A 56,502-nucleotide genomic window follows, 5' to 3' on the forward strand; every position below is an offset into this window, starting at 1 on the left:
GGCGGGGGCGTCATAGCCGGGGGCGGCGGGGGCGTCGTAGCCGTCGGCGAAGCTGACGCCGACACTGAGGGCGGACAGCCCCGTAACCGCTGCGACTACGACGGCAGCGCGCTGAAACTTGCGCATGGTTTGGCCCTTTCCTACCTGGGCGCGAAGCCCTGGGTTGATTGCTCAGCGTGAAGATATATATAAAAATCGCGGCAATCTGGGACCTTTGCCCTGCCATGTGTCGTGTCGGCTCAGACGAGACACCCCTCGACCCTTGTCATGTGTGGTGAGGCGGATGTCGACTCAACATGGGCCGAGGTACGCCGAGTTGAGTCGTTCCGGACGGTTTTCCGGGAGATCGCCGGGCTGTCGATTCCGTAGGATCAAGCGGCCGCAGGGTGGCCGAACGGCGATGGCAGGCCCGGCGAGGGCTTGGGCTCAGGGGTTACAACTGCGCGATGTCGTGCGGGCGAGCGCGGACCGGCGTGGCCGAGTCGGTCGGTGCGCCGTTGGGCCGCTGGGGCCGGCCGGTGCGCCGGTCCACCGGTGCGGGCAGCGGGGCCAGTGGGTGACTGCGGACGTGCCAGGTCTGGTACGCCGTCAGGACGACGAGCAGGCCGCACAGAGCCGCGGTTCCGCCCACGGTGCCCCAGCCCAGGCCGCCCTGCGCAACCGACTTGGTCAGCGAGTCGCCGCCCGCCGCGCCCAAGGGGCGGGTGAGGACGAAGGCCAGCCAGAACAGGACGGTTCCGTTGATGGTGGTGAGGTAGTGCGCGGCCACGATCAGCAGCATGATGCCCGCGATGACCAGGAAGGCGCCTCGGAAGCCCAGGCCGGTGTCGTCGGAGAGCCAGTCTCCACTGGAGGTTCCCAGGGTGTTGGAGACGAGGATCGCTGTCCAGTAGAGAATTTCGCCGGTGCGGCTGGAGATGTTCTCCACGTCGTAGGTCTGCCCGGTTCGCAACCACAGGAGGAAGACGAGCACGAGCAGGATGGTCAGGATGACGGCGCCCCAGGCGTAGCCGACGCCGTCGGGTGCGCTGCCGTGGCCGAAGCCGCGGTTCATGAAGTCGGAGATCTCCGTGCCGACCATGCTCGTCGCCAGCACCACAGCCCAGTAGAGGGCGGGGTGGAACCGCCGGGCCCGCACCTGGGCCACCACGACGACCAGGAAGAACGCGAGGAAGAGACACGCTGTGGTGACGTAGCCGAGCCGGAAGGTGATGCCCATGAGGTCCCCGGCGGTCTCGCCCAGCGTCACGGCCACCGTCTTCAACACCCAGAACAGCAATGTCACTTGGGGGAGTTTGCGCAGCACGTATTTCGGCTCGCGCTGTGACCACGGCTGCTCCAGCATCTGCACGGTCTTCCCACTTCCGATCGCCACGCTTTCCCGGGCCTGCCCGCTGCGGCTCGCGCCGGGCTCAGGCGTGCAGCCATAGTGCCAACCCGGACGCCCCGACAGCCCGTTACCGCCCCACCGCGACCGATCGTCACTCGAAGGTGCTATCCGTCTGCCGTGCCCGTTGCCACCGCGTGCCTGATAGCCCCGACTGACGCTGGACGCCGACGGCTGAAGAGGGCTGTTCATAGCAACAGGACACCGACCCCATCGGCCATGCGCCCGCGCCGTTCACACCGGTCTCCGCCGCCTGACGCGCGCTCGCCGAGGATGCGGCCAAGCCTTGGCAGCGCCGCTTGATTCGGCATCCGGCAAGATCACGCCAAGCGACATGACTTGCGCAGGGTTGACGAGAGCGCTCTCAGGAATCCAGCACGGCCGCGACGGCCTCGATCTCCACGAGCTGATCGTCGTAGCCGAGCACGGTGACACCCATCAGGGTGCTGGGAACGTCATGGGCACCGAACGCGTCCCGCACCACCTCCCAGGCGGCCACCAGGTCCTCCTGCCGGGCCGACGCGACGAGGACCCTGGTGCTGATGACGTCCTGGAGCGAGGCGCCGGCGGCGGCGAGCGCGGTCCGCATGTTTTCGACGGCTTTCGCCGCCTGGCCTGCGTAGTCCCCGACGGCCGCTGTGGAGCCGTCGTCGTTCAACGGGCACGCGCCGGCCAGAAAGATGAGGCGCGACTCGGCGGGAGCCGTTGCCGCGTAGGCGTACTCGGCCACGTCGGACAGCGCGGCGGAACGGATCAGGGTGACGGCGCGAACCACGGTCGTCGGGTCCTTTCACACGGGGCGGGAAGCGCGGCCATCCTGCCAGCGCCCCAGCCTCTCCCGCCTCCGCTTTTCGCCGCCAACCTCTTTGCGCAGGCTCGGAGATCGGTTGGTCGGCAACGAATTTCCCTCCGCCTGTCACACCCTCCCGCCCTGCCGTGTCAGTGCGGTGAGACGCAGCAGCACCGATACGGACACCACCCTTCGCTGCGCCAGCGCGGCCACGGACAGCGCGACAATGGCTGAGCGACCAGTAGGGGCCGCGCACCGGCCAGTCTGCGGGCACAGCAGAAGCGCCGCTGGCGTGCGGGGTGAGCGGACACCTTCCCGCATGCCGGCGGCGCCAATGCTGAGCCCAACTACCCTTCCTCCAGGCCTACTTGACCAGCACCTTGAAGATCTTGTCCGAGCCGGCTCCCCCCGTCCCGTTGTTGTCACCGTTGGTGGTCGAGAGCCAGAACGCGTCCTCCCCCGGCACCTTGGTGACCGTACGCAGCCGCCCGTACGAGCCCACGTAGTACGCCGTCGGGGTACCCACGTTCTCCGTGTCGCCCGTGATCGGGATGCGCCACAGCCGCTCGCCCTTGAGGGCCGCCATGTACACGACGTTGCGGACGATGGCGATGCCGCTGGGCGAGGCCTGGCCGGTGGGCCAGCTGGCCTTCGGGTTGGTCATTCCGGCCGTGCTGCAGGGGCCCTCACACGTCGGCCAGCCGTAGTTGGCACCCGGCTTGATGAGGTTCAGCTCGTCCTTCTTGCTGTCGCCGAACTCGGCCTCCCACAAGCGGCCGTTGCGGTCGAACGCGAGGCCCTGCGGATTGCGGTGCCCGTAGCTGTAGACGTAGTTGTTGAACGGGTTGCCCGGGGCCGGCTTGCCGTCCGTGGTCATGCGCAGGATCTTGCCGTTGAGTGAGTTCTTGTCCTGGGCGAGGTCGGGTGTCTGGGCCTCGCCGGTCGAGGCGTACAGGTAGCCGTCGGGACCGAAGGCGAGCCGTCCGCCGTTGTGGTACCTGTTCTTCTTGATCCCCTGGAGCAGCACGGTGTAGTTGCTGAGAGCGCTCCCGTTGTACGTCATGCGCACGACGCGGTTGCCTTCCGCCGCGGTGTGCATGAAGTACACATAGTGGTTCGTGGCCCACTTGGGGTCGACGGCGACGCCGAGCAGACCGCCCTCACCGTCGGTGGTGACCGCGTTGGGAACGCTTCCCACCTGCGTCTTGGTCCCGTTCGGTGTCACCTTGTACACCTTGAAGCTGTCCCGCTCGGTGACCAGGGCGCTGGAGTTGTCCGGCATCCAGTAAGTGCCCCACGGAATGGTCCAGTCGATGGACAGCGTGGTGATCGAGGACGGGACTCCGCCGTCGGTCTGACAGGTGGCCGTGGTGAAGGAGACAGCGTTGCTGGCCGGGGATACGTTGCCGCCCGCGTCCTTGGCGACGACGGTCAGCGAGTACGGGCTGTCGCAGGCCAGGCCGGTCAGGGTGGTGCTGGTGCCGGGCGGGTTGCCGGTGACCGCCTTGTAGACGTTGTCGCCACTGCGCACCTCGTAGGAGGTGACACCCTTGTCGTCGGTGGAGGCACCCCAGTTCAGGTCCACGCTGTTGGCGGTGACATGGGACGAGGTGAGGGTTCCGGGTTTGGTGGGCGGATTGGTGTCGGTGCTGGGCGGCGTGGTGCAGTCGATCGCGGGGCTGGCCTGTGAGACGTTGCCGGCCGCGTCGCGGGCGAGCACCGTCAGGTTATACGTGGTGTTGGGGGTGAGCCCGGTGAGGTGGTCGGAGGTGAGGGTCCCGTCCACCTCATTGATCTTGTTGCCGTGCTCGTAGACGTCGTACTTCGCGACGCCCACGTTGTCGGTGGAGGCGCCCCAGCTCAGCGTGAGAGCGCTCTCAGTGACCGCCGAGCAGGTGGGTGTGCCGGGCCGGGTGGGGGCCTGGGTGTCGCCGCCCGATGCCCCGCTGAAGTCGACGTAGTCGATGTTGGCGAGGCCGTCGGCGGTGGTCGAGGCGAGGCGGATCTTGTTACTGCCCGCCTTGACCGCCACCGTGAGGGTGGAGTCGGCCCACGTGTCCCAATTCGCCGTTGCGTCGAAGGCTCGCGCGACGGACACGACGGCGCCATTGACCGACACGTCGGCGGGACGGTTGGCGCCGGTGCCGTTCGCGTAGCGGATGTCGATGGTCGCGTTACCCGCGGCGGCCACGTTGACGGTGACCTCGACGTAGGCGCCGACCGCGTTGTTGGAGTTGACGAATCCGGTGCCGGAGTAGTTCTTGTGGTTGGTGTCGACGGTACTGCCGGTCGAGCGGGTGCCGCTCTCGGCCTCGTAGCGGGTGGACGCGGCGGAGGCCGGCTGCGGCGCCGCCTGCACCAGGCCGGCGCAGAGCAGCAGCACGGCAGCTGCCGCCGCCTTCCGGGCCCGGCCTCTCGCAGGGCGTGGGGGTGTTGCGAGACGCATCTGATCCTCCGTCAGGAATCTTGCGGTACCCAGTAGTTGCCGGAAGTCACGATCATGGACTGGAGCTGCACGCTGGCGCCGTAATAGAGCTTCGGGTCCACCGGGGAGGCGGCCAGCTTGCTCCAGAGCGCGTCGAGCCAGGCCTGCGAGCCGGGGTCGGTGAGTGCGGCGACGGCGAACGGAGCGGTGAACGCCATGTCCTTGCCGCTGTCGAACGCCGTGCCGTTGAGGTGGTACCCGGTGACGATCTTGCCGGGGTCGCCGGCGGTCTTGCTCTTGATCCAGCCGTTGAGCTTGCGCGCGGAGGCGAGCGAGGCGGAGTCCCCACTGGTCACCGCGTCCGCGCCGATCCGCCACGCGTCGCGGCAGGCGTTCCAGCCGTAGTCGCCGTCGTTGGCGGATTCGAGCACCTTGCCCGCGGCGGGCTTGGGCGTGCCGTTGGTGTTGACGACGAAGTCGGCCAACAAGCCTGCATTGGCAGCATACTTGGACTGCTGCGAGGTGATCAGCTTCTGGTGCGCCGTGCGCACGGTGTCCCACGTACCGTCACCAGTCGCCGACTCGAAGGCCCGGAAGTGGTCGGCCATCCAGTCCGAGGAGCGCGAGATCCAGTAGTGCGACTCGCCCGGGGTCGACCAGTCGCCGAGCAGCATCAGGTGCGTGGTGGGATTCACCTCGCTCTTCTTGATGGCATTGATGTGCTTGACGGCCAGATCTTTGTAGTCGTACGTCCCCGAGCTGCCCCACTGCTTGTCGGCGAGCAGCAGCCCGTACGCGACATCGAGGTCGCCGTCGGTCGCCGAGTCGGAGCCGTCGACGCTCTTGCAGGACTTGTCCTGTTCGGCGGCGAGCAGCCCCGAGTTGTTCGACGAAGGGTGGGCCAGGACGTACTTGATCATGCCGTCGAAGATCTTCTTGGCATCGTTGTCGGCGCCCGCCATCAGCGCGGTGACCACCATGCCGTACCCCTGCCCCTCCCCCACATAGGGGTGGTCGGCGTCCGGCGAGAGCGTCTCGTACCAGCCGTTGCCGCAGTCCTGCTTCACGAAAGCGGCCTTCCACGCCTTGTACTTGTCGACCACCTGCTGGTCGATCGCGGCCTGACTGCCGGAGGGCTTCAACGTCCCTGCGGCGTATGGGATTTGGTGGCTGCCGAAGGGGACGGCGGGGCCGCTCGGCGCGGCGGCCGCGTACGGCGCTGCCGTCAGGGCGCCCGCCATGAGACCTGCCGTCGCGACGAGGGCTGAGAGCGCTCTCCTGCACTGCTGATGCGTCATGTCGGCCCGCCCTCAGCCCGCGTACTGGGAGACGATTTTGGTGAAGGCGTACGGGGACTGGCCGACCCCGCTGCACGAACTCCCGGCATCCCCGCCCGAGCCGCACTGCCGGTCCCGGTTGACCGCCCAGAAGGTGAAGCGCGCTATGTGGTGCTGCTTGGCGTAGCCGAGGATGGTCTGGAAGTCGCCGGTGGTGACGGTCTCGTCGGACTCATCGGTCTTGCCGTTCATGGAGGAGACGCCGATGTGCCGGTAGGCGGCGTCGTCGCTGTAGCCGTAGGCACTCTTCACCGCGGCCTTCAAACCTTCGAGAGCGCTCTCCGTGGCCGAGCCCATGGTGCCGCTGTGGCCTTCGAAGTCGAACGGCATGATCGTCCAGCCGTCGTTGGCGAGCCCGGCGGCCGCCCCCTTCTTGATGAGGTCCTTGCCGTTGGCGTCGGGCCCGCTCGGGGCCGTCCCCATGGTCACGTACGTGACGATGCCGGGGTTGTTGGTCTTGACGATCTTCAGCGCGCTCACCACGCGCTGCCGCACGGTGGCGTTCGAGAACTCGGTGGCCTCGATGTCGATGTCCAGCGCCTTCAGGTGGTACGCGTTGATCACCTTCTGGTACGCGCCGGCGAGCGCCGAGGCGCTGGAGCACTTCTCGCCGAGCTTGTTGCCGCTCCAGCCGCCGACCGAGACGACCACGTCGCCGCCCGCGCCGCGAATGGACTTGATCGCGCTCTCGTCGGAGCCGCCGGTCAGCGCGCGCGAGCCGTCCCACTTCGGGTTGCAGCCGCCGTCGGACAGGATGAAGGCCAGCGTGAACCACTTGACACCGGTCGCAGCCATGACGTCGGTGGGCTTCTGCGGATTGCCCCAGCCGAGGTACTCGTACGGGGCGACGGCCATGGCGCCCGAGGCGGCGGCCGCCTGCGGGGCATCCGTCGCGTTGGCCTGGGGGACGGCGGCGATCAGCGGCAGGAGCAGACAGCCGGCGCCGGCGAGGGCCGCGGCGAGACGGTTTGGAGGTACGGGAGCGTGCACGGGGGTTCCTTCCATGGGGCGTACGGGGGCCTGAGGTGCTGGGGGGTCTCTTGAGGGGGGTGCACTCGGGACTACTGCGGATCACTGCGGGCTACGGGGCAGCGGAGCCGCTGCGAGAGCAGCGAAAGCCGCCGGGGCACCGCGACCCCGTTAGGAAAGCTTCCTAACCATCACTGCATCGCAGTGCCTGGAGCGCCTGGTGTCAATGACTCGCGCGGGATCAAATCCCTTTCGCAGTACATGAGTTGGGCGTCTGAGGGCAGGCCGGAGCGGGGTGACGGCCGCCCCCGTCACCCCAGCCCGCTCCGGCAGAAGCCGCCCCCGGCGGCCCTGCCGAAGCCCCAAGGTCCCGTCAGCCCCGGTCCGGGTAGTCCGGGTTCGGGGCGCCGGTGTCCGGCCTCGCCGCGAGCCCTATCTGGCCGGGCGGCGGGTTGAGAGCGCTCTCGGGCTCGTTCCGTACGGCGGTGGACGTCGTCGGCCGGGCCCGGATGAGGCGGGTCTCGCCCGGGCGCAGACTCGCGCCGTAGGAATCCGCGACAGTGCCGCCGCCCGCTCCCGACCACAGGTCGGTGACCTTGGCGCTGCCGGAGAAGCCGGCCTGGGACCAGTTCACGCCGACCGTCGCCTTCCCGGACGTACCGGTGTTGAAGAGCGCGAGCACGTAGTCGCCGTCGGCCTCCCGCTTGCTGAAGACCTGGCCCGGTCCACTGCTGACGATGCGCTTCGCGGCGACGCCGTCCTGGTCGACCGCGAGGACCCGGTCGTTGGTGAGCATCGCCTTGTCCGTGGCGTTCAGGGCGACGAGGTCGGTGCCGAGCAGGAGCGGGGAGGCCGCCATCGCCCACAGGGTGAGCTGCGAGCGGCGCTGGTCGGCGGTGAGCCCGGCCTGGTCGCCGTTGCCGATCTCCAGGGAGTCCAGGTCGTTCCAACCGCCGGGGCCCGCGTACCGCGCCCAGTTGGCGGCCGTGTTGAAGCGGGACGAGACATGTGACCAGTCGGTCAGGGGGTAGCCGCTGCCGTTCGGCCCGGGTCCGCAGTAGCACTCCACGTCACCCTGGGTGCGCCAGCTGTTCGCGAGTTTGCTCCAGGTGGTGGCGTCGGCGATGGGGAGGTTGTTGGACAGCGCGAAGTTGATCGGCCTGCCGCTGGCGCGCAGCGCCCTGTCCCAGGCCTGGACATCGGGAATGTCCGCGCTCCCCACCCCGTCGATCTTCAGGTAGTCGACGCCCCACGAAGCGAACTGCTTCGCCCAGGAGTTGACGAACTCCTGGGACCCCGGCTTGCCGTAGTCGATGTAGTACATGTTCTTGCAGTTGTAGTTCTTCTCGGTCCTCGTCGTGTCGGCGATGTCCTTCGCGTGGTACGACGTGCCCTCGATCGGGGTGTTCTTGGTGACCGCGTTCTTGGCGATGCCGGGGGTCACATAGAAGCCGAACTTCAGGCCCTTGGCGTGGATGTAGTCCGCCAACGCCTTGATGCCGGACGGGAACTTGGCGCTGTCGACGGTCCAGCGCCCGTACGAGTCGACGACGAAGCCGTTGGAGTCGCACTTCTGGTAGAAGTCGTCGAGGTTGACGTAGAGGAAGCCGTGGTCCTTGAGGCCGCTGCCCGCCATCGCGTCGGCCTGCGCCTTGATCTCGGGCTCGGTGGGCGTGCGTCGGACGTACGACCAACTCGACCACCCCATGGCCGGTTTGACGGACTGTCCGTTGTCCGATGCGGCGGCGTGCTGGGGTGCGGACAAGCCTGCACCCGCGAGGGCCAGGCCGAGTCCGAGTGCGGCCGCGGAGAGTGCCCTGAGCCTGCCGGGAAGTACTCTGGGGCTGGTCACGGCGCCTCCGCGTCGTCGATGGTGGAACCGGACGGCAGGTTGAGAGCGCTCTCAGCCCTGGTGCGGGCCAGGGGCGCGGCCGAGCCAGTCGTGGCGTATGCGCTCCCGAGCCATGTCTCGTCGATCCGCAGCCGCTCGTAGCGGGCGGTGTCCGTAGAGGCGGCGTAGGTGCTGGTCACCTCCAGGCGTACGTGGCTGGTGGAGACGGCCGGGATGTCGATGAAGGCGACTCCCCGCGCGCTCGGCAGGGTGCCGGACTTCACCGGGCTCCCCCAGTCCTTGCCATCGGCGCTGACGTACACCTTGTAGCCCTTGATCCGAGCCGACTGCTCGGTGTCCGAACGGACGTAACTCACCGAGTCCTCACGCTGGTTGATGCCGAGGTAGCGGACGGTCTTGGCCGCGCCCAGGCTGAAGTCGAGTCGCACCGGGAGGGTCTTGTCGCTGTCCCAGTACGTGAGGTAATCGCCATCCGCGGCGGCCGCCGCACCATGACCGCTCGCCGAGGCCGAGGCACTCATGGTGTAACTGGACGGGGCGATGATCCCGGTGCGCCCCTTCGTGGTCACCTTGAGGACAGTGTCGTACGGGTCCCACCCGGACAAGCCCGTAAGGCTGAGCGTGCCACCAGACTGGCTGTACGAAATCGCCGTGCCCGTACGGAGGTTGGTCACCCCGGTCACCTGGTAGCCGTTGTCGCGCAGCTTGAGGGTGGAAGTGCTTGGCGGGGTGATGACGTGGATGTACTGGAGGTTCGGGTCGGTCTTGCTGATGGTGGTGACACCCTGGGCACCGTCGTTCCAGAACCCGGGTTTGAGGCCGCCGTACATGTAGCCGCCGCCCTCCACGCCGTGCAGGGACTGCCAGATCGGGGTGAGGTAGCCGTTGGCGAAGTCGTTGAACGCGCTCTGATTCGACGGGAACTTGCCGTTCACCTGGGCCGTTTCCGCCATGAGGGCCTTCACCGACGAGCCCGCGTTGCTAATGAGCCGCCCCAGGGTGAGCTTCTTGTCCACGGCCGGGTTCGAGCCGTCGTACCACCAGGCCCCGGTGGACGGCAGCTTGAAGTCGGCCTCGGTCAGACGGGGTTGTGCGGTGTAGAGCGCCTGCGGGTAGTCGTACGACGGCGTCATGCCAGTCTTCTGCTCATTGCTGATCATGTCCATGATCGGCGTGTCTTCGTTGTTGTTGCTGATCGTGTAGCCCGGGCGCTTCTGGTAGATCTGCTGGTACAGGTTGTGGCTCAGCCAGTAGTCGTTGTCGTTGTCGATCCAGAAACCGCCGAGGTCCGGGTAGCGGTCCATGACCTCGAAGAAGTTGTCGTAGCTGAACTGCCCGAAGCCGTCCCGGGTGGTCAGATCGACCTTGCTGCCCTTGTACGCCGAGTAGCCGGCGGAGTCGAGCCACTCATGACCCCCGTCGGCGTGCCACTGCGGGTCGTCCGTCATGTACAGGATCGTCTTGAGGCCCTTGGCCTTGGCGGCCGCGATCAACTCGCCGAGGAAGTCGCGCTTGGTGGAGCAGCTGCCGGGGATTTTGGAGGGCCACGGGCGGGCGTAGCCGAGGCGGCTGTGGAAGGTGGCGAGGACGAGGTACTGGGCGTGCAGCTTCTGCGCCTCGTTCACCCAGTAGTCCGGGCTCCAGCCGCCGGCTGTGACGTCGGACTCCCAGGCGGCGCAGTTGGTGTGGGCGGGCGCGGTCCGCTCGCCCCAGTGCAGGAAGAGCCCGGAGGTGGAGGCACGCAGGAAGTCCTGGCGCGGGTTCTGCAGATCGGCGCGGGCGGGGGCCTGGAGCGAGAGTGCGCCGAGCACCAGGGCCACCACGAGCAGGAGTCTTGTGGTCAAGCGACCGGGCCTGACCGAGAGCGCTCTCATGCCGGTCCCTCCAGGTGGTCGAGGTGGGCCGCGCGGTTCGCGGCGCCGGCGGTGACACGGGCAGTTCCGGCGCCGGTTTCGTGAGCGTCGCAGGACTGGGTGGAGCCGGTGCCGTTGATGCGCAGGGCACCGCCGGTGGTGTTCTTGCTGTCGGCGACGCAGTAGCCGCCCGGCACGTTCTGGAAGGCCAGGTCGTAGGGGCTCTTGGCGCCGCGCTGGACGGTGAAGCGGGTGAAGGTGACCGGGCCGCCGCCGTTGGTGATGACCGCCGGCCGCCCGTCGTCGGCGGCGAACCGCACCGAACTGTCGGTGAAGGAGATGTGGTCGGCATTGTGGAGGTACCAGCCGTAAGCGGGCCGGATGCCGATGGAGTTCGGGTTGTAGTCCGTCGCATTGTTGGTCGGCACGGTGGTGGACGTGGTGCCGTTGCCACCCGGCACGGTGAGGTGGACGTTGGTGAACGTCACGCCGTCGATGTGGTTCGCGCCCGCCTCACCCCACAGGGTCGGCGAGAACGACGGGCTGGTGCCGGTCGCCGTGATGTTGTCGTAGGTGATGCCGGAGATGTGGCCCGCGCCCGGGCTGTTTCCGCAACGTTTTCTGGTTCCGATCTTCAGCATGATCGGTGAGTGCACGTTGGCCATGGTGATGTCGCGGTAGTGGACGTCACTGATGTCGGCGCCGTCCATCGAGACCATGCCGAGCCCGGATTTGTCGGCGCCGTTGATGGTGATGCCCTGGAACTGGTAGTCGGCGAAGTCGCCGCAGGTCTCCGAGCCGAACATCAGAGCGTTGCAGCACTTGGCCGACAACTTGCTGTCGTGGACCGTGACATGGCCATTCGTCAGTTTGACGCCGAGTGCGTAGTCACTCTTGAAGACGAGGGCGTCGTCGTTGGCCGCGATGACGGCGTTGGTGATGGTGACATGGGTCGCGCTGATGACGTCCCAGCCGTCGCGGTCGCTCGCCGTGTCGATGGTCAGGTGGTCGGAGGTCACCTGCGTACAGCCGTTGATGAGTGCGGCGAAGTGGCCGCCGCGGCGCAGGGTGATCCCGCCGCCGAGGGTGAGTCCGTTGCAGCGGGTCAGCGACAGGATCTTGTCGGCCTGGCCCGACTTGGGGTTGCCGGTGATGAGGTTTCCACCGCCGTCGATGACTCCGGCTCCGGTGAACCCGATGTTGGTCAGCCGGTCGCCGTAGATCATCGCGTTGTGGAAGTGACTGTGCCCGTAGTCCTGGTATTGGTCGTACGGGTTGGGCTCGGGCGCATCGTACTTACCGGCGTTCGAGCCCTTCAGGGTGGCACCGGAGTCGAGTTGCAGCGTGACGTTGGACTTCATGTGGAGGGTGTTCTGCGACTTGTACGTGCCGGAGGGAAACCGCACGGTCCCGCCGCCAGCGGCGTTGGCCGCGGTGATGGCCTTGTCGACGGCGGGGCTGTCATTGGCCGAGCCGTTCCCCTTGGCGCCGTAGTCCTTGACATTGAACTCTGGTGTGGAGGTGGTTAGTTGGTGGTCCTGGGGCGCGGGGCGGGCCGGGGACGACACGGCCAGCGCAGTGGTCGGTTGCACCAAGGCCAGTAACCAGGCGAGGAGCAGCCCCCCGAGTGTGAGCCATCTCTTCATGTGTGGGTGCATGGGAACGTCTCTCTTTGACGGGTGGTCAGTTGAATGTGTCGGACGAGTGATTGGGTGACTGGCCGGGTGAGCGGTCAAACGAGCTGGTAACCGCGGAGGTTGGTCAACAGCAGATACGTGTTCTGCAGGGACCCGGAGGTGTCCCCGAGGGAGCGGTAGATGCCCCACTTCGGGCGGACCCGGTCGCCAAGGAAGGTGTCGACGCCGGTCGCCGACTTGTCGATGACGGTGGTGCCGCCACTCTTGAGGATCCAGCGCACCGAGCCCGCAGTCTTGTCACCGATCTTGATTTGGAAGTCGACATCGGTCCATGTGTCATGGAGGGGGTCGAGGTTGGTCCGGCCTATCAGGGTGCCGCTGATGGGGAGTTGGAGCTCGATGGTCTGCATCCCCTTCACCCGCCGCAGCGACTGCACGACGATCGGCGAGGTGCCGTTGCCGGGCTGCTTCATCTGCATGATGTGGGTGAAGGTGGTGGTCGCCTTCAGCGAGCTCGGGATGAACATGGAGTACGTGAGTCGCCAGGTCTGGCCGGGCAGCCACTTCAGGTACGAGCCGCCGTTGCGGAGCCCGGTGATCTCCTGGCGCTGCCGGTCTGTCATGGTGTCGCGGTCGACGGTGTGCATGTTGAAGCGGAAGTTGTCACCGTCGGGGAGTATGTGGGGGTGTCCGGCGGGGTGTGAGTTCGCCCGGTCGTCCTCGATCGTTTCGAAGGCCTTGAGCCCGTCGGCGGCCGCCGACGGCGCCCACTTCTGCTGCCAGGACGCGGCATGTGCGCCGGCCCCGGGCAGTCCGGCCGCCGCCGCGCCGCCCAGTGCGGCCGAGAGCAGGGCCCTGCGGGTGGGAGTCATCGGCGGGTCACCTCGACCTGAGCTGTTCGCTCATGATCAGGAAGGCGCCGAGGCCGTGGAAGTCGTTGGTGGCCCGGGTGCGCCCGACGTAGTAGGAGTAGTCACCGACATTGGTGCCGATGGAGATGTCGGTGAGGTTGGTCCGGCCGTCCGAGCCGAGCGAGATCTTGGCGAGTACACCGTGGTAGCCGCGTTGGGCTACGGCCTCGAAGTGCGGGTCGATGTAGCCCTGTTGGACGGACCGGTCGAGGGCGTAGGTGAACATGCTGGAGCAGGAGGTCTCGGTCCAGTTGTCGGCCTGGGAACCCTTGTCGACGACCTGGAACCAGCGGCCGGTCTTCGGGTCCTGATAGCGCTCAAGCCCTCCCGCCAAGTCCCTTAGATATCCCATGAGTTGGGAACGGCGTGGGTGGTTGGCGGGGATGGCGTCCAGGACGTTGACGACGGCCATCGAGTACCAGCCGATGGCCCGGCACCAGTGTTCGGGAGCGAGCCCGGTGGTGGGGTCGGCCCAGCTCTGGGTGCGCGACTCGTCGTATGCGTGCTTGAGCAGCCCGTTGGCCACCTGCAAGTGGCTTCCGTAGACCGCGAGTTGCTTCGCGGCCTCGTCGTTGGTGTAGGCCGAGTCGTTGAACTCCTTGCCGTACTCGACGAGGAACGGGTTGACCATGTAGACGCCGTCCGCCCAGAGCTGATGGGCCCTGCTGCTGGAGTCGGCGTGCCAGAAACCGCCGTCGGACGTGCGGGGGTAGGTGTTCAGTCGGTTACGGATCTTCTGCGCGGCGACCCGATAGCGGTCCTGACCGGTCTCGCGGTGCAGGATCACCAGGAGCCGGCCGGCCTGCATGCTGTCGAGGCTGTTGAAGCTCTGGTTGATGCCGCCCTTGCTGTCGACGAACCGGTCGACGTAGCCCTTGATGAAGGAGAGCAGCTTGGCGTCGTGGGTGCGCTGGTAGACCTCGTACTGGCCGTAGAGATACAGGCCGACCGGGTAGGACCAGCCGCCGATGGACGTCGGGGTGAAGCGAGCCAGCGTCGACGTGGTCATGGCGACCGACCAGTCGGTGGCTTTGGCGCCCCCGGGCTGCGATGCGGTCGCGGGGGCGGTGGCCCCGAGGGTGAGACCGGCGACGGCGAGGAGTGCGGCGAGCAGGGTGACTAGGCGCCTGCGAGGTCGGCGGTTTCGGGTGGCGTGCCATGGGCGGGCTGGGGATCTGGTCATGGTCACCTCAGGTCACGTCGGGGAGAAGGTGCGGGCGTCGGATGTGCTGAGCGAGGGCGTCGGGACGGGGTGGGCTCGCGTTCAAACTCGGCCGCGGCGGCCGGCAGCTGTGTCGAAGGAACGGGGTGCGGCCGGGCTCGGGGCGCTGAGAGCGCTCTCGGAGACGATGCGGCGCAGGAGCGGGTGGTCGGGGGCGAGGCGGCAGGCCGGGTCGGTGCGGGCCGCGTCGCCGGTGAGGGCGTACGCCTGGCAACGGCAGCCGCCGAAGTCGACGTCACGGCGTTCACAGGAACGGCAGGGCTCGGCCATCCAGCCGGTGCCACGATAGGCGTTGAAGGCGGGCGACTCCCGCCATATCCATTCCAGAGAGCGCTCTCGTACATTGGGCGGGTCGAGCCCGGGCAGCGCGGCGGCGGCCGGGCACGGCAGCACGGTGCCGTCCGGCGCGACGGTCAGCGAGAGGGCACCCCAGCCACCCATGCAGGGTTTCGCCGTGCCGTCGAAGTAGTCGGGCACCACCCACACGAGTTCGGTACGCCCGCCGAGCCTGGCCTGCCACACCTCGACGGACTTCCGCGCCTGCTCCAACTGACCTCTGGAAGGCAGGAGTTGATTCCGATTGAGCAGGGCCCAGCCGTAGAACTGTGTGTTGGCGAGCTCGATGCGGTCGACTCCCCAGTCGAGGCCCAGCTCAACGATCGCGTCGAGCGCGTCGAGGTTGTCGCGGTGCAGGACGACGTTGAGGCCCAGCGGTAGCCCGGCTGCCCGGACGACTGCGGCGGCCCGCGCCTTGTCGGCGAAGGAGCGGCGCCGCCCCGCGATCCGGTCCGACTCCTGCGCGTCGGAATGCTGCACGGACAGCTGTACGGAGCGCAGCCCGGCGTCGGCGAGTGCGCCGAGGCGGGCCGCGTCCAGGCCGATGCCGCTGGTGACGAGCTGGGTGTGAATGCCGGCCGCGTCGGCGGCGGCGACTATTTGCGGCAGGTCGGGCCTGAGCAGCGGCTCACCACCCGAGATGTGCGCCTGGACGACACCCAACTCACCCGCTTGTCCCATGACTTGACACCAGGCGTCGGTATCGAGCTCACTGCTGCGGCGGACCAGCTCCAGCGGATTGGAACAGTACGCGCAATGCAGGGGGCAGGCGTGGGTCAGCTCGGCGAGCAGCGCCCAGGGTGGTTCGACGGCGGTCATCGCAGCCAGCCCTCCTCACGCAACCTGCCGAGAAATAACGGGACTTCGGAGGTGACGGGCGCCTCCGGGTGACGCGCGGCCAAATCGTGGACGATCTCCCGCACTTCGCGCTCACCGTCGCAGAGCCGGACGATGCTGCCCGCCGGTCCGTGCAGCACGACGACCCGCTCGGGCAGCACCAGCAGATCGACTCCCCGCACCCGGTCGCGCCGCAGCAGCACGTGCCGAGAGAGCGTGGGACGCCAGGCGGGGTCGCGGGCGAGGGGGTCGGAGGCGAGCGGGTCGAGGGTGGGCGGGTCGGAAGTGGGCGGGTCGGAAGTGGGCGGGGTGGCCGTGGCTGCGCCCGGGGTGGTTTGTGGGTGCGGGGCCGAGGGGCTCGTGAGAGCGCTCTCGTCAGCCGTTTCCGCAGGAACGACCGTGCTGGACGCACCCTCGGCATGCACCCCGAGAGCGCTCTCAGCCCCCACCGCCGAAGCCCGGTCCGCCTCTCTCACATCCCGCACCTCCCTCAGCTCCCTCACGTCCCCCACCTCCCTCACCACCTTGGTCACCCCTCTCATGCGACTCCCCTCGCTCCCTCACGCCCGCCCAACTCCACCGCGTCGAGCAGTGACCACAGGACGTCGCACTTGAAGGTGAGGGCGGCCACGCAGCGTTCTTGTTCGGCCCGGGTGCGGGTCCAGCCGCTGACCAGGAGCAGGGCTTCGGCGCTGTCGCGGCTGCCCTGTTCTATGCGGGTGCGGAAGTACTCCAGGCCGGCGGGCTCGATCCAGTCGTAGTGGTCCTGGAAGGCGTCGATGCGGGTGCGCATGATCCCCGGTGCGGAGAGTTCCGTGAGGGAGGCGGCGACCGCGTCCAGCGCCGGGTTGAGCCGGCAGAAGTTGACGTATCCCGCGACGGCGAGGCGGACTCCGGGCAGGACCTCGGCGCCGGACCACATGCGTTCGCGGGTGATTCCGGCGGCCTCGCCGAGGCGGAGCCAGCGTTCCATGCCGCCCGTGCCGTCGGCCGGTCCGTCGTGGTCCTGGATGCGGCGCAGCCACATCCGGCGCAGGTGCGGCTCGTCGAACTTGGCGAGGATGTGGGCGTCCTTGACGGGGATGTTCCGCTGGTAGTGGAAGCGGTTCAGGATCCAGCGCCGCAGTTCCTCGCGGTCGAGTCGGCCCTCGTGCATGCGGACGTTGAAGGGGTGCCGGTCGTGGTAGTGGTGCTCGACCACGGCACGCAGCTGACGCTCGAACTCGCCTACAGTCCAAGGGAGTTGGAGGCTGCTCACAGTTCGATCACCATCCGCTCCGCGGCGACTTCCAGGCCCCGCTCGGCGAGCCGTGCGTGCTGGGCGGCCGCGGGGTCGTTGAGGGGGTTGGTGTTGTTGAGGTGGGTGTAGAGACAGCGGCCGGGGAGTGCGGCGAGGCGGTGCGAGGTTCCGTGTGGCCCGACGATCGGCAGGTGGCCCATCGCGGTGGCCGTGCGGGTCGAGATCTCGCTGCGTACGGGCTCGTCGTCGTCCCAGAACGTGCCGTCGAGGATGACGACGTCGGCGCTCCGTACCGCTGCGTCGAGCGCGTCGGACCAGGTGGCGACCGCGGGGGCGTAGACGACCGAGGCGCCGGTGGTCGGCTCGTCCAGCCGGAGCGCGACCGACCAGGTGGGGTCGTCGGGCTCGGGACCGGCCGCGTAGCGAGGCCGTTTGGCGGAGACGGGTATGGCGCTGACGCTGACCTCGATGGAGCCGGGTGTGGAGAGCGCGTTCAGCCGGTCGTCCGGATCACGTCGTTCGGTGGGGCCGGGCGCTGAGAGCGCTCCCGGCCTCTCCCCCTGTCCACGACGCCCGTCGTCGCCGGCGGCTGAGAGCGCTTCCAGCGTCCCCGTCCGCTCGCACCCTTCGGTGGAGCCGGCGGCCGAGAGCGCTCCCGGCCCCCGCTCGCCCCCTTCGCGCGCTCCTGGCCCTTCTGACCCCCCACCCTGCCGCCACCGCCCCACCGGGCCCGCCGCCGAGAGCGCTTCCGGCTTCTCGCTGAGCTCGCGCCATTCGATGGCCGTATAGGGGCTGAGCACATCCCCCAGCCGCAACCGGTCGAGGAGTGCGTCCCGTACGGGCGTGGTGGCCCGGACCGTGAAGCCCTCCGTCTCGCGGAGGCGGGCGATGCCGAGGGTGTGGTCGAGTTCGGCGTCCGTGAGGATCACACCGGCGACCGGGGTCTCGCGCGATCCGGGGCCGGGCAGCAGGGCGGGGACGGATTCGATCTGGTCCGTGATGTCGGGACCGGCGTTGACGATGTGCCAGCGGGTTCCGGGGCCGCCGGACCTGACGGCGAGGGAGGCGTGCCGGCGGCGGCGCCGCGGGTGGACGCGTGCCCCGGCACAGCCGGGACACGCGCAGTTCCACTGCGGGACCCCGCCACCCGCCGCGGTGCCGAGCACCTGCAGCAGCATGGCGCGGCTCCTACCGGTCGGCGTGGAAGTAGCCGGTGACTTCGAGCGCGGTCTCGACGACCGTGTACTCGGGGGTCTCCCAGACCGCGACCGCCGCCGTTTCCTCCGATGTTTCCCGTGTGTCCTTCATGGGGTGTACCTGCCTTCCTGAGAGGTGGGGTTCAGGAGTGAACGGTGTGTGTCGCGCCCATGAGCAGTTACCTGAGCAGGGCAGACATGGTGTTCACATGAGTGTCCGGCGTTCAGTTATGTGCCATAGCGTCGCGTCTTGTCGAGGCACGGTCAATGGTTCGGACCGATAAGGTCGGAGCTGTATCGGCCAATCATCTTGCGCCGCACGGTCACGCGCTCCTGAACGGCGAGTCAGGAGCGGTACTGAACCGCAGGTCAGGTGCGATCGGGTGGGCCCGTTGGGAATGCGTCGCTCCGCTCGTTCGTTGAGGATGGGAGTACCAACCGACGACGTAAGGATCGACCGCTCGTGAGCAAGGTCCCCTCCATCACCCTCAACAACGGCGTCGAGATGCCGCAGCTCGGTTTCGGCGTCTGGCAGGTGCCGGACGACGAGGCCGCGAAGGCGGTCGCCACCGCCATCGAGTCCGGGTACCGGAGCATCGACACCGCCGCGATCTACGAGAACGAGCGGGGCACCGGCCAGGCCGTCGCCGCCTCGGGGGTCGCCCGCGAAGACCTCTTCGTCACGACGAAGCTCTGGAACTCCGAGCAGGGGTACGACTCGACCCTGCGCGCGTTCGACGCCTCGCTCGACAAGCTCGGCCTGGACTACGTCGACCTGTACCTGATCCACTGGCCGGTGCCGGCCAAGGACGCTTACGTCGACACGTACGCGGCCTTCGAGAAGATCTACGCCGACGGCCGGGCCAAGGCGATCGGCGTCTCCAACTTCCAGCCGGTGCACCTGGAGCGGCTGCTCGGCGAGACCTCGGTGGTCCCGGCCGTCAACCAGATCGAACTGCACCCGCAGCTCGCCCAGGCGGAGTCGCGCGCGCTGCACGCCAAGCACTCCATCGCGACCGAGGCCTGGTCGCCGCTCGGTTCGGGCCGGGGGCTCCTCGACGTTCCGACCGTGGTGGCGATCGCGCGGAAGCACGGCCGCACCGCGGCGCAGGTCGTGCTGCGCTGGCACCTCCAGATCGGCAACGTCGTGATCCCGAAGTCCGTAACGCCGTCGCGGATCAAGGAGAACATCGACGTCTTCGACTTCGAGCTCGACGCGGACGACCTGGCCGCGCTCGCCGCGCTGGACGAGGGCAAGCGTCTTGGGCCAAACCCGGCCGAGTTCAACCTCGGCGCCTGATCACACGCGCTGACCAGGCCCTGAAGAAAGGGGCGCCGTCCGACCTGGTCGGACGGTGCCCCTTTTGTCGCTTATTGACTTTGGTTGGTCAGGTACCAACCAAGAATGTTCATTCAAGTGCACCGCCCAGGCAAAGCGTTCGACATCAAGCGACAAATCCTCTTGTCCTGCGCATGACCTTCCCGATGGGATCGCGAAGACCGCCCCGCGCGGCTTCACCCCACTCAGGGAGCATTCATGCACATAGCCCGCCCCCGGACTCGTACCGCAGCAGCGACAGTTGGGGCCACCGCCCTTGCCGCCGCCGCGGTGATAGCCACCCCGCTGTCCGGGTCCGCCACCGCCGCACCTGCCGTCCCGCAGGTAAAGCCCGTCCCGGCCATCTCCGGGCAGCACCTCGCCCACTCGACCAGCGGCCCGCTCAGCACCGAGCAGTGCCAGGCCAAGTGGAAGATCGCCTGCTACGGCCCGCTGCAGTACCGCCAGGCGTACAACCTCAACCCGCTCTACAAGGCGGGCATCACCGGCAAGGGCCGCACGATCGTGATCGTGGACTCCTTCGGCTCGCCGACGATCCAGCACGACCTGGACGTGTACAGCAAGCAGTACGGCATTCCCAGCAGCAAGGTCGACGTGGTCAAGTGGGGCAACGTTCCCAAGTGGGACCCCAAGAACAAGGACATGACCGGCTGGGCCGGTGAGTCCACGCTCGACGTCGAGATGGCGCACGCCGTCGCGCCGGACGCGAAGATCATCCTGGTCGAGACCGCGGTCGCCGAGACCGAGGGCGTCACCGGCCTGCCCGAGATGATGGACGCCGAGAAGCACCTCATCGACCACGGCATCGGCGATGTCATCACCCAGAGCTTCGGCGCCACGGAGAACACGTTCCCCGGCTTCGACAAGGGTGACTTCTCCAGCATCAAGAACCTGCGGTACGCGTTCAAGGACGCGGCGGCCCACGGCGTGACCGTGCTCGCCTCCTCCGGTGACGGCGGCGCCACCGACAACACCGCGGACGGCAGCGGCTACTACAAGGAGCGCGTCAACTCCTGGCCCTCGTCCGACCCGCTGGTCACGTCGATCGGCGGCACCCAGCTGCACCTCGACGACCAGGGCAACCGCCTCAGCCCCGAGAGCGTGTACAACGACAACGGTTCGGGCGGCGGCGGACAGTCGCACGTCTTCGAGCGTCCGTCCTTCCAGAACGGCGTGCGCGGCATCGTCGGCAACCGTCGCGGCACCCCGGACATCTCGATGGCGGCCGCGGTCAACGGCGGCGCCTGGGTGTACTCCAGCTACGACCCGACCGCCGTCGGCTGGGACGTGTCCGGCGGAACGAGCGAGGCGAGCCCGCTGTTCTCCGGCATCGTCGCCCTCGCCGACCAGGCCGCCGGCCACCGCCTCGGCAACATCAACGACGCGCTGTACTCGCTGTACAAGCACCAGGGCTACAAGCCGGGCTCGGGTCTCGTCGACGTCAACGACGGCACGAACAACAGCTACCAGGGCGTCACCGGCTACACCGCGGTGAACGGCTACGACATGGCGACCGGCGTCGGCACCATCGACGCGGCCCACTTCGTGACCGCGCTGGCCCGCGAGAGCCGCCACCACTGACGGCACCGCACCATCGCGTGACGACGCCGCCGCCCGATTCCTCCGGGCGGCGGCGTTGTCATGACCGTATCCTTCGAGATCATGAACGACACGCAGAACCCCGCCCTGCCCGAAGGCCGCTACCTGGTACGCAACGTCGCCAGCGGGCTGCTCCTTGAGGTGTACGGGGACGCCAAGGGCAGCGGGGCCAATGTGCAGCAGGGCAAGGAGAGCGGTTCCACGGCGCAGCAGTGGCACATCTCCCCCGTGCACAGCGGCGGCGGGCTCTATCACCTGGTGAACGTCAACAGTGGCAAGCGGCTCGACGTCGCCAACGCCTCCACCGAGAACGGCGCCAACGTCCAGCAGTGGAAGGCCAACAACTTCGGGGCTCAGGAGTGGCTCGTCGAGCGGCACTTGGACGCTCCCGGGCGAGTCACCCTGGTCAGTTACATCAGCGGGCTGCTCCTGGAAGTCGCGCATGGTTCGACCGAGGACGGCGCGAACGTGCAGCAGTGGGAGGACACCGACTCGCCCGGGCAGTGGTGGGAGTTGGAGTCTGTCGTCGAGTGAGCGGTTCATCGGGTGGGTGAGGTGGGCGGCTCGGCGAGAGCGCTCTCCGGGGCCCCGCGCCGCCGGGAGATCGCACCGATCGGCGCCCTCAGGGAACCCCGGAGCCGAATCGGCCGTCAACTCCGTTGACACGGGATCTATTTGACACACAGGCGAAGCACGCAAGAAGAGGTACGAGAGTGACTCAGGGGAGCAGGCCGAACCGGCGGGCAGTGCTGCTGGGCCTGGCGCTGGCCGCGCCAGTCGTGGCGGCGGGCTGCGGCGCAGGCCACGACAAGAAGTCCGCGTCGAGGAGTTCCGCGTCGACGGATCCTGCCCCGTCCGACCCCGGGCGCGACACCACGATCATGATCATCAGGCACGGTGAGAAGCCCGGCTCCGGTGACCCCGGGTTCGACGAAGCCGGAAAGCAGGACAAGAAGTCGCTGACCAAGCGCGGCTGGGAGCGCTCTCACGCGCTGCCCCGGCTCTTCGCCGCCAACGGCGCTAGCGCTCCCGCCGGTTCGGGGTCGGCGCCGCTCCCCCGCCCCGCCACCATCTACGCCGCCGCGGACCAGGGACCGGACGCCGGTGCGCACCGGATGCGGCAGACCGTGACGCCGCTCGCCGAGGCTCTCCACCTTCGAGTCGGCACCGGGTTCGCCGAGGGCAAGGAGAAGGAGCTGGCCGCCGCCGCTCTGGCGGCGACGGCCCCTGTGCTGATCTGCTGGGAGCACTCCAAGATCCCGCCGATCGTCGAAGCACTGGGTGCTTCGCGGGCCGGCGGGGTCCCGGAGGAGTGGCCCGACCGCTTCGACCTGGTGTGGGTCTTCACGCGCCGGGCCGGCACCTGGACGTTCCGGTCGGTACCCCAGCACCTGCTGGCGGGCGACGCCTGAGTCCCTGCCCGCCCGGAACGTCCGTACGGGTCAGCCGATCTGCGCTCCGTACGCCTGGAGCGCTTCCGGTACGGGCTGGAAGAAGGTCTCGCCGCCCGAGCTGCAGTCGCCGCTGCCGCCGGAGGTGAGGCCCAGGGCCGTACCGCCGTCGAAGAGGGAGCCGCCGCTGTCGCCGGGCTCGGCGCAGACGGTGGTGTCGATCAGCCCGTCGACCTGGCCCTCCTGGTACGTCACGGTGGCGTTCAGGCCGGTGACCTGGCCACCCTGGACGCCGGTGGTGGATCCGCTGCGCTGGACCTGTTCGCCGACGGTGGCCTCGGCTGCGCCGCTGATCGGCTGGGAGGAACCGTTGTACAGGTCGACCGCGCTCGGGTGGCCGGTGTCACTGGTGTAGCGGACCAGGGCGTAGTCGTGGCCGGGGAACGTGGAGGCCTCGGTGACCGCGATCTCGGAGCCGCCCTGCTGGTCCGACCAGCTGGAGACCGCGTTGCCGCAGTGCCCGGCGGTCAGGAAGTACGGCTGGCCGCCGACGGTGACGTTGAAGCCGAGCGAGCAGCGGGCGTTGCTGCCCCAGATCGCGTCGCCGCCCGCGATGAGCGGCTGGAAGCGTCCGGCCGTTCTCTTCAGGGTGACCGTGTCGCCGAGTCCTTGGACCACCTTGTTGAGCTGGGCGAGGCGGGCACCGGTGACGGTGCGGTCGGCCTTGACGACCATCGTGTTGCTGACCGGGTCCATCGACCAGGAGGTGCCCGGTATGGAGGCCTTGGCCTTCAACACCTGTCGTGACGCGTTGAGTTGGCTCATGGAGTGCTTGACGGTACGGGCTTCGGCGCCCACCTTGCGGACGCTGTCGGCGGTCGCGGCATCGACCACGTTCACGACGAGCTTCTTGCTCCCGGCGTCGTAGTACGAGCCTGCCGTGCGGCCCGCGAGAGTGGTGTCGATCCGGTGCGCCAGCTGCCCGGCCGATGCGGCGGACTGCGGGGCGGCGGTCGGTGCGGGGGCTGCGTCGGCGCTCTGCATCGTCAGGGTCGCGCCGAGCGCCAGGGCTCCCGCCGCGGCGGTGGCCGCACGTCGGCCTGACATCCATCGCTGCTTCAACTCAGAACCTCCTGTGGGGGGTTGAGCCCGGCCACGAGTGTTCGCCGGGCCCGTCGGGCGAGATGAGCAGGACGCGACGACCGGGATCCCGGCACACACCGGCGTCCATGCCAACTCGCCGCGTCGAGTATCCGTACCCTCACCGGTCCACAGCAAGCAATGAACTCGCCTGATACGTAAGGGAGTTGGGGGCACTTGAGAGTGAGCTGGGGTGGTACGCGAAGGAATGCGAGCCGGTCGTGAAGGAACGGGAGGCGTTCGTAAGAGGGTTGAGTCGGCGCCGACGCGGCGAGGCCGCGGGGGTGGGCCGTGGATGGATCATTCCTGCGACATGTCCCGGTAGCCGGCCAGGATGAAGTCCACGGTGCGGTCGAAGCGTTCGGCGAAGTCGAGGCCGACGCGGGTGGCCGTCACCTCGGCGAGCAGCGGAAAGCGCGCCGGGTCGGGGGCCACATCGTCGAGGTCGGGGGCATCCGCGCGCTCACCCGGGGTGCGGCCGGCCTCGGCGAGGGTATGGCCGACGGTGAACGCGGCGAGGGCGTTGATGACGTCCATCGCCCGGCCCAGCGCGAGCCCTGCCCCGGCCAGGGCGGCGAGCCACTCCTCCAGAAGCTCCAGATCGTCGGCGGAGCTCAGTGGGCGGGTGGCGATGAGCGGCAACACGCCTGGGTGGCAAAGGAGTTCGGCCCGCAGCCCGACAGCGAAGGCGCGGGCCCACTCGGTCCAGTCGCCGACGGGGCCGGCGGACGGCTCATCCACGCCGTCGCGCGGCAGCCCGACGGCGGCTCGGCGCGCCACCCGGCCGACGAGGCCGTCGAGCAACTCCCCCTTGTTTCCCACATGGTGATAGATCGTCATGGCTTCCACGCCGAGCTCGGCGCCCAGCTTGCGCATGGTGAGCGCGGCGATGCCTTCGCGGTCGACGAAGTCCAGCGCCGCATCCAGCACCTTGTCGCGACTGAGCCCCGCCTTGGGCCGCGCCCGGCGATCCGCCACCAGATCCTCCCCATCCATCTCTTGACGATTCTTACGACGTAAGGGCACTCTATCCCCAACACGAAACTTACAACGTAAGAATCAAATCTCAGCCCAACCGCATCGCCCCTACCGGAGGTTCACCATGCTGATCGGGACTTCACTGCGCCGCCTCAATGACGGAGTCGACTACGCGGCCTTCCGCAAGGCCTGGCTGCCGGACGAGGCCTTCCCCGGCGACCCGCGCCGCGTGCTGAGCGCACTCAGCCTCGACGACCCGCAGGAGATCCTGACCTGCGCCCTGATCGACGCCGACCCCGCGGACGTCCCCGTATGGATGGAGCGGATCGCGGCGAGCGAGCAGCGCCGGATGAACCGCCTCGCAGGCCTGGTCGGCCCGTCACTCGGCGGAGGCGTGTTCCAGGTGGTCGGCGACGACGACCTCTCGCAGCTCATCGGGGCTTGAGAGCGCTTCCAGACCCCCTGCCGAGGAGGGCACGAGCCCCTGGCAGGGCCGCCGCGCCATCAGCCGTTTCCGCCCACAGCCCGATGCTCCTGGGGGCTGATGCCGCGAACGCGCTTGAAGGCGGCGCTCAGCGCGAACGCACCGCTGTAGCCGACCTGGCGGGCGATGGCCTCGACGGTGGCGTCCGTCTCGCGCAGGCGGTCGGCGGCCAGGGCCAGGCGCCAGCCGGTCAGGTAGGCCATCGGCGGCTCCCCCACCAGCTCGGTGAAGCGGCGCGCGAATCCCGCTCGTGACACCCCGCACCTCGCGGCGAGCGACGCCACCGTCCAGGGGTGCGCGGGGCTGTTCTGCAGCAGTCGCAGCGCGGGGCCGACCACCGGATCGCCCATCGCCCGGTACCAGGCGGGCGCGTCCGCGCCGGGTCGCGAGAACCACGAGCGCAGCACCGCGATGAGCAGCAGATCGAGCAGCCGGTCCAGGACGACGCTCTGGCCGGGCTCGTCGCGGGAGATCTCGTCGTCGAGCAGCGGCATGAGCGAGCAGTTCCACTCACGCGCGGTCAGCACCACCACCGGCGGCAGCGCGGCGAGCAGCCGCCCGCTGATCTCGCCCTCCATCAGATACGTGCCGACGAGCATGGTGGCCGAACCGTGCAGCGCGTTGCCCCAGGTGCGTACGCCCAGGTCCATGGAGGCCGAGAGCGCTTCCCCGCGCAGGGTGGTGCAAGTCGCCCCGGGGCCGATCCGGGCGAACGGTGCGAGCTCCGGCGAGTGCGTGACGGTGTACGGATCGGGGCCGCGCACGACGACGATGTCGCCGGGGGCGATGCGCACGGCCTCGCCGTGGTCGGGCACGATCCAGGCCTCGCCCGCTGTCATCGACATCAGGGAGATCGGCGCGCGGTCCTCGATCCGTACGGACCACGGAGGTTCCATCACCATGCGCAGCAGGAAGGCGCCTCTGGCCCGCGGGCCGTCGAGCAGTCCTGCGAGTGCGTCCATGGGGCCAGCGTAGAACGCGCCGGGCGGCACGAGGCGTAGACGAACGCGTATGGGGATTGGCCCCTGGCGCATGGAGAGTCCAGGGCGGTCCGACGACGCTGGACGCATGACGAACACGACGCAAAACGCACAGCGGACCAGCGAGTTGGCGCAGCGGACGGTGCTGGTGACCAGCGGGACGGGGAAGACGGGGCACCGGGTGGTCGAGCGGCTGACCGCTCGCGGGGTTCCGGTCCGGTCGGGGTCGCGGTCCGGTGAGGTCCGTTTCGACTGGGCGGACGACTCCACATGGGGCGCCGCACTGTGTGGCGCGCACGCCGCGTATGTGGCCTACTACCCCGACCTCGCGGCGCCGGGCGCGGCGGAGGCGATGCGCCGGTTCGGCCGGCTCGCGGCGGCGAACGGGGTGCGCCGGGTCGTCCTGCTCTCAGGACGGGGCGAGCCGGAGGCGGCCCGCGCCGAGAGCGCTCTCCGCGAGGCGTGCCCGGACCTCACCGTGGTCCGCGCCGCGTTCTTCGCGCAGAACTTCAGCGAGGGCGCGATGGCCGAGGGCGTTCTGGCGGGAACGGTGGCCTTCCCGGCCGGCGACACCGCCGAACCCTGGGTCGACGCCGACGACTTGGCCGACGCCGTGGTCGCCGCCCTCACCGAGGACGGCCACGCCGGGCAGACGTACGAGCTGACGGGCCCGCGCCTGCTCAGCTTCGCGGAGGTCACTGCCGAGCTCTCCCGCGCGACGGGCCGCGAGATCCGCTATGTGCCGGTGTCGGGCGCCGAGTACGCGGAGTCGCTCACCCGGTACGGTCTGCCCGAGCCGGACGCCGAGTGGCTTGCCGGGCTGTTCAGCATGCTGCTCGACGGCCACAACGCGTCCACGACAGACGGTGTGAAGCGCGTTCTGGGCCGCGAGGCCCGCGACTTCGCGGACTTCGCGCGGGACGCGGCGGCGGCGGGCGACTGGCAGGGATGACCCGGCCGGGGTCGGCGAGGTCGGGGCGGACGGGGGTCGGCCCACCCGCCCCGACCTCGCCCGACCCCGACCAGACCGGCGGGGCCGGGCAGACGGCGGCCCCCGACAAGAGGCGCTCTTGTCGGGGGCCGCCGGAAACGCTCAGTCGAACTTCTTCAATCAGAGCAGCTTCTGCGGGGCCTGGAACTGGTCGACCGGCGCGACGTTGCAGGCCGCCTTCGGGCCGCCGAGCAGGTGCCCGCCGATGCCCTCACCCTCCGGCAGCGGCACCAGGCAGCGACCGTCGATGTTGATGAGCGGGGCACCGTAGGTGTTGAGGATGCCGCCCGAGTCACCGGCGATGGCAGTGTTGCCGTTGCGGGTTCCGAAGTCCGTGGCACCGCTGCCACTCGTGGTCGGGCCAGACCCGGCACGGGCGGCACGGATGCTGTCGTGCGCGTTGGTGGTGCTGTTCTCGGCCTCGGGACCGTTGGTGTGCGCCGACGCGGGTGCGGCGACAGCCATCATGGCAGCGGTGGCGAAAGCCGCGCCGGCCAGAACCTTCTTGATCACAGTGGTGCTCCTGGTGTGGAGGTGGACTCAGCGTGAGGAGGCCCGTTCACACATGGTGCCGCCCCACATGGCTACAGAACGGGGGCCGCAGGACGGAAGTTACTCTCTGTTACTCGTTCGGCCCAATAGCCGGGCGCCCGCTGGGAGCAGTCGTTCTCCACGGACGGTGGGGACACGTGGGTGCTCAACCGGGTCATGGAGATGACGAAGGCGGCCGGCTGAGCGGACCTGGCGGACCGGGGTGAGAGCGCTCTCACTCCTTCCGCAGCGCCAGCAGCCGGTACTCCGGGGCCGCCCGCGGCCGGTCCGGGTCCGGCAGGGCGGCCAGGGCTGCGGCCAGTTGCTCGGCGGGCGGGCCGGCCAGGGTGAGCCAGGAGGCGAAACGGCCTCGCCGGACGGCGTCCGCGGCGGCGAGCGGGGTGCGGCCCTGGCCGTGTCCGGTGAAGCGGGCCTTGGCCACCGGAGCCAGGCCGTGCCGGGCGGCGTACGACTCGATCAGGTCGGCCCGGTCGGAGGGGGTGCCGGTGCGGTGCGGGGTAAGCAGGGCGTCGATGTCGGAGCCGACGTCGTGCGCGGCGTCCTTGTCCACGGTGGTGATGAACACCCCGCCCGGCTTCAGTACGCGCGCCGCCTCGGCCACGACGAACTGTGGCGCGATCCGCCGCCCCAGGTGGAGCAGCCACACCGCGGTCACCGCATCCAACACCCCTGAACGGAAAGGGAGTTGGCGCACATCGGCCAGCACGATCCGGGGGCCGACACGACCGGCGGCGATGCTCGCCATGCCGTAGGCGGCATCGGCTCCGTGGACGCGCAGGCCCGGCCGGTTCAGGCGCTGGGTGACCGACCCGGTGCCGCACCCGAGGTCGAGCAGGGTGCGGGCGGTGGCGGGGACGAGTTTGAGGACGGCCTCGGCGGCGGCTTCGGCCCGGGGCACGCCGCCGCGCGTGGCATCGTAGTGGGCCGCCTCGGCATCGTAGTCCAGCATGTGCGTCACAGTACGGGTGCGGTCATCCAGCGCCGTGGCCGGGGGCGATCTCCTCTACGCGGTGGGCGAGTTGGAAGTCCAGGGCGGTGAGTGCGCCGCCCGCGTCGTGGGTGTTCACGGACAGGGCGACCGTGTTGTAGCCGAGGGTGAGGTCGCTGTGGTGGCCGAGTTCCTCCTGGATCTGGGCCACATGGACCACCATGGCCGTCGCGGCGAAGTGGTTGGCGAGACGGAAGCTGCGGGAGATCCGGTCGTGGTCGTCCGACAGCGACCAGCCGGGCAGCTCCCGCAGCCGGTCCTCGATGTCCTTCTGTGACAGCGGCTCAACGGGCATGTCCGGATACTCCTTACGGGGTGGTGACATCGCGGGGTGGAGCGGTGACGCGGAGGCTCCGCATCCGTAGCGTCTCCTCTATGCGTGTACTTGTCACGGGAGGCGCGGGCTTCATCGGCTCGCACATTGTCACAGCACTGGCCGCACACGGCCATGAGCCGCTCGTTCTGGACCGGGCGGTCCGGCCGGGGGACGACGTCCGGGATCCGGACGTCGTCGCCGGGGCGCTGGTCGGGGTGGACTCGGTGTGCCACCAGGCGGCGATGGTGGGACTCGGCACCGGTTTCGCCGACGCGCCCGCCTATGTGAGCTGCAACGACCTCGGCACCGCGGTACTCCTGACGGCGATGGCCGACGCGGGAGTGCGGGAACTGGTCCTCGCGGGGTCGATGGTCGTCTACGGGGAGGGCCGCTACGAGTGCCCCGAGCACGGGGTCGTACGCCCTGGGCCGCGGCCGGTCGAATGGCTCGACGCGGGGCGGTTCGAGCCCCAATGCCCTTGCTGTGAGGCCGAGTTGAGTCCTGGGCTGGTCGCTGAGGACGCGCCGGTCGACCCGCGCAATGTGTACGCCACGACCAAGCTGGCGCAGGAGCACCTGGCCGCCTCCTGGGCCCGGGCGACCGGCGGGCGGGCGGTGTCGCTGCGCTACCACAACGTGTACGGGCCGGGGATGCCCCGGGACACGCCCTATGCGGGGGTGGCCTCGTTCTTCCGCTCGTCGCTGGCACGCGGCGAGGCACCCCGGGTCTTCGAGGACGGCCGCCAGCGCCGGGACTTCGTGCACGTACGGGATGTGGCGGCGGCCAACGTGGTGGCGATGGAAGCGCTCTCAAGCCGCCCGCCCGGCGCGCTCACCGCGTACAACACGGGCAGCGGAACCCCGCACACGGTGGGCGAGATGGCCCGGGCGCTGGCCTCGGCGCACGGGGGTCCCGCTCCGGTGGTGACGGGCGAGTACCGGCTCGGCGACGTACGGCACATCACGGCGGACTCGGCGCGACTGCGCAGCGAGCTGGGGTGGAAGCCGGTGGTCAAGTTCGCGGAGGGGATGGCGGAGTTCGCGGCGGCGGGGTAGGGCAGCCGCCGGTGCCTGGCGCGGCCCAGGACGCGGACGGGGGGCCGGGCTGCTTGCCTGGCCCCCCTTCTCTCCGGCCCCTCCGGCTTTTCTCTCCGGCCCCTCCGGCTTTCGACTGTGGGCCGTCGGTGGCTGGTCGCGAGTTCCCCGCGCCCCTGTAGGGCGCCTACGCCGGCGCCACCGGCAGGGTGAGTTCGAAACGGCAGCCACCGGCCACGTTGCGGACTTCGGCGCGTCCCGAGTGGGCTTCCACGATGCCTCGGACGATGGCGAGGCCGAGGCCCGCGCCGCCGGGCGGGGTGCGCGCCGCGGTGCCGCGCCAGCCGGTGTCGAAGACGCGGGGCAGGTCGTCGTCGGGGATGCCGCCGCAGCCGTCGGTCACGGAGAGCGTGACCGCACCGTCCCGGTCCTCGGCGGCCACCGCGACCGTGCCGTCGGCCGGGGTGTGCCGGATGGCGTTGACCAGGAGGTTGGCGAGGACCCGGGTCATCTCCTTGCCGTCCACCTCGACCGGAACCGCGTCGACGCGCTCGCCGACGAGGCGTACCCCGTGTTCGCGGGCCAGCGGGTCCGCGCCCGCCAGCGCGTCGCCGATCAGGTCGTGGACGGACATGCGGGCGGGGTTGAGGGAGAGCGCTCCCGCGTGGATGCGGGACAGTTCGAAGAGGTCGCCGACCATGGAGTTGAGGCGCTCGACCTCGGTTCTGATCTGGCGGAAGTAGCGGTCGGGATCCTTGGCCATGCCGTCTTCGAGGGCCTCGGCCATCGCGCGGAGCCCGGCGAGCGGGGTGCGCAGGTCGTGCGAGATCCAGGCGACGAGTTCGCGCCGCGAGGTCTCCAGGGCCCGCTCGCGCTCGCGCGACTCGGTCAGTTTCGCGCTGGTCGCCGCCAACTCCCGGCTCAGCGCGGCGAGTTCGGCAGTGGCGGGCCCCGTGGGGGCGTCGAAGCTGCCGCCGTCGCCGAACGAGCGGGCGGCCAGGGCGAGACGGTGACTGCTGGCCACGACCCGGCGGCCGAGCAGCAGCGCGGTGGCCAGCGAGGCGACCGCGGCCATGGCGACGACCACGGTCACCACCGTCAGGTCGTGGGAGTTGAGGAGCATCGCCCAGGCGACGGCGAGCGTGCCGGCCAGCATCGCGATGACGGCGACGGCCGCGACAACGGCCACGGACGCGGTGAGCGAGCGGTGCCGCAGGAGCCGCAGGGCCAGCGCCCCGCCGAGCCCGGCGGCCGCGGCACCGAGGAAGGCGTACAGCGCGATGAGCAGAACGTCACCCATGGTTGCTCCCCTGCCGTACTGCCGCGTCCGGCCCGGCGCCGCTCGGCCCGCCGTCGCTCGGCCCGGACCCATTTGGCCGGGCCTCATATGGCCGGGCGCCGTGTGGCCCGTCCACATGTGACCCGTCCCCATGTGGCTGGCCCCCATATGGCTCAGCACCATGTGCCGGCTCCGCACCATGTGCCACGCCCCCACGACCCGCAGCACCACCCCCCTCGGCCTCCCCCTCAGCCTCCGCCTCGAAGCGGTACCCCACTCCCCACACCGTACGGATCAGCACTGGCTTCGCCGGGTCCGTTTCGATCTTGCCTCGTAGGCGGCGGACGTGGACGGTCACCGTGGACAGGTCGCCGAACTCCCAGCCCCACACCTCGTGCATCAGGCGCTCGCGGGAGATGGCTTCTCCGGGGCGGGCGAGGAGGTAGGCGAGGAGGTCGAACTCCCTCAGCGTCAGGGCCAGTTCGTGGCCGTCCTTCGAGGCGGTGCGGGCGGCCGGGTCGAGGGCGATGCCGGAGCGGGAGATGCGCGGGCCCGGGCGAGCGGGGGCGGTGCGGGCGCGGCGCAGTACGGATTCGACGCGGAGGACGAGTTCGCGCGGGCTGAAGGGCTTCGTCACATAGTCGTCCGCGCCTATCTCCAGGCCGAGGATGCGGTCGTCCTCGTCGCCCCGCGCGGTCAGCATGATCACCGGCACGGGGGCCGTGGCGCGCAGTCGGCGGCACACCTCCAGGCCATCCATGCCGGGCAGCATCAGGTCGAGTACCACCAGGTCAGGACGGTGCTGCGTGGCCGCGCGAAGGGCGGCGGGGCCGTCGGCGGCGAGGTCGACGGCGTGGCCCGCGCGTTCCAGGTAGCCGGTGACGACCTCGGCGACGGTCGGATCGTCGTCGACGACCAGGATGCGGCTCTCGGTGCTGTGCATGGAATCCAGCGTCGCACCGCCCGGGGGCGTCCGTCTGCGCCGGGTGGGCCCCGGGCGGGCGATGTCCGCGTTTCGTAAGAACCTGATATCCGATTTGTCTGGTTTGGATTCGTACGGTGAGGGCGTGACTGAATCTCCCTCCGCATCACCTTCCGCGCCCCGGACCCCGTCCCCGTCCGCATCTCCTGCCGGACCGGGCGCGGTGACCGTGGACGTCGTGCTGCCCTGCCTCGACGAGGCCGAGGCGCTGCCCTGGGTGCTGGCCCGGATCCCGGACGGCTGGCGGGCCGTCGTCGTCGACAACGGCTCGTCGGACGGCTCACCCGAGGTGGCGCGCTCGCTGGGCGCGACCGTCGTGCACGAGCCCCGCCGGGGTTTCGGCGCGGCCTGCCACGCCGGGCTGCTCGCGGCCGAGGCCGAGTACGTCTGCTTCTGCGACTGCGACGCCTCCCTCGATCCGGCCGAGCTCGTCCCCTATGTACGGGAGGTGGCGTCCGGCGCCGCCGACCTGGTGCTCGGCCGGCGGCGGCCGCAGGGGTTCGGCGCCTGGCCGCTGCACGCGCGGGCCGGGAACCTGGCGCTCGCGCGGATGCTGCGGCGCCGCACCGGGCTGCGCCTGCACGACCTGGGGCCGCTGCGGGCCGCGCGCCGCGAGGCCCTGCTCGGGCTCGGCCTCACCGACCGGCGCAGCGGCTACCCGCTCCAGATGGTGGTGCGGGCGGCGGACGCGGGGTGGCGGGTGGCCGAACATGAGGTTCCGTACCTGCCGCGCGCCGGGAAGTCCAAGGTCACCGGGACGTGGCGGGGCACCTGGCAGGCGGTGCACGACATGCGCAAGGTGCTGGCCGAGCCGCCCGTGGCGGCGTGTACGTCGGCGGTCGCCCGATGACCGGGGCGGCGGGCGGGCCGGTGTCGGGCACGACGCTGATCGTCCTCGCGAAGGCGCCCGTGCCCGGCCGGGTCAAGACGCGGCTCACCCCGCCGTACACCCCCCAGGAGGCGGCCCGGATCGCCGAGGCGTCGCTGGCCGACACCCTCGACGCGGTGCTCGCCACCCCCGTACGCAGAAGGCTTCTGGTGCTCGACGGCGAGCCGGGGCCATGGCTTCCGCCCGGCATCGAGGTGGTGCCGCAGTGTACGGGCGGCCTGGACGAGCGGATCGCGGCTGCGTTCGCAGCGTGCACCGGGCCCGCGCTGCTGATCGGCATGGACACCCCGCAGGTGAGCCCGGCGCTGCTCGCCCCCGCGCTCGCGGACCCCCGGCCAGGCGATGCGTGGTTCGGCGCAGCCGAGGACGGCGGGTTCTGGGCCCTCGGCCTGACCGAGCCCGACCCGTCGCTGCTGCGCGGGGTGCCGATGTCGGTCGCCGAGACCGGACGCGTCCAGCGACAGCGGCTGTACGACGCCGGGCTCACGGTGCGTGAGCTGGCTCGGCTACGGGATGTGGACACCGCCCGGGACGCCCGGCTGGTCGCGGCCGAGGCCCCGCACGGCCGCTTCGCCCGATCCCTGACGGGCGCAACGCCGACCGGACCCCTGTCGACCCAGCCCCCGGCGACCGACTCCCTCACCGCCGGGCCCCGCACATGGTGAGAGCGCTCTCCGCCACCGCCCCGGCCGCCTGGCACGCCGACCCCTACACCGATGCGCTGCGGTCCGGGCGCGGCCCGCTGTTCCTGCGCCGGCCCGACGGCTGGCTGCTGCCGCTGGAGGTCGAACGCTGGTGTGCTGAGCCGGACTTGGCGGACCGTACGGTGCTGCGCCGGTGCGGGGGCGCGGTCCTGGACATCGGCTGCGGGCCCGGCCGCCTGGTGGCAGCCCTCGCCGCCGAGGGGGTCGCCGCGCTCGGCGTCGACGTGAGCCCCGAAGCGGTCCGCCGCACTCGCGACTGGGGCGGCAGCGCGCTGTGCCGCTCGGTCTTCGACCGGCTGCCGGGCGAGGGGCGCTGGGACACCGCGCTGCTCGTCGACGGGAATGTCGGGATCGGCGGTGACCCGGCGGCGCTGCTCGCCCGGGTGGCCCAACTCGTCGTCCCCGGCGGCCTGTTGCTGGCCGAGACCGCCCCGTACGAGATCGATGAGCGGATGCGGGTCCGGGTCGCCGATGCGAGCGGTGCGGCGGGTGGTGACTTCCCCTGGGCGCGGCTCGGCACGAACGCGCTGCTGTCCTGTGCCCGCCCGCTCGGCTGGCGCCCGGCCGGGCGTTGGACCGCGGCGGGGCGCCCGTTCGTGGCCCTTCGCCGCGGCAGGGGTGCGCGCCTGTGACCGCGAAGGGCGGCGACGTACGAAAGGGCGGGGTGGGGAGTGCCCCCCCGCCCCGCCCTTCACGTGTTCAGGTCAGCTCACGTTGACCGCGGTGTCGTCGACGACGAACGACGTGGCCAGGCTGCTGTCCTCCACACCGTTGAACTTGAGGGTCACCGTCTGCCCCGCGAACGAGGAGAGGTCGAAGGACTTCTGCGCGAAGCCGGTGTTCTTGTCGAGGTTGGAGTAGCTCGCCAGGGTGGTCGAACCGGCCGTCACCGTCAGCTTGTCGTAGGCGGTGGAACCGGTCGTCTCCTTGGTGTCGATGTGCAGGTAGTAGGTGAGGGTGGCGTGGCAGCCGGCCGGGATGCTCACCGCCTGGGACAGCGAGTCGGTGTGGCTGAAGCCGTAGCCGTCGAGCCAGGCCTTCCACGAGCCGGAGTGCGCGGCCTCGCCGCTGGAGTTGTCGATGACGCCCGCCGTCGCCGACCAGGGTGCGGCGCTGCCGGTCTCGAAGCCGGGGTTGCCGAGCAGCTGGGTCGCGGTGCAGCCGCCGCCCGCGGTGGTGACGTTCCAGGTGAAGGACGTCGAGCCGCTGGCGTTGGTGGTGTCCTTGGCGGTGACCGTCACGTTGGAGGATCCGGCGGTGGTCGGGGTGCCGGAGATCAGACCGGTCGAGGCGTTGATGGACAGGCCCGCGGGGAGACCGGTGGCGCTGTAGGTCAGCGTCTGGCCACTGGCGGAGTCGGTCGCCTGGATCTGGAGCGAGGCCGCGGTGTTGACCTGCGTCGACTGGTTGCCGGGGTTGGTCACCGAGACGGTGTTGCCGGTGCTGGTGCCGCCGGTGAAGGCCGCGGTGCCGTTCGGGGTGCCGAGGCCGGTCGGGCCGTCGTAGCCTGCACCGGCGGTACACAGGTAGCTCGGGCTGCAGCTGCCGTTGGCGCCCGAGGTGACGTCGTTCAGCGAACCGGTGTGGGCGTACGGGTAGGACGCCGGGTTGGTGTTCGCGGCCGGGGTGCCGGCGAGGGCGTACACGCTGGCGATGATCGGCGAGGAGGCGCTGGTACCGCCGTACACGTTCCAGCCGGTCGCCTGGTAGCTGTCGTAGACCGCGAGGCCGGTGGCGGGGTCGGCGACCGCGGAGACGTCGGCGACGGTGCGCTTGGCGCAGCCGGTGTCGTGCTGCCAGGACGGCTTCGGGTCGTAGGCGGAGCAGCCGGAACCGGCGCCCTGGCCGCCGGAGCTGGTGCCCCAGACCGACTCGGACCAGCCGCGGGCGTTGCTCGCGCGGCTGAGCGAGGTGCCTCCTACGGAGGTCACGTACTGGGAGGCCGCCGGGTACTCGACGCCGTAGCCGCTGTCACCGGAGGAGACGGTGATGGCGACGCCCGGGTGGTTGAAGTAGGAGGCGTCGGAGGTCGGGTCGGTGGAGTCCTCGCTGCCGCCGTAGCTGTTGGAGACGTACTTGGCGCCCATGGTGACCGCGCGGTTCACCGCGGCGCCCAGGTCGTCCATGCTCGCGGTGTTGGCCTCGACGAGCAGGATGTGGCACTGCGGGCAGACGGCGCTGACCATGTCGACGTCGAGGGAGATCTCGCCGGCCCAACCCGAGTCCGCGGTCGGGTAGTTGGTGCCGCCGTTCTGGTCGACCTTCTTGAAGCTCGTCCTGCGCGTCGACGATCGCCACCGTCGCACCGGCACCCGCGCTCGACGACAGGGCGTAGGCGCTCTGCAGGTCGGTGGGTCCGTACCCGGAGGGGGCGGCGTTCGGGGATATGCCGAGGTGGTGCTGCACATCGGTGCGGGCCAGGGCCAGGCAGGACATCACGCCGGCCTTGGCGGGCTGGGCGCACAGCCGCTGCACGTTGGCGGGCTGGGCACTGTCGGCCTGCGTGGCGGCGCTTACGGACGGGGCCACGGCGATGAGTCCACCGGTGACCAGGGCCGCCGCGGACAGCGCGGCGGTGGCGGCTCGGCGGGTGAATCCGGGGAGGCCGAAGGGTCTCTTCGAGTACAAGGAACTGCCCTCCATGGGGGGTCGGTTCGCCGGATCGGGGCGAGCGGAGGTGCGGGGATGGAGCTGGGTGAGCGGCAGGGCGGATCCGGCGCGTGCGGCAAGACGCGTGCGGACGTTCGGCGGTATCCGTGCGGGGCGATCGGCAGTACGTGTGTGGCGCCTGTGCTGCGTGTGCGATCGGCGGTACGTGTGCGGCACGTTCGGCAGTACGTGTGTGCACATGATCAGCGGGTGCGGCCTTGCCTGATCAGTGCATGACAGTGGCACCTCGCGAAAATTGCCACCCGCTCAAGTGGTGGCAGGGATGAAGGTAGCGACGGCCGACGGGGTCGACAACAGCCTTTGGCAAGCCCCAGGCAAAGCCTTGCCCTCGAAAAGGGATGGATCTCCGGCCGCGCCCGCCGGGGAATCCCCAAAGGATCACAGGGCTGCTCAGAGCCGGGTGTACGTGTATACGGTGGCGGGCAGCTGAGCCGAGGAGGACGCACATGAAGTCGGACGGGGATGCGCATGGAGCCGGATGAGGGGTCGGTCAGCGACCTCGTCGAGCTGGGCCTCTCCCGCTACGAGGCACGGGTCTATCTCGCCCTCGTCAGGCGCGACTCCTACACCGCGGCGCAGGTGGCGCGCGAGGCCGAGGTGCCTCGGCAGCGCATCTACGACGTCCTCGACGGCCTGGTCCGCGCCCAACTCGCGGTGGCTCACCGGGGGCGCGTCGCCACGTTCACGGCCGTCGCCCCGGAGCTCGCCGTCACCCGTCTGATGAACCGTCAGAGGGAGTCCCTGGAAAGGCTGGAGAAGCTGTCGACGGATCTCACCTCGCTCCTTCTCCCGCTGTGGGCGGACGGCCGGGCGCACACCGATCCGCTGGACTACATCGAGGTGCTGCGCGACCAGCGGCAGATCGCCGAGCGCTTCGCGGACATCCAGGAGCAGGCCGACTCCGAGCTCCTCACGTTCTGCATGCCCCCGTTCGTGGCCCCGGCCGCCAACACGTCCGGGATCAAGGCGACGCGGCGGCTGAGGCGGGCCAAGGGCACGGTGCGGGCGGTGTACACGCACGACGCGCTGGCCGACGCGGAGGTCCTGGAGAACGTGCGGCGGTTCGCGGAGGCCGGCGAGGAGGCCCGCTTCACCCAGCGCCTGCCGCTCAAACTGGTCATCGCGGACGCCTCGTTGGTGCTGTGCGACATGCCGGACCCGGTGGCGGGGACGGGTTCCACGACCGCCCTGTACATCGAGCACCCGGCGCTGGCGGCCTGCCTGCGCCTCGCCTTCCAGAGCGTGTGGGAGACGGCGGAGCCGATGCGGGCGGCGGGCGGCGCGGACTGACCGAGGGCCCCGATCCCGTATCAGCCCTCCGGATCGTCCGGCCCGCCCGCCCTCTTCCGGGCCCAGCGCCCCGCGCCGAGCAGTACCGCGAGCACGGCCACCACCGCGAGGGAGATCAGCAGGCCGCGTACGTAATCCAGTGGCAGCACCGAGGAGTTGGCCGTCGGGAGGGGGCGCAGCAGCACCGGGAGGGCGACCAGGGTGAGGCAGCCCGCGGTCAGCAGGGCGCCACGGACCAGGCCGCGGTTCTTCAGGCCGCCGAGCATGAATCCCAGGCCGAGGACCAGCGGCGCGATCACCCCGTCGTGCAGGACGACGCCCCCGGCCAGCCAGATCAGCACGTCCCAGTGTGTGGTCTGGTCCCAGACCAGCAGTCCGCCGAACACCATCAGCGCGAGCCCCGCCGCGCCCACCACCGTCCGCATCACAGCACCTCCAGCCGGGTGACCCACTTGGTCTGCAGCACGCCGGGGCGGTTCGGCGCGATGATGCGGGCGGGGTAGCCGTGGTCGGGCGTCAGGGTCTGCCCGTTGAGTCCGAGGGCGAGCAGGGTGAGCGGGTCGTGGGCGTACTCGCGGCCCATCTCCATCACCCGGTACGAGCCGTACTTCTCCAGGGAGGTCACCCGCACCCGTGCGTCCGGTGGTGCGCCGGCCCGGCGCAGCAGCTCGGTCATGCGCACGCCGCTCCAGTGCGCCGACTTGCTCCAGCCTTCGACGCAGGCGATGGGCAGCACGGATTCGTGCTGGGTGAGCGCGGACAGTTCGGCGAGGGTGAGGGTGTACGGGCGGGGGCCGTCCACCGTCAACAGGTAGGCGGAGGCGTCGACTCGGCCGACTCCGGCGGTGGCGGCGGTCCGGTTGACCGGGAGGCCCTGCGGCCCGTGGTCGGGGTGGCGCGGAGCGAGTACGTCGAAGGTCTTGAGCGGGGTGAAGGACTGGCCGACGGTGGTCAGGGTGACCGCGCCGACGGCGGCCGTCACGCCGGTCAGGAAGGAGCGCCGGTCGGGGCCGTCGGCCGCGGGAAGCGCCAGCGTGCCGGACGACTTGCGGCTCCAATGCGCTTTGATTTCGGGGTACTTGACGGCGACGTGGAGCAGCAGGGCCCCGGCGAGCAGCCACGCCACCGCGAAGTGCACCGGCACGAAGCTGAACGGCCACGGGTACCACTGCACCGTGTTCAGGAGCCCCGTGAGCAGTTCGAAGACGGCGCCCGCGACGAGGACCGCGACCGAGAGCCGCTCCAGCGCATGGCGTACGGAACGCAGCGGCGGCCATGCGAACAGCCTCGGGTACACCGTCCAGAGCTTGGCGAGCAGCAGGGGGATCGCGGCGATGCCGGACGCCACGTGCAGGCCCTGGGTGAGCCGATACCCCCAGCTGGGCCTGCTGGGCAAGTAGTCCGCCAGCCATCCGGGCGGGTGCTGGAGGTAGTGGCTGACGAGTCCGGTGCCGAAGCAGATCGCGATCGCGACACCCAGCCAGCGGCCGATCGAGGTCGCCGTGCGCGCGTCGTGCAGTCGGCCCTTGAAGACGGGCGGTCGCACTGCGGGAAGTCGTGGCGTCATGCCTCCATCCCACCCCGACGGGACCCGGTTCGGGACGCCTGGACACCTTACGGTTCGCGAACGCCGCCATCCGGAGCGGGAATGTGATGACGCAATCAATACCGTGACAGGAACACGGGAATGTGGTTAGGATCTTTGGGCAGCATCGCGTGTCGGTCACCGGCCGGGTGAGACATGGAGGTGTCTGTGAGATGCCTGATGGAGGCATTCCACCGTGTCAGTACAGTTGAATCACACCATCATCGCTTCCCGCGACAATCGAGTGTCCGCCGAATTCCTGGGCGACATGCTCGGCCTTGAGGTCGGCAAGGAATGGGGGCCTTTCATCCCCGTCACGACCAGCAACGGAGTCACTCTCGACTTCGCCACGGTTCCCGAAGGCACCGATATACCCTCGCAGCATTACGCGTTCCTCGTGTCCGAGGAGGAATTCGATGCCGCATTCCAGAAGATCACGGATCTGAAGCTTCCGTTCTTCGCGGATCCGCACCGGCAGCACCCGAACGAGATCAATCACAACGACGGCGGCCGCGGGGTCTATTTCCCCGATCCGTCAGGTCACTGGCTGGAACTCCTGACCGTGCCCTACGGCGGCTGGCAGTAATCCGGTAGCCGAGCCATCCGCCCCCGCGCGCCCGGCAGAACCTTACGGTTCGCGGACGGCGGGGGCGGCCTGCCGTCCGGAGCGGTTCGGAGGTGCGAGGCTCGCGGGGTGACCCATGGACGTACCGCATGCACCGCAGCCCTGCTCGCCGCGCTCACCGTCGTGCTCGCCCTCACCGTCCGCCGCGACGGCTACGCCACCGACCCGGGCGGGCTCTCCTGGTGGTACGCGGCGGCCTGGCTGGTGTTCGCCGCGGCCGCCTGGTCGCTGCGCAAGGTGCCGGTCCGCCACCAGGCCGCCCTGATCGTCGCGGGCGGGATCGCGGTGGCCGCGACCGGCCTCCTCGCTCCCCCGCGCACCAGCACGGACGCCTACCGCTACGCCTGGGACGGCCGGGTGCAGGCGGCCGGGATCTCCCCGTACGACCACGCTCCGGCCGACCGCGAGCTCGCCGGGCTGCGCGACCGCTGGCTGTTCCCGACGGACCCGGCGCAGTGCGCGCTGCCGGACCACGCCCCGGTGGACGGCGGCTGCACGCTCCTCAACAGGCCGTCCGTGCACACGATTTACCCGCCCGTCGCCGAGGCGTACTACCTGCTGATGGACGAGATCACGCCGGGCTCCGCCCGCCTCAAGCCGCTGCAGATCGGCGGCGCCCTGTTCGCGGTGGGCACCACGCTCGGGCTGTTGCGGATCGTCCGGCGGCGCGGCCCGGACGGGACGGCCGCGCCGGTGCCGGCCGTCGCGTACTGGGCGTGGTGTCCGGCCGTGCCCGTGGAGGCGGTCAACAACGCCCACGTCGACGGCCTGGCCGTGCTGTTGACGGTCGCGGGGCTCGGCACGCTGACGGGCCGTCCCGCGATCGGGCGGCTGCGGGCCGCGGCGGGCGGGGCGCTGATCGGCGCCGGTGTCGCGGTGAAGCTGCTGCCCGCCGTGGTTCTGCCCGCGGTCCTGCGGCGGCGGCCGGTCACCGTAATCCTGTCGACGGTCGGCGGGATCGCGCTCTCCTATCTCCCGTACGCGCTCGCCTCCCACTCCTCGGTGTTCGGCTATCTCGGCGGCTACACGGAGGAGGAGGGGTACGACGATCCGTCCGCGCGGGGCCGGTTCGCGCTGCTCCGCCTGGCGCTGCCCGACAGCTGGTCCCTACCGGTCACACTCGCCGTCCTGCTCGCGGTGACCGCGTACGTGCTGCGGCGCACAAACCCCGAACGCCCCTGGTCCGGCGCCCTGTTGCTGCTCGGCTGGTCCTTCCTGCTGCTCACGCCGGGCTACTCCTGGTACGCGCTGCTCCTGGTCGCCCTCGTGGCCCTGGACGGGCGGTGGGAGTGGCTCACCGTCGCCGCCGCGGGCGCGGCCGCGTATGTGACGGCTCCGGCCGCGCCGGACTTCCCCGTACCGACGACGGCGTACGGGGTCGCGGCGGGCGCGGTCCTCGCGGGCTGGGCGCTGAGGCGCCGCGGCAAGGGGGTGGATGCGGGACACCCGGAGGCGTTGTCACAGGCGCGGGTTAATGTCTGAGCTATGACAACTGCCGCACTCGAAACGGGAGTAGGGGCGATGCTCCGCGGCTGGCGCGAGCAGCGCCGGATCAGCCAGCTGGAGCTCGCGCTGCGCGCCGACTCGTCGGCCCGGCACATCAGCTTCATCGAGACCGGCAGGTCCCGCCCGAGCGAGGAGATGATCCTGCGCCTCGCCGAGCACCTGGACGTGCCGGTCCGCGAGCGCAACGCGCTTCTCCTGGCGGCCGGTTACGCCCCGCACTACGCGCAGACCCCGCTCGACGACCCGTCGATGAGCTCCCTGCGCGAGGGAATGGAGCGGCTGCTCCAGGCCTACGATCCGTACCCGGCGCTGATGGTCGACGCGACGTACACGGTGCTCGCCGCGAACCGGGGCATGGAGATGCTGCTCGAAGGCGTGGCCGGGCACCTGCTGGCGCCGCCGGTGAACGCGATGCGCCTGACCCTCCACCCCGAGGGCCTCGCCCCGCGCATCCGCAACCTGCCGCAGTGGCGCGGCCACCTCCTCGAACAGATGGAGCGGCAGATCGCGCTGCTGCGCAGCGACACCTTGCGCGAGCTGTACGAGGAGGTCGCCGCCCACCCCGTCCCGGCCTGCCGGGAGGAGCCGGGCGATGCGGGGGCCGGCCCGGTGTTTCCCTTCGCGCTGCCGCTGCGCATCGAGCACGCGGGGACAGTCCTTTCCTTCATATCGACCATCGCCACGTTCAACACGCCGATGGACGTCACCGTCTCCGAGCTGGCCATCGAGACGTTCCTGCCGGCCGACCCGGAGACGGCGAAGTACCTTCAGTCGCTCATGCCGTAGCCGGTACGCGGTCGAGGAATCCGGCCACGGTACGGATGCGGCCGTCCTCAGCGAGGGCGATCACGTCGAATCCGGCGACCGGGGCCGAGCCGTCGGCGACCGACACCAGCTCCCACCCGAAGCGGGCGACGTCGTGATGGCCGTCGACCGCGCCGAGCAGCCGGAACTCGAACCCCGGGAACTGGGCGTGTGCCCCGGCGATCACGGCGGCCACCCCGTCGTGGCCGGCGACCTCGGCGAGGGGGTCGGTGTAGGACCCGTCCTCGGTCCACGCCGCGGCGACGGCCTTGGCGATATCCTCGGCCGAACCGGCGTTCCAGGCCTCGAAGTAGCGGGCGACGGCGGTCTCGTAGCGGTTCTCGGACATGGGAATCAGCCTCCGTGACGTACGTGATGCCTGGTCAGAAACCCGGGACCCGGCCGGAGTGCGCCGCCCGGGTCCCGATGTCCCCAACTCTGCCGGGGGACGGCGAGGGGGTCGATTACCGCACAGGTAATGGAGAGGTGACGGGGTGGACGACAACTCGGCCGCAGGTGGTCCGGTCGGCGCGGGAGGGATGGTCTGGTACGCCTCGTACGGCTCCAACATGCATCTCGACCGGCTCGCCCACTACGTCGAAGGCGGGCGGCCGCCGGGCGCGGCCCGGGCGTACCCGGGATGCCGGGACCGTCGGCCGCCCGCCGCGTCCGTCCCGGTGGAGCTGCGCGGGGCGCTCTACTTCGCGACCCGGTCGCCGGTCTGGCAGGGCGGCCGGGCCTTCTACGATCCCGATGCGGACGGCGTCGTGCTGGCCCGCGCCCACCTGGTCTCGGCGGGTCAGTTCGCCGACATCGTGGCGCAGGAGATGTACCGGGAACCCGGCGCGGACCTCGACCTCGGCGAGGTGCTGGGCACGGGACGGGCGGTGCTGGGCGACGGGCGGTACGAAACCCTCGTCTGTACGGGCCGGCTCGACGGCCGGCCCGTGCTCACGTTCACCGCCCCCTGGCGCATGGCCGAGGTCGCCTGCACAGCCCCCTCGGCCGCCTACCTCCGGCACCTGGCCATGGGGCTGCTGGAAGCGGGTACTTGGGACAAGGACGTGGTCACCGCCTATTTGGCGGACTGCCCGGGCACGTCGGGCCTGTGGACCGCGCGAGCCGTCGCGGAACTCCTCGCGGAGCGACACCGTCCACGGGAGCGGACTGAAAACGTCCGCAACAACCGGCTCCCGCCCACCTGTTGAGCGGGTCGGGCCAGTTCTTGGCCGCCCGCCTCACCTCCGTACTCTTACGCAGGCGGCAAGGAAAAGGGACCGCGTTGCGAGGAGGACGGGAATGACGATGACTCTGCGGGTGGAGGCGACGGCGACGTCGGGCGGGCTCGTGCTGCGGCCCTGGCTTGCGGACGACGCCGAGGCTGTCATCGAGGCGTACCGCGACCCCGAGATAGCCCGCTGGACAACCACTGCGATGGAGACCCCTAAGGACGCCCTGCGATGGCTCGAAAGGCAGTGGGAGGGCCGGGAGACCGGGAAGCGGCTCAGCTTCGCGGTCTGCGAGGCCCAACTCGACGGCAGGTACGGCAAGTTGCTGTGCAACATCTCCCTCAAGTGGAACGAAGAGGGCCGTGAAGTCGGCGAGGTCGGCTACTGGACCATGGCCCACGCCCGTGGCCAGGGCGTGGCCCCGCGCGCCCTGGAAGCGCTCTCGGGGTGGGCCTTCGACGCCTTCGCCGGTGACGGGCTGCGCCGCCTCGAACTGCTCCACCAGGTCGACAACCTGGCCTCGTGCCGCGTCGCGGAGAAGACCGGCTACCGCCTGGACCGGATCCTCCCCGCCCACCCGCCCTACCCCAGGGACGGCCACGTCCACGTACGCGACGCGGGCTGACCCGCATACGGGCTTGCCCTTGCGCGGCCGTTCCCCCGTACGGCCCCCGATCTGGGCGCGAGGCGGGCTCCGGGTGCCAAGATCTCCGCGTATTGGTGGGTTCGGCATTCCTGGAGTCCCATGTCCGGCTGGTCTCGCTCCCGTATCGGCTGCTGTCTCACGGCGCTCGCCGCCGCGCTCTCACTCGGGTTCGCCGTCCCGCGGGCCGCGCCCGGCGACCCCCGACCCGGCCCGTACTGGGTGAACCCGGTGAGCTCGGCCGCCACGCAGGCCGCCGAGTGGCGCCGGGCCGGGCGCACCGCGGACGCCGCGCTCATCGAGCGCATCTCGCTGCGGCCGCAGGCGGAATGGCCGCCGCCCGAGGGGGTCGAGCAGTCGGTGCGGGGCGTCACGAGTGCGGCCGCGCTCGCCGGACGGGTCCCGGTCCTCGTCGCGTACAACATCCCCCACCGCGACTGCGACGGCGACTCGCAGGGCGGTGCCGACAGCGCGGCCGGCTACCGGCTGTGGATCGACGCGTTCGCGCGCGGCATCGGCGAGCGCCCGGCCTTGGTGATCGTCGAGCCGGACGCGGTCGCGCAGCTGGTGGACGGCTGCGAGTCCGCCCCCTCCAAGGAGCGGATCGCTCTCCTCGCGTACGCCGTAGGGCAGTTGAAGCGGGGACCGGCGACGAAGGTGTATCTGGACGCCGGGCACTCCGACTGGATCACCGACCTGTCGACCCTGGCGGACCAGCTGGTCCGGGCGGGCGTGGGCAAGGCGGACGGGTTCTCGCTCAACGTCTCCGCGTTCCAGACGAACGCGTCCAGCGCCGCGTACGGGCACCGGCTCTCGGCGGCGCTCGGCGGCAAGCACTTCGTCCTCGACACCAGCCGCAACGGCAACGGCCCGTACGCGGGCAGCGACTCCTGGTGCAACCCGCCCGGCCGGGCCCTCGGCACCCCGCCCACGGCGACCACGGGCGATCCGCTGATCGACGCCTACCTGTGGATCAAGCGCCCCGGCGAATCGGACGGCGACTGCCGGGGCGGGCCGAGCGCGGGGCAGTGGTGGCCGGAGTACGCGTTGGAGCTGGCGCGGAGGGCGGGTGCGTGAGCGGTGGGCGCCCGAGAGAATCCGGGCGCCCACCTCACGGTTCAGCTCCTCTGGCGCTCCTCCTTCGGGCGCTCCTCCCGCCTCTCTGTCGTCTTCATTCCCTTCTTGGGCGTACCGGTCCCGACGGGCCGGACGCGGGCGGCCTCGGCTCGGATCATGGCGTTGAGCGCCGCGAACGGGTCGATGGGCATGGTTGAACCACCTTGCTGCGTAGGTGAGTTGACTGACCGATCCGGTTCCGTACGGAACGGTCAGCAGCGCAGCACCACACAGCGAACGCCCGTCGCGGCAGCGGGCCGACGGGCGTTGTCGTACGCGGCGGAGGGCGGCGACACGGATTCCGGTCGCGGCGCCTCGGCCACCGGCGGGCGGACCGGCCGCGCGGGCCGGAACGGCTGCACGGGAAGTACCGCTTCGGCCGCGTCCTGGACGCCCTCGCTCGACGGCTCGGGGGCGACCGACACCGCGGCCGCGTCCACCGTCCGCTCCTCGCACGCCTGCACTCCAGGCGTTGCCCCGAACAGCGCGCAGAGCACCGACAGCACCACGAGGACGCGGCGCAGGGCGGCGAGGGAGGCGGACGGCACGAGGACCACTCTGCCCAGCTATGCCCGTTACGTGCAGGAACCCCGGGCAGATCCGCTCTACCGGGTGACTCCTCTTGACATATCGACCTGAACTGGCACATCGAGCCGGGTCTGGCGCCGGGCACCACTGACCCGCCCTCGCGCTCGATCCTCGGGGATCGGCGGGGGCGGAGTCGTGGTCGCGACCGTGCGGGACCCAGCTCTCGGGATCTAGCTCTGCGGAGGGGGGTCCTGCGGCTTGTCGGAGCCCAGCTGCTCGTTGATCTTCTGCTGAGCCATGTCGACCTGGCTCTGGTACTTGTTGCCGGTCTTGGCGTCGAAGGCGTCGCCGGCCTTTTCGACTCCCTGCCGCGCGGTGTCCTCGTGCCCCTTGAGCAGGCCCTTCAGCTTGTCGAGCATCGACATATCTGCCTCCTTGCGGATGCTGGCACACCCAGCATCCGCGCATTCGCCCGGATTCGCACCCCCAGGCGCAGGCCGCCCGGGGGCGGGTGGGGGCGTTAGCGGCACAGAGCCGTGTCCACGGCCGCCTCCACGCGCCGCTCGGCCGCCTCGTCCGACGGCTCGGTGGTCACCGCGACGTAGGCGCCCCGGCCGTCGTCGGTGGCGCCGCCCCGGGTCTCGTACCCCGGGATGTCGCCGCCGTGGCCCCAGTACGCGCCGCCGCACGACAGCGGCCGGCTCACGATCCCCAGCCCGTAGCGGTCACCGTGGCCGAGCGCTTCGGCCGGGACAGTGGTACGCATCTGGGCGAGCTGGGCAGCGGGGAGGAGACCGCCCCCGAGAAGGGCGGTGTAGAACCGGTCGAGGTCGGAGTTGGTGGAGATCATCTGGCCTGCCGCCCAGCCCCAGGAGGGGTCCATCTCGGTGAAGTCGCGCAGCGGCGCGCCCGCCGAGTCTCTGCGGTAGCCCTTGGGGTGGGCCTCGCGGATGGTCATGTCACCGACGGCGGGGAAGTAGGTGTGGCGCAGCCCGACGCGGTCGACGACGCGGTGGGTGATCTCCTCGGCGAGCGGCCGGCCGGTGACCTTCTGGACGATCAGGCCTGCGAACAGGTAATTCGTGTTGCTGTACGCCCATTTCGTGCCCGGCGGGAAGTCGGCCTTGTGCTTCAGGGCGCGGTCGAGCAGCTCGCGGGGTTCGAAGTACTGGTACCGGACGGCGTCGACGTCCAGGCCGTCGGTGTAGTTGGGGAGTCCGCTGGTGTGCTGGAGGAGCTGGCGGACGGTGATGTGGCGCCCGTCGATGCCTTCGCCCCGTACGAGTCCGGGGAGGTAGGTCTCGACCGACGCGTCGAGGCCGATCTTCCCCTCCCCGACCAGTTGCAGCACGACCACCGCGGTGAACGTCTTGGTGTTGCTGCCGATCCGCACCTGCCCGTCCTTGGGCACCTTCGAACCGGTGGCCAGGTCACCGACCCCCGCGGTGTAGTTGCGGACGTGGCCGTCACGGTCCTTGACGCCGGCCAGTGCGGCGGGCATGCCGTCGTTCCGCACCAGTGCGTCGAGACTCTGCTGTACGGAGTCCGGCTTGGCGGCCGCGGACGCCGAGGGCGGTGTCAGCGCCCCCATCGCCACCACCGCGGCGGCCACGGCCACTGAGGCCGACAAGAACCTGCGCCGACCGGACCGCCGCCCCTCGGACGAACCGCACCCCTGCCATGTCTGCTCGCGCACGAAGCAACTCCCTTGGAATCATTGGGAAACCAGCGAAATCTTCCGGGCCCAACGTTTCCGGATACGGCCGCCCGAGGTGATCAGGCTGCCCACCCGATTTCGGGTGGGGACAACCCCCTTACTCCTTCAGGGACTTCGCGAACAGGCCGTAGAGCTTGTGGTTCGCCTCGTCCTGGTTCGGGATGAGGACGAGTACGCGAATGGTCAGCTTTCCCTTGGCCGGGACGATGTGGACGCCCTCGGGAGGAGAGCCGAGGGCGACGTTGCCGTCGGAGCCGTCGTCGATGATCAGCCCCCAGAAGCTGGTTTCGAATTCCGGGGCGAGCACCGACCCGTCCGGGAGCTGACCGAAGCCGACATTCCAGTGCTTCACATCGGTCTCCCCGGCGTGCATGGTGACGTCGTAGGAGTGGATGTACTTGTGGGTCTGCCAGTCCTGCCAGGCCGAGTTGAATTTGTAGTCGACCTTGAGGTTCTTGTTGGCCGCGGTGAAGTTCACGGTGTCCGGTTCCGACTCCTGGCCGCCGCGGACGGCCGTCGCCGTCACGCTGTGCTTGCCCAGCGACCAGCCGCCCTCGCGGGCGTAACTCCACACGTTGCTGGTCACCTTGGCGGTGCCGAGCCGGGTGCCGCCCGCGGTGAGCGTGACCGTGTCGGCGTTGAACGCGACGCCGTCGACGGCGGCCCCGCTGTCCACTTCGGCGCCCGCCTTGGGCGACCTGATGTCCACGACGGGCGTGGGCAGGGTGACGTAGAAGCGCAGCGGCGCCCGGCCGGACTGCACGTTGTCGCGCACGGCGATGGCGGACAGGTCGTGCTGACCGAGCGGCCAGTCCGTGTCCGGGGCGTACTCCCACTTGTTGTCCTTGACCGGGCAGCTGCCGAGGAGCCTGGCCCCTTCGTGGAGCAGCACCTGCTGGACGTCGGGGGCCGCGTTGCCCTGGATCGCCTGGCGGCGGTCCTGGATCTGCGCGCTGGGCTTCGGTGCGGTGAACACCGGCAGCGGCACGGGCTTGTTGAAGGCGAGCGCGGACTGGGCCTGGTCGTTCCAGGTGCCGGTGGAGCTGCCGGAGAGCGGGGTCTTCGTGAGGTCGGTGATCGAAGAGTTGGCGGGGACGGGCAACTGCGCGCCGCCCTGGTTGGTCCGCGTGAAGAGGATGTTGTCCCGATCGGTGTTGTTGACGACGCTGCTCACACCGTCGTCGCTCTGGTCGAAGCCGTAGTCGCTGAAGTTGTTCGCCGTGCCGTTGGCCGGAATGACGAGGATTTTGGTGCGCGGTCCCCCGACGTTGTAATTGACGTCGGCGAACAGGGAGAAGGCGTTCTTGGGCGCCGATTCCTTTCCCCGTCCGGTGATGACGTACGGCTCGTCGGCGGCCTTTCCGTTCCCCTTGGCGGTCATGCGCGTCCCCAATCTCTCGGCCGATTCGGTGGGCGCAAGGCTGCCCGCGGTATGTGAGGCCGTCAATTGCGCAGGGCTCGTTCGCGTGGCGTTCAGGCCAGCGGGGGTGGTGGCTGAATTCCGGGCGGCGCGGGTGGGGAATGGGGGTGATTCCAAGGAGGGTTCCAAGCCCCGTGCGGGCGGCGCCACCCGTACCCTGCGTGGTCACTCACGAGCGGCGGCGCACCGGACTGGCCGAGTCGATGACGATCCGGTGAGCGGCCGGTGCGCCCTTCGTCCGGTTCAAGTCCTAGGTTTTTCAGGGTAGTTGGGGCGTGAAGCTAGCCCCGGCCGCGGATCATCGCCATCAGCAGTTCGTGGGTCTCGGCGTCGGCAGCCGCCACGAGGCCGCGGCCGTCCGGACCGAGCGGGGCGCCGTCGATGCCGGTGACCACGCAGCCGGCCGCCCGGCACAAGGCGATGCCGGCGGCGAAGTGCACGCTGCCCGAGAGGTCGCCGCCGTCGGTGACGTAGGCGGCCCGCTTGCCGGCCGCGACCCAGGTCAGCGCCAGCGTCGTGGACACCACCCTCGGCCGGAACCGGGCGACGAAGTCGGGGTGGGCAAGCAGGTCGGTGGCGCGGAACCCGGGCGCGTTCGGGAACGGCGGATCCAGGTTGACGTCCACCAGGCGCGTGGCTGGCGAGGGCACCAGCACGTCGTCGCTCCCGTCACGCCGTACCCAGGCGGTCTCGCCGTCGGTGCAGAAGACCTCGCCGCCGAACGGGTCGGCCACTGCCGCCGCCCTGTCGCGCAGCGCCACGTTGACGGCCACCAGCATGCTGGCGACGGCGTAGTTCAGCGTGCCGCACAACGGGTCCACCAGCCACTGGCGCCCCGCATCCGCGCCACCCTGCTGCCCGCCTTCCTCGCCGAGCACCGCGTCATCGGGCCGAGCGGCACGGATGACGTCGAGGATCGCCTTCTCCGCGGCCACGTCGGCGGCGGTGGCGAAGTCTCCGGCGCCCTTGTCGATGCGGGCGAGCCGCCGACCGTACAGGGAGCGCACCACGTCCGCGCCGGCGGCTGCCGCTGCCATCGCGACCTCGGCGTCGTCGGAACGCGCGGATGAGTTGATCATGCCGCGCACAATACCGCGCCCTGTGCGGCGGTCACGGCGTCACCGGCCCTTCCCCACCGCCAGGCCCATCCCCGAGACCGTCGCCACGATGCCGTTCTTCTCGACGTGTACGCCGCGCAGTTGGAGGTCTTTCGCCTCCCTCGGCAGCGTGAACGAGAAGGACAGGCGGTCGGAGAGCTCCGGGGGGCGCATCGCGATCAGGCCGGTGATCAGTTTCGGGTCGATGCCCACCTTGGCGAGGAGCCAGGGGTGGTCCGCCACGACATCGACGAGGTTGACCCGCATCAGCTGGTCGATGAACTGGGGCGTACCCACCAGTTCATGGAGCTTCGCCTCGTTCTTCAGCGCCAGCTCGACGTCGTTGTCCGGGACTCCGAGCCGCTTCACCACGGCCGGTACCGAAAGGAGTGCCTTGACCCGTGCCGTGTCCCGGCTGATGAGTTCGGCGGTCTCGCGGTGCAGGGTCAGGCCCCTGTCCCGGCCCGGGCGGTACGTGGCGATGCCGGGCATGTCGAGGCTCATGCCGTCGATGTCGGTGGACAGGCCCTGGTCGCCGACGAGGCGCAGCTGGGCCTCCGCGCTGACGTGCAGCTCCTGACCCGCGATGGTCAACTTGCCGTCCGCGCCGACCGAGTTGTCGCCACGGCGGCTGAACTTGACCTGGGATGCGGCGAGTTCACGGTTCAGGTCGTCGAACGACAGGGTGATCTCGCCGTCCAGGTTGCCGACGACCGCACCGCTGATGTCGCTGGGCAGATTGCCCGTCAGCTCGATGTCGCGCGCGCTGGCCCGCACCTTCGCGAGGGACACGCGGTCGGCGGGCACGTGCGGCACGGTGACGTCCACGCGCTCCAGGTGCTTGTCCAGGACCTGGGTGAGGAAGGGGAAGCCGTGGATGTCCACCTGGGGCGCGGCCGCCAGCTGGAGGTCGTTCTGGATCGCCTGCTGCGCCTTCTTCTCCGCGTACATCGCCGCGCAGCGGTCCGCGAGGACCAGGAAGGCGGCGCCCACCACCAGGGCGACGAGCAGTTTGGCCGCGCGGGGCACGGCCGCGAGCAGGCTCCCCCGACTGCGGCGACAGCGCCTGGCGCGGCGGCGCTGCGGCCGGGACCAGAAGTCGTGGTCGGGGTCGGCGTCCACCAGGCCGGAGGGCGCCTCGGCCGGTATCGCTTCCGGTATCTCCTGGGTGGCGTAACCGGGGTCGTTCCAGGGTTCCTCGGCCGGGTGGGGGTCGGGCTCGGGGTCTGCCAGGGCCGCCAGTTCGTCATAGGGGTTGCGGTAGCGAGCGTGCATGCGTGTGGGGGGTCGCATCGGCTCATCCCACCACACGTGATCCACTCGTCCGCAACCCACTACCGGCGGTACGTCCCAAATGGCCCGAACCCTGACGCCCCGTTGACCCCCGCGCGGCGCGCAGGGTGGCGAACAACACGTCAGGCGGCGGACTTCCCCCGGGCGTGCTGCTTGCGGGCCGCCATCCACGCGTACACGAGGACGCCGGCGAAGAGGAACAGCACGCCCTGGTAGACGGCCTCGTAACCGGAGCCCGCCACCAGCCACATCGAGAAGCCGAAGGCCAGGACGGCCAGGACCGCGTCGCGGATCAGACGGGAGCGGTGCACTCGCTCCCCCTGGCCGGAGGCGAGGAAGTAGATCTGCGCGGCGGTCGACAGGAGGTAGGGCACGGTCGCCGTGAAGGTGGTCACCAGGACCAGGATCTCGAAGACGCCCTTGGATCCGGCCGTGTAGTTGTAGACCGTCAGGAGCGAGGCGAGGACGGCGGTGACCAGGACGCCCACCGTCGGGACGCCGCGCTTCTTCTGCCCGAACACCTGCGGGAAGAGGCCGTCCTTGGCGGCGGCGTACGGGGTCTGGGCGCTCAGCAGGGTCCAGCCGTTGAGGGCGCCGACCATGGAGACGAGGGCGGCGAGCGCGACCGCGGTGCCGCCCCAGGAGCCGCCGAACATGGAGTTCACGGCGTCCGTGAAGGGGGCGGTGGAGCCGACGAGCTTGTCGTGCGGGACCGTGCCGAAGACGGAGAGCGTGCCCAGGAGGTAGATCACGGCGGCGCCCATGGTGCCCAGGATGGTGGCGCGGCCGACGTTGCGGCGCGGGTCGCGGACCTCGCCCGCGCTGACGGCGGCGGACTCGACGCCGAGGTAGCTGAACAGCAGGATCGCGGCGGAGGCGGATATCGCGCCGAGCCCGGACTGGCCACCGGCCTGGAAGGGGCCGAGATTGGCGGGATCGAAGAAGAAGAGGCCACCGACCGCGACCAGGAGCAGCGGTGCGAACTTCAGGACGGTGGCGACGAGTTGGACCGCGCCCACGTACCGGGTGCCCGCGAGGTTGGCGAGGGCCGGGAGCCACTGGAGCAGCAGGGCCGCGGTGATCGTCGCCGCCTTGGATTCGTGCACGGGTATGAGCACGTCGAGGTAGCCGACGGCGGCGACCGCGAGGGCCGCGTTCGAGACCCAGGTGGTGATCCAGTAGGACCAGGCGGCGAGGAACCCGGCGAAGTCGCCGAAGGCCGCGCGGGCGTAGACGTACGGGCCGCCGGTCTGCGGGTGCCGCTCGGCGAGCCGGCCGAAGACGAGGGCGAGCGTGATCGCGCCGGCCGTAAGGACGGCGAACGCGACCAGGCTGATCGTGCCGAACGGGGCGACGGAGGCGGGCAGCAGGAAGATTCCGCCGCCGATGATGTTGCCCATGACCAGAGCGGTCGCGACCGGCAGGCCGAATTGCCGGGCGTGCTTGCTCTGGGTTTCTTGCGTGGTCATGGTGGGTGGGGGCGCCTCTCGTACGGGACAAACCTGACCATGGTCGGGTACGTGGGGCACCGCACAAAATCAGCTGGTTTTGTCCTGCCGGGTGAGGCCGCCAACCGGAAATGGTCCTTCCGTTCGGTCCGTTGACGGCGAATTCTCCACTCCGGCCAGGACCTCGGCACTCACCGGGACCTGCGGGCCCCGGCCCTCGCGCAGCCAGCGGCGCAGGACGTGGTGCACCTGTTCCGCGCCGACGAGTTCTCCACCGTCCGGCACCGGTTCGGTGAGGTCGAGCGGGGAGAGCAGGAAGGGGCGGGACTGCTCGCCGCCGAGTCCGCCGTGCGAGCCGATCTGCTCCTCGAAGGCGTGCACCTGGCCGGTGGCCGGGTCGTACATCGAGTTGACCATGATGTCGGCGGTGTGCGGGAAGGTGTCCGTGCGGCGCACCGCGTCGGCCGCGCCGCGCCCGAACCCCTTCAACGGGCCTTGCCCGTCGGCGAGTTGGGCCAGCGGCACCTCGCTGCCGCCCCAGCCGAGCACCACCGCGCCGTGCTCCTGGCTGCGTACGAGGAGGAAGCCGATGCCGGGGTGGCTCGCCAGGGTCGCGAGCAGCGCCGGGTGGCGGCGGTCGATCTGCTCGCGGGTCATGCGGCCCTCGGTGTCGGGGAACGAGATCAGGCCGAGGTTGCCGGAAGCGAGCACGACCGGGTCGGACCCCGGGCCCGGCCGTGATTCCTCACCCTCCTCGACCGGGCGGTGCAGCGCGACCCGCACCGCGTCTCTCGCCTCCGCACCGCTGCGGGTGCGGCGGGCCCGGCGCGGCACGGGCAGCCCGCAGCCGGCCCGTACGAGATCCTTCAGGGTCAGTCCGTACGCGCCCTCGAAGGTGTCGCCGGGGCTCTGGCCGTGGTCGGACAGGAGCACTATGCGGTAGCCGCGCGGGGCATGCTGAGCGGCGCCGGCGATCAGCGCGAGGGAGCGGTCCAGGCGCCCGAGGACCTGATCGGTGTCCCTGCCCTGCGGCCCCGAGTGGTGGGCGACCTCGTCGTAGGCGACGAGGTCGGCGTAGACGGCGGTGCGTCCGGCGAGCATGTCGCCCATGACGGCGGCGACGACCACGTCCCGCTCCACGACCGTCGCGAAGGCGCGGATGAAGGGGTAGAGGCCGCCGCGTTTGATGCGCGGGGTCTCCTTGCGGACCCTGGCCCGGGCCGACTGGGCGATCTCACGGCCGACCTCGGCGACGAACGAGAGCGCGGTGCGGACCGCGTTGGCGGGGTCGGAGAAGTAGGCGAAGTATCCGGCGCGGGAGCGGTTGCGGCGGCCGCGCCGGGCGGCCACCGTCAGGACGAGGGCGACCTGGTCGGCGCCGCCGGAGAACAGGTTGCCGCGGCTGGCTCCGTCGAGGGTGAGCAGTCCGCCGTCGCCGGTGCGCTCGACGGCCCGGCGCTGCAGTTCGACGGCGGAGGCGGGCCGGTTGGAGACCATGACGTCGCCGCTCTCCTTCTCGTACCAGCGGAAGGCCGGTACGTCGAAGGTGGAGCCGTGCAGGATGCCGAGCTGGCTCGCGCCGGTCTGGCTCGACCAGTCGGTGCGCCAGGGGGTGAGCCGGTGCGTGCCCTTCAGCCAGGTGGCGACGGTCGGCATCAGGCCCGCCTCGACGGCGTCGCGCAGCACGTGTTCACCGACGCCGTCGAGCTGGAGGAAGACGATGCCGGGCGGCTGCGGCACCGGCCCTTCGCCGCGCCTGCGCCGGCGGCGGTCGGCGAGCCGGGAGAGCCGGCGCCGGTAGGCGTCGTCGTCGCGTACGGCGAGCGCGGTCGAGGTCGCCGACGCCACGGCGGACATCACGGCGGCGACGATCACCGCGGTCTCGGGCTCGGCGGCGCCCCGGCCGGTCGGGATGAGGCGGAGCGCGATCAGGAGCAGCGAGCCGTTCAGGAAGAACACGAGGAGGCCGAGCACGAGCGCCGGCACCAGCAGGAACGCCCGCACCACCAGCGGCCACACCAGCGCGCTGAGCAGGCCGAACGCGCCGGCGCCCCAGGCCGCGGTGAGTGCGACCCGGGTGATGCTGTCGCCGTTGTCGGAGGTGAGCTTGAAGTCGGGCAGGATCCCCGCGAGCAGCATCATGGTGAGCGTCGAGACGACCCACACGACGATCACCCGCAGCAGGGCGCTGCCCGTCGTCCGCCATCGCCCCACGCCGCCCGCCTTTCGCCTTGCCCGTTCCTTCTCCACCCTGCCATAAGGGTGCAAAGGGGCCGTGGCCTCGTGCGGGAGGGTGCGGTCAGCAGCCGTCGTATCCGGCGGTGGGCATCGACAGGCGGCGGTGGATGTGGGCCTTCTTGGTGGCGTCGTAGGCGGGCTCGTCGAGCCCGGCCGTCTCCAGGCGCACACCGCGCCGCTCGCACTCGGCGGAGAACTCCGGCACGGACGTCAACGCCCGTGCCAGAACACGCTCGTTGGGCGCGACGAACACGTCGACGAGGCCCGCGTCCACATCCGCCCAGAGGCCGACGTGGTCCGGACGCAGACCGTAGAAAAGCAACTGCCTGGTGACGACGTAGCCTCGGCCCGCGGCCCACTTCGCGCACATCTCGTGCTGGCTGCGGGTGTCCACCAGGAAGGGATCGAGATCGAGTTCTTCGAGCGGGGTCAGGCTGGCGATCGCCGCCACACGTACGTCGTCCATACCGTCCCCCTGTACGAGCTGTCGGGGCCGACCCTACTCCCCCTTCACGGTGGCGAGGAGTAGCCGCAGGAGTGGCAGATCTTCCAGCCGTCCTGGCTCACCGCCAGGACCCCTCCGCAGCGCGGACACTGCTCGGAGTGCATGGTCACGGCGCGCCTCCCCTCTGGTGCGGGATGCCTACCCCGACACCCGTGGTTTGCGCGCGCGGAGATTTAGGCTCGTCATCAACCATCGTCGAGCCGAGGAGAGGATTTCGTGCCGGTGGAGGTCACCTGGTGGGGTCATGCCACCTGCACGATCGAGGAGTCCGGGGTGCGGCTGCTGACCGATCCGCTGTTCGCGCGCCGCCTCGCGCATCTGCGCCGGCGCCGGGGCGCGGTGCCGCCGCCCGAGGCGGCCGCGGCGGACGCGGTGCTCGTCTCGCATCTGCACGCCGACCATCTGCACGTGCCCTCGCTCGCCCGGCTCGCGCCCGGCACCCGGCTGATCGCGCCGGCCGGGGCGGCTCGTGCGGTGCCGGGGCTCAGGAGGCTCGGCCTGCGCATCACCGAGGTGCGGGCCGGCGACACCGTCGAGGTCGGGGCCCTGCGGGTGCGGGCCGTGCCCGCCCGGCACGACGGCCGCAGGCTGCCGATGGGACCGCACCGCTCCGCCGCGCTCGGCTACGTCGTCGAGGGCGGGGCCCGCACCTACTTCGCCGGGGACACCGGCCTGTTCGAGGGCATGGCGCAGGCCGTGGGGCCGGTGGATGTCGCGCTGCTCCCGGTCGGCGGCTGGGGCCCGTGCCTGGGCCTCGGTCATCTCGACGCGGGGCGCGCGGCTCAGGCGCTGGCCTCTTTGGGAGCGCTCTCGGCGGTGCCGGTGCACTACGGCACGTACTGGCCGATCGGCATGGACGGCGTGCGGCCGCACGAGTTCCACGCCCCGGGCGAGGAGTTCGTGCGCCAGGCGGCCCGGCTCGCCCCGAAGGCGGCGGTGCACCGGCTCGGGCACGGCGAGAGCGTACGTCTGGAGGCCGGGTGGTGATCGCGGGCCGGGTCCTTGAGCTGGCCTCGGCGGTGACGCCGGAGACGACCCAGCAGGCCGTCGGCTACCCGACGCTGTTCGTGCTCGTGATCCTCGGGGCGCTGGTGCCGGTGGTGCCCACGGGGGCGCTGGTGTCGACGGCCGCGGTGGTGGCCTTCCACCA

The 56,502-nt window shown here is 70.4% G+C and carries 55 protein-coding genes and 2 pseudogenes (1 of these 57 only partly in view); 19 read left to right on the top strand and 38 right to left on the bottom strand.

Features of this window, described 5'->3' with window-relative positions:
- Positions 1–433: 433 nt before the first annotated feature.
- The 15 genes from ADK54_RS28905 to pqqA form a co-directional block, all read right to left on the bottom strand.
- Positions 434–1,375, bottom strand: coding sequence for a hypothetical protein (locus ADK54_RS28905; RefSeq protein ID WP_199827050.1), 942 nt, complete (start codon positions 1,373–1,375; stop codon positions 434–436).
- Between the two features lie 376 nt (positions 1,376–1,751).
- Entirely contained in the window at positions 1,752–2,162 is a 411-nt protein-coding gene (locus ADK54_RS28910) for a RidA family protein (RefSeq protein WP_053728689.1), read from the bottom strand.
- Between the two features lie 379 nt (positions 2,163–2,541).
- Positions 2,542–4,560, bottom strand: coding sequence for a PQQ-dependent sugar dehydrogenase (locus ADK54_RS28915; protein WP_234392244.1), 2,019 nt, complete (start codon positions 4,558–4,560; stop codon positions 2,542–2,544).
- Positions 4,561–4,634: 74 nt separating this feature from the next.
- Positions 4,635–5,900, bottom strand: coding sequence for a glycosyl hydrolase family 8 (locus tag ADK54_RS28920; protein WP_053728691.1), 1,266 nt, complete (start codon positions 5,898–5,900; stop codon positions 4,635–4,637).
- A gap of 12 nt (positions 5,901–5,912) precedes the next feature.
- The gene (locus ADK54_RS28925) at positions 5,913–6,929 is read right to left on the bottom strand and encodes a chitinase (protein ID WP_234392245.1); all 1,017 of its coding nucleotides are present in this window, start codon (positions 6,927–6,929) and stop codon (positions 5,913–5,915) included.
- A 352-nt stretch (positions 6,930–7,281) separates the two neighbouring features.
- Positions 7,282–8,760, bottom strand: a complete 1,479-nt coding sequence (locus ADK54_RS28930) for a glycoside hydrolase family 27 protein (RefSeq protein ID WP_078966719.1) — start codon at positions 8,758–8,760, stop codon at positions 7,282–7,284.
- Complete coding sequence (locus ADK54_RS28935; protein ID WP_234392246.1) at positions 8,757–10,604, bottom strand: discoidin domain-containing protein; 1,848 nt, start codon at positions 10,602–10,604, stop codon at positions 8,757–8,759. Before ADK54_RS28935 ends, ADK54_RS28930 begins: the two co-directional genes overlap by 4 nt.
- A gap of 26 nt (positions 10,605–10,630) precedes the next feature.
- A complete protein-coding gene (locus ADK54_RS28940) occupies positions 10,631–12,205 on the bottom strand; it encodes a glycoside hydrolase family 28 protein (RefSeq protein WP_234392247.1) in 1,575 nt (524 codons plus the stop codon).
- A 140-nt stretch (positions 12,206–12,345) separates the two neighbouring features.
- Positions 12,346–13,122, bottom strand: coding sequence for a hypothetical protein (locus tag ADK54_RS28945; RefSeq protein ID WP_053728692.1), 777 nt, complete (start codon positions 13,120–13,122; stop codon positions 12,346–12,348).
- Positions 13,123–13,129: 7 nt separating this feature from the next.
- The gene (locus ADK54_RS28950) at positions 13,130–14,344 is read right to left on the bottom strand and encodes a glycoside hydrolase family 88/105 protein (protein ID WP_053728693.1); all 1,215 of its coding nucleotides are present in this window, start codon (positions 14,342–14,344) and stop codon (positions 13,130–13,132) included.
- A gap of 81 nt (positions 14,345–14,425) precedes the next feature.
- Positions 14,426–15,538, bottom strand: coding sequence for a pyrroloquinoline quinone biosynthesis protein PqqE (gene pqqE, locus ADK54_RS28955; protein WP_053728694.1), 1,113 nt, complete (start codon positions 15,536–15,538; stop codon positions 14,426–14,428).
- Entirely contained in the window at positions 15,535–16,059 is a 525-nt protein-coding gene (gene pqqD / locus ADK54_RS48595; RefSeq protein WP_324610203.1) for a pyrroloquinoline quinone biosynthesis peptide chaperone PqqD, read from the bottom strand. The genes pqqE and pqqD overlap by 4 nt, the downstream gene beginning before the upstream one ends.
- Before the next feature lie 35 nt (positions 16,060–16,094).
- Positions 16,095–16,814, bottom strand: a complete 720-nt coding sequence (gene pqqC, locus ADK54_RS28965) for a pyrroloquinoline-quinone synthase PqqC (RefSeq protein ID WP_053728695.1) — start codon at positions 16,812–16,814, stop codon at positions 16,095–16,097.
- A complete protein-coding gene (locus ADK54_RS43890; protein ID WP_234392248.1) occupies positions 16,811–17,974 on the bottom strand; it encodes an MBL fold metallo-hydrolase in 1,164 nt (387 codons plus the stop codon). Before ADK54_RS43890 ends, pqqC begins: the two co-directional genes overlap by 4 nt.
- 10 nt (positions 17,975–17,984) lie before the next feature.
- The gene (pqqA, locus tag ADK54_RS42710) at positions 17,985–18,104 is read right to left on the bottom strand and encodes a pyrroloquinoline quinone precursor peptide PqqA (RefSeq protein WP_063802074.1); all 120 of its coding nucleotides are present in this window, start codon (positions 18,102–18,104) and stop codon (positions 17,985–17,987) included.
- 351 nt (positions 18,105–18,455) lie between these two features.
- On the opposite strand from pqqA, the gene ADK54_RS28975 reads away from it, so the two are divergent.
- The 4 genes from ADK54_RS28975 (at position 18,456) to ADK54_RS28990 (ending at position 22,342) form a co-directional block, all read left to right on the top strand.
- Positions 18,456–19,292, top strand: coding sequence for an aldo/keto reductase (locus tag ADK54_RS28975; RefSeq protein WP_053728696.1), 837 nt, complete (start codon positions 18,456–18,458; stop codon positions 19,290–19,292).
- A 237-nt stretch (positions 19,293–19,529) separates the two neighbouring features.
- A complete protein-coding gene (locus ADK54_RS28980; protein ID WP_053728697.1) occupies positions 19,530–20,912 on the top strand; it encodes a S53 family peptidase in 1,383 nt (460 codons plus the stop codon).
- An 81-nt stretch (positions 20,913–20,993) separates the two neighbouring features.
- On the top strand, positions 20,994–21,464 hold the full coding sequence (locus tag ADK54_RS28985) for an RICIN domain-containing protein (RefSeq protein ID WP_053728766.1): 471 nt from the start codon (positions 20,994–20,996) through the stop codon (positions 21,462–21,464).
- Positions 21,465–21,643: 179 nt separating this feature from the next.
- Complete coding sequence (locus tag ADK54_RS28990) at positions 21,644–22,342, top strand: hypothetical protein (protein ID WP_107090645.1); 699 nt, start codon at positions 21,644–21,646, stop codon at positions 22,340–22,342.
- 30 nt (positions 22,343–22,372) lie between these two features.
- Here ADK54_RS28990 and ADK54_RS28995 read toward each other — a convergent pair whose 3' ends face one another.
- Positions 22,373–23,428, bottom strand: coding sequence for a S1 family peptidase (locus ADK54_RS28995; protein WP_053728698.1), 1,056 nt, complete (start codon positions 23,426–23,428; stop codon positions 22,373–22,375).
- Between the two features lie 333 nt (positions 23,429–23,761).
- On the bottom strand, positions 23,762–24,457 hold the full coding sequence (locus ADK54_RS29000) for a TetR/AcrR family transcriptional regulator C-terminal domain-containing protein (protein WP_053728699.1): 696 nt from the start codon (positions 24,455–24,457) through the stop codon (positions 23,762–23,764).
- A gap of 106 nt (positions 24,458–24,563) precedes the next feature.
- Between ADK54_RS29000 and ADK54_RS29005 the strand changes: the two genes are divergently transcribed.
- Positions 24,564–24,884 carry a hypothetical protein gene (locus ADK54_RS29005; protein ID WP_053728700.1) on the top strand — a complete coding sequence of 107 codons (321 nt, stop codon included), beginning with the start codon at positions 24,564–24,566 and terminating at the stop codon, positions 24,882–24,884.
- A 59-nt stretch (positions 24,885–24,943) separates the two neighbouring features.
- On the opposite strand, the gene ADK54_RS29010 is transcribed toward ADK54_RS29005, so the two are convergent.
- On the bottom strand, positions 24,944–25,885 hold the full coding sequence (locus ADK54_RS29010) for an AraC family transcriptional regulator (protein ID WP_053728768.1): 942 nt from the start codon (positions 25,883–25,885) through the stop codon (positions 24,944–24,946).
- A gap of 106 nt (positions 25,886–25,991) precedes the next feature.
- Between ADK54_RS29010 and ADK54_RS29015 the strand changes: the two genes are divergently transcribed.
- Positions 25,992–26,855 (top strand): NmrA family transcriptional regulator, encoded by an 864-nt coding sequence (locus ADK54_RS29015; RefSeq protein ID WP_053728701.1) that lies wholly within the window; start codon positions 25,992–25,994, stop codon positions 26,853–26,855.
- Positions 26,856–27,014: 159 nt separating this feature from the next.
- Here the strand turns inward: ADK54_RS29015 and ADK54_RS29020 are convergent, their stop codons facing one another.
- The 3 genes from ADK54_RS29020 to ADK54_RS29030 all read right to left on the bottom strand — a co-directional run bounded on the left by ADK54_RS29020 (position 27,015) and on the right by ADK54_RS29030 (position 28,729).
- Positions 27,015–27,407: a hypothetical protein gene (locus ADK54_RS29020; RefSeq protein ID WP_053728702.1), complete on the bottom strand. Its 393-nt coding sequence runs from the start codon at positions 27,405–27,407 to the stop codon at positions 27,015–27,017.
- Between the two features lie 253 nt (positions 27,408–27,660).
- Complete coding sequence (locus tag ADK54_RS29025) at positions 27,661–28,395, bottom strand: class I SAM-dependent methyltransferase (protein WP_053728703.1); 735 nt, start codon at positions 28,393–28,395, stop codon at positions 27,661–27,663.
- Positions 28,396–28,417: 22 nt separating this feature from the next.
- The gene (locus ADK54_RS29030; protein ID WP_053728704.1) at positions 28,418–28,729 is read right to left on the bottom strand and encodes a 4a-hydroxytetrahydrobiopterin dehydratase; all 312 of its coding nucleotides are present in this window, start codon (positions 28,727–28,729) and stop codon (positions 28,418–28,420) included.
- A gap of 80 nt (positions 28,730–28,809) precedes the next feature.
- On the opposite strand from ADK54_RS29030, the gene ADK54_RS29035 reads away from it, so the two are divergent.
- A complete protein-coding gene (locus tag ADK54_RS29035; RefSeq protein WP_053728705.1) occupies positions 28,810–29,805 on the top strand; it encodes an NAD-dependent epimerase/dehydratase family protein in 996 nt (331 codons plus the stop codon).
- A gap of 166 nt (positions 29,806–29,971) precedes the next feature.
- Here the strand turns inward: ADK54_RS29035 and ADK54_RS29040 are convergent, their stop codons facing one another.
- Entirely contained in the window at positions 29,972–31,084 is a 1,113-nt protein-coding gene (locus ADK54_RS29040) for a sensor histidine kinase (protein WP_053728706.1), read from the bottom strand.
- A 238-nt stretch (positions 31,085–31,322) separates the two neighbouring features.
- Positions 31,323–32,006: pseudogene (locus tag ADK54_RS29045) on the bottom strand (response regulator transcription factor); the annotation flags it as partial.
- 208 nt (positions 32,007–32,214) lie between these two features.
- Between ADK54_RS29045 and ADK54_RS29050 the strand changes: the two are divergent.
- From ADK54_RS29050 to ADK54_RS29060, 3 genes are read left to right on the top strand one after another with little or no spacing between them, the layout of a single operon-like run.
- A complete protein-coding gene (locus tag ADK54_RS29050; RefSeq protein ID WP_053728769.1) occupies positions 32,215–32,895 on the top strand; it encodes a glycosyltransferase family 2 protein in 681 nt (226 codons plus the stop codon).
- Positions 32,892–33,599 carry a TIGR04282 family arsenosugar biosynthesis glycosyltransferase gene (locus tag ADK54_RS29055; RefSeq protein WP_078966728.1) on the top strand — a complete coding sequence of 236 codons (708 nt, stop codon included), beginning with the start codon at positions 32,892–32,894 and terminating at the stop codon, positions 33,597–33,599. The genes ADK54_RS29050 and ADK54_RS29055 overlap by 4 nt, the downstream gene beginning before the upstream one ends.
- A complete protein-coding gene (locus tag ADK54_RS29060) occupies positions 33,593–34,270 on the top strand; it encodes a class I SAM-dependent methyltransferase (protein ID WP_053728708.1) in 678 nt (225 codons plus the stop codon). Before ADK54_RS29055 ends, ADK54_RS29060 begins: the two co-directional genes overlap by 7 nt.
- Before the next feature lie 72 nt (positions 34,271–34,342).
- Here the strand turns inward: ADK54_RS29060 and ADK54_RS29065 are convergent.
- A pseudogene (locus tag ADK54_RS29065) lies at positions 34,343–36,281 on the bottom strand (putative Ig domain-containing protein).
- Between the two features lie 495 nt (positions 36,282–36,776).
- Between ADK54_RS29065 and ADK54_RS29070 the strand changes: the two are divergent.
- Positions 36,777–37,598, top strand: a complete 822-nt coding sequence (locus ADK54_RS29070) for a TrmB family transcriptional regulator (protein ID WP_053728770.1) — start codon at positions 36,777–36,779, stop codon at positions 37,596–37,598.
- Positions 37,599–37,618: 20 nt separating this feature from the next.
- On the opposite strand, the gene ADK54_RS29075 is transcribed toward ADK54_RS29070, so the two are convergent.
- Together ADK54_RS29075 and ADK54_RS29080 are read right to left on the bottom strand one after the other, a co-directional pair.
- On the bottom strand, positions 37,619–38,023 hold the full coding sequence (locus ADK54_RS29075) for a hypothetical protein (RefSeq protein WP_053728709.1): 405 nt from the start codon (positions 38,021–38,023) through the stop codon (positions 37,619–37,621).
- Entirely contained in the window at positions 38,023–39,165 is a 1,143-nt protein-coding gene (locus ADK54_RS29080) for a molybdopterin-dependent oxidoreductase (protein ID WP_053728710.1), read from the bottom strand. Before ADK54_RS29080 ends, ADK54_RS29075 begins: the two co-directional genes overlap by 1 nt.
- 214 nt (positions 39,166–39,379) lie before the next feature.
- Between ADK54_RS29080 and ADK54_RS29085 the strand changes: the two genes are divergently transcribed.
- The 3 genes from ADK54_RS29085 (at position 39,380) to ADK54_RS29095 (ending at position 42,100) form a co-directional block, all read left to right on the top strand.
- Positions 39,380–39,769, top strand: coding sequence for a VOC family protein (locus tag ADK54_RS29085; protein ID WP_053728711.1), 390 nt, complete (start codon positions 39,380–39,382; stop codon positions 39,767–39,769).
- 108 nt (positions 39,770–39,877) lie between these two features.
- On the top strand, positions 39,878–41,290 hold the full coding sequence (locus tag ADK54_RS29090) for a glycosyltransferase family 87 protein (RefSeq protein ID WP_053728712.1): 1,413 nt from the start codon (positions 39,878–39,880) through the stop codon (positions 41,288–41,290).
- 3 nt (positions 41,291–41,293) lie between these two features.
- On the top strand, positions 41,294–42,100 hold the full coding sequence (locus ADK54_RS29095) for a helix-turn-helix domain-containing protein (RefSeq protein WP_053728713.1): 807 nt from the start codon (positions 41,294–41,296) through the stop codon (positions 42,098–42,100).
- Here ADK54_RS29095 and ADK54_RS29100 read toward each other — a convergent pair.
- The gene (locus ADK54_RS29100; RefSeq protein ID WP_053728714.1) at positions 42,090–42,467 is read right to left on the bottom strand and encodes a nuclear transport factor 2 family protein; all 378 of its coding nucleotides are present in this window, start codon (positions 42,465–42,467) and stop codon (positions 42,090–42,092) included. The genes ADK54_RS29095 and ADK54_RS29100 overlap by 11 nt on opposite strands.
- Before the next feature lie 190 nt (positions 42,468–42,657).
- On the opposite strand from ADK54_RS29100, the gene ADK54_RS29105 reads away from it, so the two are divergent.
- The 3 genes from ADK54_RS29105 to ADK54_RS29115 all read left to right on the top strand — a co-directional run bounded on the left by ADK54_RS29105 (position 42,658) and on the right by ADK54_RS29115 (position 45,067).
- On the top strand, positions 42,658–43,326 hold the full coding sequence (locus tag ADK54_RS29105; protein ID WP_053728771.1) for a hypothetical protein: 669 nt from the start codon (positions 42,658–42,660) through the stop codon (positions 43,324–43,326).
- Between the two features lie 91 nt (positions 43,327–43,417).
- The gene (locus tag ADK54_RS29110; protein WP_053728715.1) at positions 43,418–43,972 is read left to right on the top strand and encodes a GNAT family N-acetyltransferase; all 555 of its coding nucleotides are present in this window, start codon (positions 43,418–43,420) and stop codon (positions 43,970–43,972) included.
- A 120-nt stretch (positions 43,973–44,092) separates the two neighbouring features.
- Positions 44,093–45,067 (top strand): glycoside hydrolase family 6 protein, encoded by a 975-nt coding sequence (locus tag ADK54_RS29115; protein WP_078966723.1) that lies wholly within the window; start codon positions 44,093–44,095, stop codon positions 45,065–45,067.
- A gap of 41 nt (positions 45,068–45,108) precedes the next feature.
- Here the strand turns inward: ADK54_RS29115 and ADK54_RS46290 are convergent, their stop codons facing one another.
- The 11 genes from ADK54_RS46290 to ADK54_RS48600 form a co-directional block, all read right to left on the bottom strand.
- Positions 45,109–45,258, bottom strand: a complete 150-nt coding sequence (locus ADK54_RS46290) for a hypothetical protein (RefSeq protein WP_159047927.1) — start codon at positions 45,256–45,258, stop codon at positions 45,109–45,111.
- Between the two features lie 60 nt (positions 45,259–45,318).
- Positions 45,319–45,654: a hypothetical protein gene (locus ADK54_RS29120; RefSeq protein ID WP_159047928.1), complete on the bottom strand. Its 336-nt coding sequence runs from the start codon at positions 45,652–45,654 to the stop codon at positions 45,319–45,321.
- Positions 45,655–45,864: 210 nt separating this feature from the next.
- Positions 45,865–46,059, bottom strand: a complete 195-nt coding sequence (locus tag ADK54_RS29125; RefSeq protein ID WP_053728717.1) for an antitoxin — start codon at positions 46,057–46,059, stop codon at positions 45,865–45,867.
- A 95-nt stretch (positions 46,060–46,154) separates the two neighbouring features.
- On the bottom strand, positions 46,155–47,330 hold the full coding sequence (locus ADK54_RS29130; protein ID WP_420717422.1) for a serine hydrolase domain-containing protein: 1,176 nt from the start codon (positions 47,328–47,330) through the stop codon (positions 46,155–46,157).
- A gap of 118 nt (positions 47,331–47,448) precedes the next feature.
- Complete coding sequence (locus tag ADK54_RS29135; RefSeq protein WP_053728719.1) at positions 47,449–48,732, bottom strand: hypothetical protein; 1,284 nt, start codon at positions 48,730–48,732, stop codon at positions 47,449–47,451.
- A gap of 320 nt (positions 48,733–49,052) precedes the next feature.
- The gene (locus ADK54_RS29140; protein WP_053728720.1) at positions 49,053–49,850 is read right to left on the bottom strand and encodes an inositol monophosphatase family protein; all 798 of its coding nucleotides are present in this window, start codon (positions 49,848–49,850) and stop codon (positions 49,053–49,055) included.
- Between the two features lie 39 nt (positions 49,851–49,889).
- Positions 49,890–51,161, bottom strand: coding sequence for a DUF2993 domain-containing protein (locus ADK54_RS29145; protein WP_063802075.1), 1,272 nt, complete (start codon positions 51,159–51,161; stop codon positions 49,890–49,892).
- A gap of 122 nt (positions 51,162–51,283) precedes the next feature.
- Complete coding sequence (locus ADK54_RS29150; protein WP_053728722.1) at positions 51,284–52,630, bottom strand: amino acid permease; 1,347 nt, start codon at positions 52,628–52,630, stop codon at positions 51,284–51,286.
- Positions 52,631–52,699: 69 nt separating this feature from the next.
- Positions 52,700–54,823 carry a phage holin family protein gene (locus ADK54_RS29155; RefSeq protein ID WP_234392249.1) on the bottom strand — a complete coding sequence of 708 codons (2,124 nt, stop codon included), beginning with the start codon at positions 54,821–54,823 and terminating at the stop codon, positions 52,700–52,702.
- Positions 54,824–54,908: 85 nt separating this feature from the next.
- Positions 54,909–55,313 carry a hypothetical protein gene (locus tag ADK54_RS29160; protein ID WP_053728724.1) on the bottom strand — a complete coding sequence of 135 codons (405 nt, stop codon included), beginning with the start codon at positions 55,311–55,313 and terminating at the stop codon, positions 54,909–54,911.
- Positions 55,314–55,357: 44 nt separating this feature from the next.
- Positions 55,358–55,462 (bottom strand): NADH pyrophosphatase zinc ribbon domain-containing protein, encoded by a 105-nt coding sequence (locus ADK54_RS48600; RefSeq protein WP_323177933.1) that lies wholly within the window; start codon positions 55,460–55,462, stop codon positions 55,358–55,360.
- Between the two features lie 106 nt (positions 55,463–55,568).
- Between ADK54_RS48600 and ADK54_RS29165 the strand changes: the two genes are divergently transcribed.
- Positions 55,569–56,339 carry an MBL fold metallo-hydrolase gene (locus ADK54_RS29165; RefSeq protein ID WP_053728725.1) on the top strand — a complete coding sequence of 257 codons (771 nt, stop codon included), beginning with the start codon at positions 55,569–55,571 and terminating at the stop codon, positions 56,337–56,339.
- Positions 56,333–56,502, top strand: the beginning of a protein-coding gene (locus ADK54_RS29170; RefSeq protein ID WP_234392250.1) for a DedA family protein. Its footprint extends 496 nt past the window's final position; 170 of the gene's 666 nt are visible here — the first part of the coding sequence; it begins with the start codon at positions 56,333–56,335; its stop codon lies off the right edge, out of view. The genes ADK54_RS29165 and ADK54_RS29170 overlap by 7 nt, the downstream gene beginning before the upstream one ends.

The sequence above is a fragment of the Streptomyces sp. WM6378 genome (genome assembly GCF_001279695.1).
Lineage (GTDB): Bacteria > Actinomycetota > Actinomycetes > Streptomycetales > Streptomycetaceae > Streptomyces.

Coding starts and splice junctions, on each gene's coding strand:
- ADK54_RS29100 (WP_053728714.1), bottom strand. CDS start 42,467: ATGTCCGAGAACCGCTACGAGACCGCCGTCGCCCGCTACTTCGAGGCC.
- ADK54_RS29010 (WP_053728768.1), bottom strand. CDS start 25,885: ATGGACGCACTCGCAGGACTGCTCGACGGCCCGCGGGCCAGAGGCGCC.
- ADK54_RS29125 (WP_053728717.1), bottom strand. CDS start 46,059: ATGTCGATGCTCGACAAGCTGAAGGGCCTGCTCAAGGGGCACGAGGAC.
- pqqE (WP_053728694.1), bottom strand. CDS start 15,538: ATGACCGCCGTCGAACCACCCTGGGCGCTGCTCGCCGAGCTGACCCAC.
- ADK54_RS29105 (WP_053728771.1), top strand. CDS start 42,658: ATGGTCTGGTACGCCTCGTACGGCTCCAACATGCATCTCGACCGGCTC.
- ADK54_RS29075 (WP_053728709.1), bottom strand. CDS start 38,023: ATGCGGACGGTGGTGGGCGCGGCGGGGCTCGCGCTGATGGTGTTCGGC.
- ADK54_RS46290 (WP_159047927.1), bottom strand. CDS start 45,258: ATGCCCATCGACCCGTTCGCGGCGCTCAACGCCATGATCCGAGCCGAG.
- ADK54_RS29150 (WP_053728722.1), bottom strand. CDS start 52,630: ATGACCACGCAAGAAACCCAGAGCAAGCACGCCCGGCAATTCGGCCTG.
- ADK54_RS29070 (WP_053728770.1), top strand. CDS start 36,777: ATGGAGCCGGATGAGGGGTCGGTCAGCGACCTCGTCGAGCTGGGCCTC.
- ADK54_RS29060 (WP_053728708.1), top strand. CDS start 33,593: ATGGTGAGAGCGCTCTCCGCCACCGCCCCGGCCGCCTGGCACGCCGAC.
- ADK54_RS29115 (WP_078966723.1), top strand. CDS start 44,093: ATGTCCGGCTGGTCTCGCTCCCGTATCGGCTGCTGTCTCACGGCGCTC.
- ADK54_RS28945 (WP_053728692.1), bottom strand. CDS start 13,122: ATGACTCCCACCCGCAGGGCCCTGCTCTCGGCCGCACTGGGCGGCGCG.
- ADK54_RS29055 (WP_078966728.1), top strand. CDS start 32,892: ATGACCGGGGCGGCGGGCGGGCCGGTGTCGGGCACGACGCTGATCGTC.
- ADK54_RS29015 (WP_053728701.1), top strand. CDS start 25,992: ATGACGAACACGACGCAAAACGCACAGCGGACCAGCGAGTTGGCGCAG.
- ADK54_RS29080 (WP_053728710.1), bottom strand. CDS start 39,165: ATGACGCCACGACTTCCCGCAGTGCGACCGCCCGTCTTCAAGGGCCGA.
- ADK54_RS29140 (WP_053728720.1), bottom strand. CDS start 49,850: ATGATCAACTCATCCGCGCGTTCCGACGACGCCGAGGTCGCGATGGCA.
- ADK54_RS29025 (WP_053728703.1), bottom strand. CDS start 28,395: ATGCTGGACTACGATGCCGAGGCGGCCCACTACGATGCCACGCGCGGC.
- ADK54_RS29110 (WP_053728715.1), top strand. CDS start 43,418: ATGACGATGACTCTGCGGGTGGAGGCGACGGCGACGTCGGGCGGGCTC.
- ADK54_RS28920 (WP_053728691.1), bottom strand. CDS start 5,900: ATGACGCATCAGCAGTGCAGGAGAGCGCTCTCAGCCCTCGTCGCGACG.
- ADK54_RS29135 (WP_053728719.1), bottom strand. CDS start 48,732: ATGACCGCCAAGGGGAACGGAAAGGCCGCCGACGAGCCGTACGTCATC.
- ADK54_RS29000 (WP_053728699.1), bottom strand. CDS start 24,457: ATGGATGGGGAGGATCTGGTGGCGGATCGCCGGGCGCGGCCCAAGGCG.
- ADK54_RS29035 (WP_053728705.1), top strand. CDS start 28,810: ATGCGTGTACTTGTCACGGGAGGCGCGGGCTTCATCGGCTCGCACATT.
- ADK54_RS28995 (WP_053728698.1), bottom strand. CDS start 23,428: ATGTCAGGCCGACGTGCGGCCACCGCCGCGGCGGGAGCCCTGGCGCTC.
- ADK54_RS29095 (WP_053728713.1), top strand. CDS start 41,294: ATGACAACTGCCGCACTCGAAACGGGAGTAGGGGCGATGCTCCGCGGC.
- ADK54_RS29030 (WP_053728704.1), bottom strand. CDS start 28,729: ATGCCCGTTGAGCCGCTGTCACAGAAGGACATCGAGGACCGGCTGCGG.
- ADK54_RS43890 (WP_234392248.1), bottom strand. CDS start 17,974: ATGCTGCTGCAGGTGCTCGGCACCGCGGCGGGTGGCGGGGTCCCGCAG.
- ADK54_RS29005 (WP_053728700.1), top strand. CDS start 24,564: ATGCTGATCGGGACTTCACTGCGCCGCCTCAATGACGGAGTCGACTAC.
- ADK54_RS28980 (WP_053728697.1), top strand. CDS start 19,530: ATGCACATAGCCCGCCCCCGGACTCGTACCGCAGCAGCGACAGTTGGG.
- ADK54_RS29160 (WP_053728724.1), bottom strand. CDS start 55,313: ATGGACGACGTACGTGTGGCGGCGATCGCCAGCCTGACCCCGCTCGAA.
- ADK54_RS29145 (WP_063802075.1), bottom strand. CDS start 51,161: ATGCGACCCCCCACACGCATGCACGCTCGCTACCGCAACCCCTATGAC.
- ADK54_RS28950 (WP_053728693.1), bottom strand. CDS start 14,344: ATGACCAGATCCCCAGCCCGCCCATGGCACGCCACCCGAAACCGCCGA.
- ADK54_RS29040 (WP_053728706.1), bottom strand. CDS start 31,084: ATGGGTGACGTTCTGCTCATCGCGCTGTACGCCTTCCTCGGTGCCGCG.
- pqqA (WP_063802074.1), bottom strand. CDS start 18,104: ATGAAGGACACACGGGAAACATCGGAGGAAACGGCGGCGGTCGCGGTC.
- ADK54_RS28985 (WP_053728766.1), top strand. CDS start 20,994: ATGAACGACACGCAGAACCCCGCCCTGCCCGAAGGCCGCTACCTGGTA.